This window comes from Amphiplicatus metriothermophilus, assembly GCF_900199215.1.
Lineage (GTDB): Bacteria > Pseudomonadota > Alphaproteobacteria > Caulobacterales > Parvularculaceae > Amphiplicatus > Amphiplicatus metriothermophilus.
This window is the reverse complement of sequence record NZ_FZQA01000004.1, coordinates 225,250-270,838: the sequence shown is the minus strand read 5'-3', so window position 1 is coordinate 270,838 and position 45,589 is coordinate 225,250. Positions and strand designations below refer to the sequence as shown.

At 67.5% G+C, this 45,589-nt stretch carries 39 protein-coding genes and 1 pseudogene (1 of these 40 cut by a window edge); 25 read left to right on the top strand and 15 right to left on the bottom strand.

The annotated features are described in order from the left end of the window. Positions 1-255: 255 nt before the first annotated feature. A complete protein-coding gene (locus CHB64_RS10890) occupies positions 256-558 on the top strand; it encodes a hypothetical protein (RefSeq protein ID WP_089412648.1) in 303 nt (100 codons plus the stop codon). 13 nt (positions 559-571) lie between these two features. On the opposite strand, the gene CHB64_RS10885 is transcribed toward CHB64_RS10890, so the two are convergent. From CHB64_RS10885 to CHB64_RS10870, 4 genes are read right to left on the bottom strand one after another with little or no spacing between them, the layout of a single operon-like run. Next, positions 572-1,897: a TCR/Tet family MFS transporter gene (locus CHB64_RS10885; protein ID WP_089412647.1), complete on the bottom strand. Its 1,326-nt coding sequence runs from the start codon at positions 1,895-1,897 to the stop codon at positions 572-574. Between the two features lie 3 nt (positions 1,898-1,900). Beyond that, positions 1,901-3,208, bottom strand: coding sequence for an HlyC/CorC family transporter (locus tag CHB64_RS10880; protein ID WP_089412646.1), 1,308 nt, complete (start codon positions 3,206-3,208; stop codon positions 1,901-1,903). Between the two features lie 19 nt (positions 3,209-3,227). After that, positions 3,228-4,346 (bottom strand): 3-dehydroquinate synthase, encoded by a 1,119-nt coding sequence (aroB, locus tag CHB64_RS10875; protein WP_089412645.1) that lies wholly within the window; start codon positions 4,344-4,346, stop codon positions 3,228-3,230. After that, positions 4,343-4,924, bottom strand: coding sequence for a shikimate kinase (locus CHB64_RS10870; RefSeq protein ID WP_089412644.1), 582 nt, complete (start codon positions 4,922-4,924; stop codon positions 4,343-4,345). Before CHB64_RS10870 ends, aroB begins: the two co-directional genes overlap by 4 nt. Positions 4,925-5,041: 117 nt before the next feature. On the opposite strand from CHB64_RS10870, the gene CHB64_RS15630 reads away from it, so the two are divergent. The 6 genes from CHB64_RS15630 to CHB64_RS10845 all read left to right on the top strand — a co-directional run bounded on the left by CHB64_RS15630 (position 5,042) and on the right by CHB64_RS10845 (position 11,924). After that, entirely contained in the window at positions 5,042-5,167 is a 126-nt protein-coding gene (locus tag CHB64_RS15630; RefSeq protein WP_260167666.1) for a hypothetical protein, read from the top strand. 16 nt (positions 5,168-5,183) lie between these two features. Then, positions 5,184-6,926: a hypothetical protein gene (locus CHB64_RS10865; protein ID WP_143266006.1), complete on the top strand. Its 1,743-nt coding sequence runs from the start codon at positions 5,184-5,186 to the stop codon at positions 6,924-6,926. Between the two features lie 10 nt (positions 6,927-6,936). Further along, positions 6,937-7,899, top strand: a complete 963-nt coding sequence (locus CHB64_RS10860) for a tyrosine recombinase (protein ID WP_200815329.1) — start codon at positions 6,937-6,939, stop codon at positions 7,897-7,899. A 248-nt stretch (positions 7,900-8,147) separates the two neighbouring features. Further along, entirely contained in the window at positions 8,148-9,110 is a 963-nt protein-coding gene (locus CHB64_RS10855; RefSeq protein WP_089412642.1) for an acetyl-CoA carboxylase carboxyltransferase subunit alpha, read from the top strand. 209 nt (positions 9,111-9,319) lie between these two features. Next, the gene (locus CHB64_RS10850; RefSeq protein WP_089412641.1) at positions 9,320-10,891 is read left to right on the top strand and encodes an MFS transporter; all 1,572 of its coding nucleotides are present in this window, start codon (positions 9,320-9,322) and stop codon (positions 10,889-10,891) included. A 19-nt stretch (positions 10,892-10,910) separates the two neighbouring features. Next, positions 10,911-11,924, top strand: a complete 1,014-nt coding sequence (locus CHB64_RS10845) for a LacI family DNA-binding transcriptional regulator (RefSeq protein ID WP_089412640.1) — start codon at positions 10,911-10,913, stop codon at positions 11,922-11,924. Here CHB64_RS10845 and CHB64_RS10840 read toward each other — a convergent pair. Next, complete coding sequence (locus CHB64_RS10840; protein WP_089412639.1) at positions 11,921-13,576, bottom strand: alpha-glucosidase family protein; 1,656 nt, start codon at positions 13,574-13,576, stop codon at positions 11,921-11,923. The genes CHB64_RS10845 and CHB64_RS10840 overlap by 4 nt on opposite strands. Beyond that, complete coding sequence (locus CHB64_RS10835) at positions 13,573-15,474, bottom strand: alpha-amylase family glycosyl hydrolase (RefSeq protein WP_089412638.1); 1,902 nt, start codon at positions 15,472-15,474, stop codon at positions 13,573-13,575. The genes CHB64_RS10840 and CHB64_RS10835 overlap by 4 nt, the downstream gene beginning before the upstream one ends. A gap of 419 nt (positions 15,475-15,893) precedes the next feature. On the opposite strand from CHB64_RS10835, the gene CHB64_RS10830 reads away from it, so the two are divergent. Continuing rightward, positions 15,894-18,668, top strand: coding sequence for a TonB-dependent receptor (locus tag CHB64_RS10830; protein WP_200815328.1), 2,775 nt, complete (start codon positions 15,894-15,896; stop codon positions 18,666-18,668). A gap of 144 nt (positions 18,669-18,812) precedes the next feature. Beyond that, positions 18,813-20,324 (top strand): tryptophan halogenase family protein, encoded by a 1,512-nt coding sequence (locus CHB64_RS10825; protein ID WP_089412636.1) that lies wholly within the window; start codon positions 18,813-18,815, stop codon positions 20,322-20,324. Between the two features lie 10 nt (positions 20,325-20,334). Here CHB64_RS10825 and CHB64_RS10820 read toward each other — a convergent pair whose 3' ends face one another. Together CHB64_RS10820 and CHB64_RS10815 are read right to left on the bottom strand one after the other, a co-directional pair. Beyond that, the gene (locus CHB64_RS10820) at positions 20,335-21,855 is read right to left on the bottom strand and encodes a tryptophan halogenase family protein (protein WP_089412666.1); all 1,521 of its coding nucleotides are present in this window, start codon (positions 21,853-21,855) and stop codon (positions 20,335-20,337) included. Between the two features lie 38 nt (positions 21,856-21,893). Then, complete coding sequence (locus CHB64_RS10815) at positions 21,894-23,291, bottom strand: alpha-amylase family glycosyl hydrolase (protein ID WP_200815327.1); 1,398 nt, start codon at positions 23,289-23,291, stop codon at positions 21,894-21,896. Positions 23,292-23,602: 311 nt separating this feature from the next. Between CHB64_RS10815 and CHB64_RS10810 the strand changes: the two genes are divergently transcribed. Further along, positions 23,603-25,681, top strand: coding sequence for a glycoside hydrolase family 97 protein (locus CHB64_RS10810; RefSeq protein ID WP_089412664.1), 2,079 nt, complete (start codon positions 23,603-23,605; stop codon positions 25,679-25,681). Between the two features lie 11 nt (positions 25,682-25,692). Here the strand turns inward: CHB64_RS10810 and CHB64_RS10805 are convergent, their stop codons facing one another. Further along, the gene (locus tag CHB64_RS10805) at positions 25,693-26,655 is read right to left on the bottom strand and encodes a calcium/sodium antiporter (protein WP_089412635.1); all 963 of its coding nucleotides are present in this window, start codon (positions 26,653-26,655) and stop codon (positions 25,693-25,695) included. A 169-nt stretch (positions 26,656-26,824) separates the two neighbouring features. On the opposite strand from CHB64_RS10805, the gene CHB64_RS10800 reads away from it, so the two are divergent. From CHB64_RS10800 to CHB64_RS10790, 3 genes are all read left to right on the top strand, one after another. Beyond that, the gene (locus tag CHB64_RS10800; RefSeq protein WP_143266005.1) at positions 26,825-27,349 is read left to right on the top strand and encodes a hypothetical protein; all 525 of its coding nucleotides are present in this window, start codon (positions 26,825-26,827) and stop codon (positions 27,347-27,349) included. A 205-nt stretch (positions 27,350-27,554) separates the two neighbouring features. Next, positions 27,555-27,866: a hypothetical protein gene (locus tag CHB64_RS10795; protein WP_143266004.1), complete on the top strand. Its 312-nt coding sequence runs from the start codon at positions 27,555-27,557 to the stop codon at positions 27,864-27,866. A 116-nt stretch (positions 27,867-27,982) separates the two neighbouring features. Further along, positions 27,983-28,294: a hypothetical protein gene (locus CHB64_RS10790; RefSeq protein ID WP_089412632.1), complete on the top strand. Its 312-nt coding sequence runs from the start codon at positions 27,983-27,985 to the stop codon at positions 28,292-28,294. A gap of 17 nt (positions 28,295-28,311) precedes the next feature. Here CHB64_RS10790 and CHB64_RS10785 read toward each other — a convergent pair whose 3' ends face one another. Both CHB64_RS10785 and CHB64_RS10780 read right to left on the bottom strand, forming a co-directional pair. Beyond that, positions 28,312-29,352 (bottom strand): 1,9-bis(guanidino)-5-aza-nonane synthase, encoded by a 1,041-nt coding sequence (locus tag CHB64_RS10785; protein ID WP_089412631.1) that lies wholly within the window; start codon positions 29,350-29,352, stop codon positions 28,312-28,314. A gap of 127 nt (positions 29,353-29,479) precedes the next feature. Further along, complete coding sequence (locus CHB64_RS10780) at positions 29,480-30,694, bottom strand: type III PLP-dependent enzyme (RefSeq protein ID WP_089412630.1); 1,215 nt, start codon at positions 30,692-30,694, stop codon at positions 29,480-29,482. A gap of 294 nt (positions 30,695-30,988) precedes the next feature. Here CHB64_RS10780 and CHB64_RS10775 point away from each other — a divergent pair, with 294 nt between their 5' ends. The 3 genes from CHB64_RS10775 to CHB64_RS15790 all read left to right on the top strand — a co-directional run bounded on the left by CHB64_RS10775 (position 30,989) and on the right by CHB64_RS15790 (position 34,188). Then, positions 30,989-31,258 (top strand): usg protein, encoded by a 270-nt coding sequence (locus tag CHB64_RS10775; RefSeq protein WP_089412629.1) that lies wholly within the window; start codon positions 30,989-30,991, stop codon positions 31,256-31,258. Between the two features lie 153 nt (positions 31,259-31,411). Continuing rightward, the gene (locus tag CHB64_RS10770) at positions 31,412-33,202 is read left to right on the top strand and encodes an SLC13 family permease (protein WP_200815326.1); all 1,791 of its coding nucleotides are present in this window, start codon (positions 31,412-31,414) and stop codon (positions 33,200-33,202) included. 59 nt (positions 33,203-33,261) lie between these two features. Then, a complete protein-coding gene (locus CHB64_RS15790) occupies positions 33,262-34,188 on the top strand; it encodes an FKBP-type peptidyl-prolyl cis-trans isomerase (RefSeq protein ID WP_089412628.1) in 927 nt (308 codons plus the stop codon). Between the two features lie 112 nt (positions 34,189-34,300). Here the strand turns inward: CHB64_RS15790 and CHB64_RS10760 are convergent, their stop codons facing one another. After that, complete coding sequence (locus tag CHB64_RS10760) at positions 34,301-34,927, bottom strand: FMN-dependent NADH-azoreductase (RefSeq protein WP_089412627.1); 627 nt, start codon at positions 34,925-34,927, stop codon at positions 34,301-34,303. 123 nt (positions 34,928-35,050) lie between these two features. Here CHB64_RS10760 and CHB64_RS10755 point away from each other — a divergent pair, with 123 nt between their 5' ends. The 5 genes and pseudogenes from CHB64_RS10755 to CHB64_RS10735 all read left to right on the top strand — a co-directional run bounded on the left by CHB64_RS10755 (position 35,051) and on the right by CHB64_RS10735 (position 40,268). Continuing rightward, the gene (locus tag CHB64_RS10755; protein ID WP_089412626.1) at positions 35,051-35,977 is read left to right on the top strand and encodes a LysR family transcriptional regulator; all 927 of its coding nucleotides are present in this window, start codon (positions 35,051-35,053) and stop codon (positions 35,975-35,977) included. 70 nt (positions 35,978-36,047) lie between these two features. Next, positions 36,048-37,136 (top strand): annotated as a pseudogene (locus tag CHB64_RS10750) (homocysteine S-methyltransferase family protein); the annotation flags it as partial. Between the two features lie 51 nt (positions 37,137-37,187). Further along, entirely contained in the window at positions 37,188-38,345 is a 1,158-nt protein-coding gene (gene argE / locus CHB64_RS10745) for an acetylornithine deacetylase (RefSeq protein WP_089412624.1), read from the top strand. Positions 38,346-38,413: 68 nt separating this feature from the next. After that, positions 38,414-38,893, top strand: a complete 480-nt coding sequence (locus CHB64_RS10740; protein ID WP_089412623.1) for an MAPEG family protein — start codon at positions 38,414-38,416, stop codon at positions 38,891-38,893. Positions 38,894-38,936: 43 nt separating this feature from the next. Further along, positions 38,937-40,268 carry a class I SAM-dependent methyltransferase gene (locus CHB64_RS10735; RefSeq protein ID WP_143266003.1) on the top strand — a complete coding sequence of 444 codons (1,332 nt, stop codon included), beginning with the start codon at positions 38,937-38,939 and terminating at the stop codon, positions 40,266-40,268. Here the strand turns inward: CHB64_RS10735 and CHB64_RS10730 are convergent. Next, positions 40,260-40,997, bottom strand: a complete 738-nt coding sequence (locus tag CHB64_RS10730; RefSeq protein ID WP_089412621.1) for a metallophosphoesterase family protein — start codon at positions 40,995-40,997, stop codon at positions 40,260-40,262. The two genes, CHB64_RS10735 and CHB64_RS10730, sit on opposite strands and share 9 nt — an antisense overlap. Positions 40,998-41,114: 117 nt before the next feature. Between CHB64_RS10730 and galE the strand changes: the two genes are divergently transcribed. The 3 genes from galE to kdsB are packed head-to-tail and all read left to right on the top strand — an operon-like array spanning position 41,115 to position 43,269. Then, the gene (gene galE, locus CHB64_RS10725) at positions 41,115-42,113 is read left to right on the top strand and encodes a UDP-glucose 4-epimerase GalE (protein ID WP_089412620.1); all 999 of its coding nucleotides are present in this window, start codon (positions 41,115-41,117) and stop codon (positions 42,111-42,113) included. Continuing rightward, positions 42,110-42,523 (top strand): VanZ family protein, encoded by a 414-nt coding sequence (locus tag CHB64_RS10720; RefSeq protein ID WP_089412619.1) that lies wholly within the window; start codon positions 42,110-42,112, stop codon positions 42,521-42,523. Before galE ends, CHB64_RS10720 begins: the two co-directional genes overlap by 4 nt. Next, entirely contained in the window at positions 42,520-43,269 is a 750-nt protein-coding gene (gene kdsB, locus CHB64_RS10715) for a 3-deoxy-manno-octulosonate cytidylyltransferase (protein WP_089412618.1), read from the top strand. Before CHB64_RS10720 ends, kdsB begins: the two co-directional genes overlap by 4 nt. 391 nt (positions 43,270-43,660) lie before the next feature. Here the strand turns inward: kdsB and CHB64_RS10710 are convergent, their stop codons facing one another. Further along, a complete protein-coding gene (locus CHB64_RS10710) occupies positions 43,661-44,326 on the bottom strand; it encodes a ChrR family anti-sigma-E factor (protein ID WP_089412617.1) in 666 nt (221 codons plus the stop codon). Further along, positions 44,323-44,925, bottom strand: coding sequence for a sigma-70 family RNA polymerase sigma factor (locus tag CHB64_RS10705; RefSeq protein WP_089412616.1), 603 nt, complete (start codon positions 44,923-44,925; stop codon positions 44,323-44,325). Before CHB64_RS10705 ends, CHB64_RS10710 begins: the two co-directional genes overlap by 4 nt. 229 nt (positions 44,926-45,154) lie before the next feature. Between CHB64_RS10705 and CHB64_RS10700 the strand changes: the two genes are divergently transcribed. Then, positions 45,155-45,589, top strand: partial view of an NAD(P)/FAD-dependent oxidoreductase gene (locus CHB64_RS10700; protein WP_200815325.1) — the 5' end (the start) only. 870 nt of this gene lie beyond the right edge of the window; 435 of the gene's 1,305 nt are visible here — the first part of the coding sequence; its start codon is at positions 45,155-45,157; its stop codon lies beyond the right edge, outside the window.

Sequence of the window (45,589 nt, the reverse complement as noted above, 5' to 3'; positions counted from 1 at the left end):
GGGGGGGGGGCGGTCCCGGGTCTGCATCGCACCGCTGCGCGCTGCGCCGCATCCGGGACGACGACGGAGCGGGCCGGGAGCGGTCCCGGGTCTGCGGCGCGTCATTGCATGCCGCGCCGCGCCCGGGACGACGGGACTTCGTAATCCCTAATCCCTAATCCCCGATCCCCGACTCCTCATCCCTTTTCCCGTCGTCGCTTTTGCAATCTGGCGCGGGGCTTGCTTAATCTGGCGCGCCGTCGTCGGGATGCGGAAATGACGATTTCGCCGTGGCTGCTGCTGGGCGCCTTCCTGTTCGGCCTCGCCGCGGGCTGGCTGATCTGGGGCGGGCGCGGGCTGTTTCCGGACCGCGCCGGCGCCGCGCCGCCGGGCGAGGCGGGAGGGCTCGACGCGCTTGAGGCCGAGCTCGCCGCGGCGCGCGAACTCGCCGCGGCGGACGCGGCCGAGGCCGACGAGGCCGCCGCGCGCCTCGACGCTCTCGACGCCGCGCTCAAGCGCGCCAACGGCCGGCTTAAGCTGCTCCTGCGCGCGGCGGGACGGACATCGTCCGGGAGCTGAGCAACCCTGCGGCCTACTCCCCCGCGGCGGGCGCTCTTTCGGGCGCCGCCTTCTGCGTCGCCGTCCCTGCGCGCGGACGGCGAATATTGCCGAAGGCGCCGAGGAGGGGAAGGATCGCCGCGAGCGCGAGCAGCGAGGCGAGCAGAAACGACGCGCCCGGAAGACGAACCGGCGCGCCCTGCGGCAGGATCGTGATCCCGGCGATTTCGAACGGCTCGCCCGGCTCGTTGAAGGCGGCGAAGACCTGCGTCATCAGATAAGGCCCGACGATCATCGACACGCCCATGATCGAGCCCAGCGCGCCCTGCAATTCGCCCTGTGAATCGGCCGGCAGGGTGCGCGACATGATCCCCTGCAGGGCCGGCAGGGTGAAGCCCGCGAGCGCGCCGATCGGGATGAGGACGTAGACCATCCAGCCTTCGTTCACGAGTCCGTAGGCGGCGTAGATGACGACCGCCACGGCGAGGCCGAACAGCGCCGCCGCGCGCTCGCCGATCGCCGGAATGACGAGGCGCGCAAGGCCTCCCTGCACGATCGCCGCGGCGAGTCCCACCGCCATCAGCGAAAAGCCGATGTCGCGCGGCGACCAGTCGAAGCGCGCCTCGGCGTAATAGGCCCACACGGACGGAAAGGTCCAGTGCCCGACCTGGTAAAGAAAGATCGCGCCCGCGATCGGCAGAAGCGCCGGATACTGACGGAAATGCAGAAAATTGCCGAGCGCGTTGGCGCGCCGCCATTCGAAGGCGCGCCGGTTCTCAGGCTTCAGGGATTCAGGCAGGAAAAGGAATCCGTAGACGAGATTGCAAAAGCCGAGACCCGCCACGGCGAAGAAAGGCGCGCGGGGGCCCAACGCGTCGCCGATGATGCCGCCGAGGGCCGGGCCGATGATGAAGCCGAGTCCGAAGGCCGCGCCCATCAGGCCGAAATTCGCCGCGCGCTTTTCCGGCGGCGAAATGTCGGCGATGAAGGCGTTGGCGGTCGAGAAGGTCGCGGCGAGGGCGCCGGCGAGAATCCGCGCGAGCAGGAGAAAGCCGATGGTCGGCGCGAGCGCCATCAGCAGAAAATCGACCGAATAGGCAGCGAGCGAGCCGAGAACGACCGGCCGGCGCCCGAAACGGTCCGACAGCGCCCCCATCACCGGCGACATGAAGAACTGCATCACGGCGTAGACGAGGGTGAGCCGCCCGCCCCAGCGCGCGGCGTGGCTCAGATCCTCACCGGTGACGTCCATGATGAGCTGCGGCATCACCGGCATGACGACGCCGAAGCCGATCATGTTGATCAGCACGGTGATGAAGATGAACGCCAGCGCGTTGGCGCCGGCCGGTTTCGCGGCCATGCGTCAGATGTCCTTGTAATCCGGCGCAGGCGTCGCGCCCTCGATCGGCAGGATGTTGATGGCGGTGATCTGGTTGCGCCGTTTTCTCAGAATGCGGAACCGCATGCCGTGGAAGGAGAACGTCTGCCCCACGTCGGGAATCGACTGCGCTTCGTGGATGACGAGGCCGGCCACGGTCACGGCCTCCTCGTCGGGCAAGCTCCAGTCCATGGCGCGATTGAGATCGCGGATGGTCACGTCCCCGTCCACGGTGACCGATCCGTCCGCCTGAGGGCGCACGCCTTGCACGGGGCTGTCATATTCGTCCTCGATCTCGCCGACGATCTCCTCGAGGATGTCTTCGAGCGTGACGAGGCCCATGATCGCGCCGTATTCGTCGACCACGAGGGCGAAGTGCTCGCGCTTGCGCTTGAACGCGTCGAGCTGCTCCTGAAGGGTCGTGGTCTCCGGCGCGAAATAGGGCTTGCGCGCGATCGCGGCGAGGTCGATCGCCTCGGCCTTGCCTTCCGCGTCCCACAGGGCGCGCAGAAGATCCTTGGCGTGCAGCACGCCGATGATGTTGTCGGGATCGCCGCGATAGAGCGGCAGGCGCGTGTGCCGGCTCTTGAGCGCGGCCGCGATCACTTCGTCGGCCGGCCGGGTCACGTCGAGCATCTCGATCGACTTGCGGTGGATCATGATCTCCTCGATGCGGATTTCATCGAGGTCGAGCGCGCCGCGGATGAGGTCGCGCGCCTCGCGGTCGACGCGCCCCTCGACATGGTGCAGGTCGATCGCGCCGCGCAGCTCCTCGCTCGCGGACAGCACCGCGCTGTCCTTGTCGACGTCGACGCCGACGAGGCGCAAGGCGCCGCGCACGATGAGCTGAACGACGCGGGTCACGGGCGCGAACACGAAGACGATCCAGCGCATGACCGGCGCGACGAGCATCGCGAAGCCGTCGGACCGCGCGATGGCGAGGGTCTTGGGCGCGACCTCGGCGAAGATTACGACGAGCGTCGTCATCACGATGGTCGCGATCGCGACGGCGCCTTCGCCGAGCAACCGGATGAACAGGCTCGTCGCCAGCGCCGAGGCGAGAATGTTGACGAGATTGTTGCCGAGCAGGATCGCGCCGATCAGCCGCTCGCGGTCGCGGATGAGCCGGTTGACGGCGGCCGCGGCGCGGTCGCCGTCGGTCTCCAGCTTGTGCATGCGCGCGCGCGAGGTTGCGGTCAGCGCCGTCTCCGAACCGGAGAAAAAGGCCGACATCATCAGCAGCAGAACGATTCCGCCGGCCGTAAGCCAGGCCGACGCGTCAAGGGGAGGCATGGCGGTCCTCTATGGTCGCTCAGGCGGGAATTTTTTCCTCCAGAAAGGCGAGGATGGAATCGGCGTCCGCGTTCTCTGCGATATAGGCCTTTCCGATTCCGCGCGCGAGGATGAGGGCGAGCCGGCCGGCCGCGACTTTCTTGTCCTGGCGCATGCGGGCCAGCAGCGCCTCGGCCGCGACGCCGTGCAGCGCGGGAATGTCGCAGACGCCCGCCGGCAGGCCGACGCGCTTCAAGTGCCGCTTCAGGCGCGCGGCGTCCTCGCGGGGACAGTCGCCGAGCCGGACCGAGTAATCGAAGGCGAGCCCCATGCCGGCGGCGACCGCCTCGCCATGCAGCAGCGTCTCGCCATAGCCGACGGCGGCTTCGAGCGCGTGTCCGAAGGTATGGCCGAGATTGAGAAGCGCGCGCTCGCCCGTCTCGCGCTCGTCGCGGGCGACGATGGCGGCCTTCATCGCGCAGGCGGTCTTCACCGCATGAGCCCGCGCGGCGCGGTCGCCGGCGAGCAACGCCTCGCCGTTCTCTTCGAGCCAGGCGAAGAACGCCGCGTCCCCGAGCGCGGCGTATTTGACGACCTCGGCGTAGCCTGCGCGCAGCTCGCGCGCAGGCAGCGTGTCGAGCGCGGCGAGGTCGGCGAGCACGACGACAGGCTGGTGAAACGCGCCGACGAGATTCTTCCCCTGCGGAAGATTGACTCCGGTCTTGCCGCCGACGGCGCTGTCGACCTGGGCGAGCAGGCTCGTCGGAATCTGCGCGAAACGGCAGCCCCGGCGCAGGATCGCCGCGGCGAAGCCGGCGATGTCGCCGACGACGCCGCCGCCGAAGGCGATGACAAGATCGCCGCGGTCGACCTCGAGCTCGACGAGGCGTTCGAGCAGCCATTCGAGCCGCGCCATGGACTTCGTCGCCTCGCCGGGGGGCAGCGCCACGGTCTCGGCGCTTATTCCGTAGGCGGAAAGTCCTTTCATCAGGCGCGGGCCCTGGGCGGCGAGCACGGTCTCGTCGGTGACGATCGCGGCGCGCGGGCGCTTCAGATGCGCCGTCAGATGCGCGCCGGCGCTTTCCAGAAGCGTCGCGCCGATAAGAATGTCGTAGGCGCGCGGGCCGAGACCGACGGTCAGCTTGTCCGGAGAGCTCATGAGGCGGTTCTTTCTACGCCGAGATGCTCGGCGATGGCGTCGAGAATGAGGGCGACCGTCGCGGCGTGGGGGCCGGGCTGGCTGTCCACGGCGATGTCGGCCTGCGCGTAATAGGGCGCGCGTTCGGCCAGAAGCCGCTCGATCACCGCGCGCGGGTCGCCCTCGCGCAGGAGCGGGCGGGTGTCGCGCCGAGCGGCGCGCCGCGCCAGGGTCTCGGCGTCGGCGCGGATCCAGACCGTGATCGCGCGCTCCTTGAGGAGCCGGCGCGTGCCGGGATCGACGACCGCTCCCCCGCCGGTGGCGAGCACGTGCGGGGGCCCGGCGAGCAGCCGCGCGATCACCTGCGCCTCGCCGCGGCGGAAGCTTTCCTCCCCATGCAGGGCGAAAAGGTCCGACACCGACATGCCGGCGGCCTTTTCGATCTCCGCATCGGCGTCGCAAAAGGGCAGCGCGAGCCGCGCGGCCAGCCGCCGGCCGACGGTGGTTTTCCCCGCGCCCATCATGCCGACGAGAGCCACCGTGCGGTCGACCTTGAGCGCGGGCGGGCGGGTTCGCCGGTTTTTCGCAGCCGCATTCATGGCCTTATCGTGTAGGGGAGGCGGCGCGCGAACGCCAGCGGGCGCGCGCGGTTTCGTCCGGGCGCGAGCGCGGCTACACTGGCGCGCCGATTCGAGACGGACACAGGAGCTTCCCGGATGCGATTCATGTTGATTCTGGTCGGCGTCGTCCTGGCGGCGCTCGCCGGACTCTTTATCTACGGCCAGCTTCTGGAGCCGGAAACCCGCCTGATCGAGCAGGAGGCGATTCTCTCCAATGGCTGAGATGGAGCCCGCTTCCGTGAGCCCCGGTTCTTCGGCGATCCCCCCTGAAAAAGGGAGGCGGGGGGGCGTCGCAGCGATCGTCCTCGCCCTCGCGGCCGCCTTCGGCGCAGGGCAAGCCGTTCCCGCCGTCGCCCAGGTCGCGCCGCCCGCGCCGGTGGAGGCGACGCCGCTCGCGCGCGACGCGTTCGCCACGGGCCTGCTGTCGCGCGGCGACGGGGCGCTTGCGCCCGGTCTGTGGCGCGGCGCGCGCGCCGACACGCTGGCGGCCCTGCTCGACCTCGCGCCGCGCCGGCCGGCCAGCCCGGCGATCGGCGAGGCGATGCGGCGCGTGCTGCTCAGCGCCGGCGACGCGCCGCCGGGCGCGACGTCGGCCCTCGGCGGGCGCAAGCTCCTCGCGCTCGCCCGCGCCGGCTTCGTCGAGGAGGCGCGCACGATCGCAAGCCTGTCGAGCGCGCCTCGGGGCGATCCTTATGTCGGCCAGGCGCTCGCCGTCGCCGATCTGCTCGAAGGCCGGCCCGAAGAGGCCTGCCGGCGCAATGCGGGCCTTTCCTCGGGGCGCGACGAGATCTTCTGGGTGAAGCTGCGGGTGCTCTGCTACGCGCTGGCCGGCGAGCGCGACGCGGCGGAGCTCACCTTCGACATCCTGCGCGAGCGCGGCGCGGTCGAGCCGGCCGACGAGCCGTTTTTTCTGGCGCTGACGACGGGCGCCGCGCCGAAGACGCCGCCGGCGCCGGAAAACGCGCTGCATCTGGCCGCGCTGCGCCAGCTCGCCCTGCCGCTCGCGCCGGAGCTGCTCGGGCGCGCGGACGCCGGCGTGCTGAGGGCCGTCGCGCGCGACGAGAGCGCGGACATCGCCACCCGCGCCGCCGCGGCGCGCATGGCCGCGGCGATGGGCGTGATGTCGCGCGAGGCGCTCGCCGCCGTCTACGCCGCCGCGCCGGTCGACGTCGCCGAGGTCGCGCAGGCGGCGGACCGCGCCCGCGCCCGCCCGGATGATCCGATGACGGATATTCTGCTCTATCAGTCCGTCGCGCAGATGAACGCGCCGGAGTTCCTGCGCGACAAGGCCGCGCGCATCGCGCTGGCGCTCGATGCGGCGAACACGTTCCCGCGCGCCTATGCGGCCTCCCTTCTTTATGCGGAGGACATTCGCGCGCTCGAAGGCGCGCTCGTCGCGCCGTCAGAAGCGGCCGCTTTCGCGCTGGCGCGCATGGCGGCCGGCGACGGCGAGGGCGCGGCGGGCTGGCTTTCGGCCATGCTGGGAACGGGCGGGCTCGCCGGCCTCGCCGAAGAGCAGGCGATGGCCTTCATCGACCTGGCGAGCCTGCTCGCCGCGCTCGATCCGGCTGCGGCGCGCCGGATCGCCGATCAGGCCGGCGTCGTTCTCGACGATCCGATGGCCCGCGCCCGCGCGGCCCGGGCCGGCGCGCCGGCCCATGGCGAGCCCGAGACGCTCGCGCGCGTTCTCGAAGCCGCCTTCGAAGCGGCGCGCGCGGACATTCCGGGCCAGGCGGGCCTCGCCGCGCTCGCCGCCTCGCGCGCGGCTTCGGGCGGCGATCCGCTGGCGCAGGTGATCGTCGCCCAGTCCCTGCGCGCGGCGGGCCTTGAGGATCTGCGCCGGCGGCTCGCTTTCGAGACGGCGTGGAAGGCGCGCTTCGCCGCGCCCGCGCCGGCCGGCGAGACCCGGACCGCCGCCGCCGAACAGGACGACGGCGAGGAGGGGCTCACGCCGCGTCTCAAGCCGCGCAAGCGGCCCTGAAGGCGCGCCCGTGGCCCCCTCCGCCGCACACGCGCCGCGCGGGCCGGAGGCCGGCCTCATCGCGCTCTTTCTCGAAATGATGGCCGTCGAGCGGGCGGCCGCGCCAAGCACGCTCAAGAATTACGGCCGCGACCTTCAGCGCTTCGAGGCGTTCGCCAGGGCGCGCGGCGAAACCCTGGAAACGGCGGGCGCGGACGACATCGCCGCCTTTCTCGCCGCGCTCGAAGCGGAAGGAATCGCCGCCTCCACCGCGGCGCTGAAAGTCTCGGCGCTGCGCCAGTTCTACCAGTTTCTGTATACGGAAGGTCTGCGCGGCGACAATCCGACCCGCGCGATCGACCGCCCGCGCGCGAAGCGCCCGCTGCCCAGGACCCTGACCGCCGAAGAGACGGCGCGGCTGATGGCGGCCGCGGCCGAGGGCGGGGCGGCGAAGGCGCTGCGCCTCAAGGCCATGGTCGAGACGCTCTATGGGGCGGGCCTGCGGGTCTCCGAGCTCGTCCGCCTGCCGCTCGCGGCCTTCCGGCCGGGCCAGCCCTTTCTCCTCGTCAAGGGCAAGGGCGGCAAGGAGCGGCTCGCCCCGCTCGGCGGCGCGGCGGCGGCCGCGCTCGAGGACTATCTCGCCGTGCGCGCGCGGTTCCTCGCAAAGGGCGCGCCGGCCTGCGCGCGCGGGTTTCTTTTTCCCTCGCGCGGGAAGACCGGCCATCTCACCGCGGCGCGCTTCGCCCAGATGCTCAAGGAGCTCGCCGTCAGGGCCGGGATCGAGCCGTCGCGCCTGTCGCCGCACGTCCTGCGCCACGCCTTCGCCACCCATCTTCTCGAAGGCGGGGCGGATCTCAGAAGCGTCCAGCAGATGCTCGGCCACGCCGACATCACGACTACCCAGATCTACACCCACGTCGCCCGCGACCGGCTGAGGGAGGTCGTGTTCACGTTGCATCCCTTGGCTGGGAAGGGATTAGGGACTAGGGATTAGGGACTAGGGAATGAAGAATAGGGAAGAAGAGCCTGCGTCGTCCCGGATGCTGCGCGGCATGAAATGCCGCGCTGCTGGTCCGGGACCGTTTGCGGCGGAACTCCGCGCCTGCCGCGCACGATCCCGGGTCTGCATTGCATCATCAAGGATGCTGCAATGCGCCCGGGATGACGCATGTTTCTCAATCCCATTCGCCATTCCCTAATCCCTAGTCCCTAGGCTCCAGTTCCTGATACCCGGTCCCTCCCATGCGCACCTATCTCGAATTCGAACAACCCATCGCCGAGCTGGAAGGCCGGATCGCCGACCTCAAGCAGATGGACGGCGTGAACGTCTCGGAGGAGGTCCAGAAGCTCCAGGCCAAGGCCGACCAGCTTCTCGCCGACACCTACGCCAGGCTCACCCGCTGGCAGAAGACGCAGGTCGCGCGCCACGCCGCCCGGCCGCATTTCTCCGACTACGTCAAGTATCTGGTCGAGGACTTCACCCCGCTCGCCGGCGACCGCCGCTTCGGCGAGGACGCGGCGATTCTCGGCGGGCCGGCGCGCTTCCGCGGCCGCTCCATCATGCTGATCGGCCATGAAAAGGGCTCGGACACCGCAAGCCGGGTGAAGCACAATTTCGGCATGGCCTCGCCGGAAGGCTATCGCAAGGCGATGCGGCTGATGGACATGGCCGAGCGCTTCCATCTGCCGGTGGTCGCCCTCGTGGACACGCCCGGCGCCTATCCGGGCCGCGGCGCGGAGGAACGCGGCCAGGCCGAGGCGATCGCGTCGTGCACGGAAAAATGCCTCTCGCTCGGCGCGCCGCTCGTCTCCACGATCGTCGGCGAGGGCGGCTCGGGCGGGGCGGTGGCGCTCGCCGCGGCGAACAAGGTGCTGATGCTCGAGCACGCGGTGTATTCGGTGATCTCGCCCGAGGGCTGCGCCTCGATCCTGTGGAAGGACGCCGCCGGCAAGGGCGAATCGAAAGCCCCCGAAGCGGCCGAAGCGATGAAGGTCGCGGCGCAGGATCTTCTGGAGCTCGGCGTCATCGACGCAATCGTGCCCGAGCCCCTGGGCGGCGCCCATCGCGACATTCCGCTTACGGTCGAACGGCTCGGCGACGCGGTCGAGACCGCGATCCACGAGCTCGAAGGCATGAGCCCGGACGAGCTGCGCGCCCATCGCCGGCGCAAATTCCTTGAGATCGGCCGCGCCGGGCTCGCGTGAGCCTTTGCGGCCGCGTTTTCAGCTTCTCTGCAACGATTTTCACGATCCGATCCAGGTCCTGTCGGGCTGCGGCGTTGCGCGCGCAACATACTGAAAATAAACATATAATTTTCAAAACGCCCTTGCCCTAGGCAAGGGCTGGCCAAAGCGTCCAAAAGCGCGTTTAATGCATAAATTACAAAAATTTGCAATCGAGGGAGCGAAACCCCATGCAGGAGCGGCCCGCGCTCGGCTTCTGGCGCATCTGGAACATGTGCTTCGGCTTTTTCGGCATCCAGATCGGCTTCGGCCTCCAGAACGCCAATGTCAGCCGGATCTTCCAGACTCTCGGGGCGGAGGTGGACGCGCTGCCGATCCTGTGGATCGCCGCGCCGCTCACGGGCCTTCTGGTGCAGCCGATCATCGGCCATATGAGCGACAAGACCTGGGGCCGGCTGGGGCGTCGGCGGCCCTATTTCTTCTATGGCGCGCTGGCGACGACGGCGGCCCTCGTTGTAATGCCCAATTCGCCCGCGCTGTGGGTCGCGGCCGGCATGCTGTGGATCATGGACGCCTCGATCAACGTCACGATGGAGCCGTTCCGCGCCTTCGTCGGCGACATGCTGCCGCAGCGCCAGCGCGTGACCGGCTACGCCATGCAGAGCTTTTTCATCGGCGCGGGCGCGGTGCTGGCCTCCGCTCTGCCGTGGATGCTGACCAACTGGTTTTCGGCGAGCAATGTCGCGCCGGCCGGCGAAGTCCCCGACTCGGTCCGGCTCGCCTTTTATCTGGGCGCGGCGTTTCTGTGCGGCTCGGTCATGTGGACCGTGTTCACGACGCGCGAATACTCTCCGGAGGAGATGCGCCGCTTCGAGGCGGCCGAAGCGGCGCGGGACGCGGCAGGGGCGGGGGGCGAGGCGGCCGGGCCCGCGCGCGCCGCGCCGGGCGCGGCCCGCTTCATCCGCTACGGGCTCGTCTGGCTCGCCGCGGGCGCGGGGCTCACGGGCGCGATCGTCCGCTTCGGCCTTGAGAAGGAGCTTTACGTTCTCGGCGTCGGCGCGACGGTCTTCGGACTGCTTCAGCTGCTCGCCGCGGCGCTGAAACGCGTCGGGCGCGCGGCGAACGCCTTTTCCGAGATCATGGATGATCTTTACCTGATGCCGCGGACGATGAAGCAGCTCGCCGTGGTGCAGTTCTTCTCCTGGTTCGCGCTCTTCTCGATGTGGATCTACGCGACCTCCGCCGTGACCGCCCATCACTACGGCGCGCGCGATCCGGCCTCGCTCGCCTATAATCAGGGCGCGGACTGGGTGGGCGTCCTCTTCGCCGCCTATAACGGCGTCGCCGCGCTCGCCGCCTTCGCCATTCCCGCGCTCGCCGCGCGCACGGGCCGCAAGGGCGCGCACGCCGTCTGCCTTCTGCTCGGCGGGGCGGGGCTCGGCTCGTTCCTGCTCATTCGCGACCCGTCGCTTCTGTGGATTTCGATGATCGGGGTGGGCGTCGCCTGGGCTTCCATTCTTTCCACGCCCTATGCGATTCTCTCCGGCGCCGTGCCGGGACGGAAGATGGGCGTCTATATGGGCATCTTCAATTTCTTCATCGTGCTGCCGCAGCTTGCGGCGGCGAGCATTCTGGGGCTTCTCGTGCGCGGCTTGTTCGGAGGCGAATCGATTTACGCGCTGGCGCTCGGAGGGCTCGCCATGGCGCTGGCCGCGGCGGCGACTCTTTTCGTGGACGATCCGGCGGGCGCGGCGATTCGGGCGCGCAGGCGCGCCGCGCCGGCGCTCGGCGCCGGCGGTTAGACGGGGAGCGCAAGGACCGATGAGCAAACGCGGCGTTCGTCTTGAAGATCTGGCGCGGCTGGCGGACGTCTCGGTCGCCACCGTTTCGCGCGCGCTCAACGACAGCCCCGCGGTGAACGAGGAGACGAAGCGCCGCATCTGGCGCATCGCGCGCGAGCACAATTACTCTTTCCGCCCCCACATGCCGGCGATCCTCACCGGCTCGAACGCCACCATCGCCGTCGTCATCCCGACGCCGCAGGGGCGGCGCGGCGGCTTCAACGATCCGTTCTTTCTTGAGCTGATCGGCGGCATCACCGAGGCCGCGCGCGAGACCGACTGCGACATCATCATTTCGCACATCGCGCCGCGCGGCTATGACGACCTGTCCGAGCTGATGACCTCCTCGCGCGCAGAGGGCGTGATCTTCCTGGGACAGAGCTTTCTGCACGAACGGTTCAACCGGCTCGCGGAGAGCGAAAACCGCTTCGTCGTCTGGGGCGCGGAGCTGCCCGGCCAGCGCTACTGCTCGATCGGCAGCGACAACATCCGCGGCGGCCGGCGCGCGACGGCGCATCTGGCCCGGCTCGGCCGCAAGCGCATCGCCTTTTTCGGCGACACCGAGGCGCCCGAAGCGATGCAGCGCTATTCGGGCTATCTCGAAGCGCTCGAGGCGGCGGGGCTGGAAGCGGACCCGGCGCTCGTCATGCCGGTGCATTTCGAGGTCGAGTCGGCCGAGAACGCCGTCGAGCGGCTGATCGCGCAGGGCGCAGCGTTCGACGCGATCTTCGCCGCGAGCGACCTCATCGCGCTGGGGGCGATCCGCGGGCTGAACCGGCGCGGACTCGACGTGCCGGGCGACGTGTCGGTCGTCGGCTATGACGACATCCAGCTGGCGCGCTACATCCATCCGGCGCTGACCACTGTCTCGCAGGACATGGCCAAGGCCGGCCGGCTGCTCGTCGCGCGCCTGATGAGCTCCACCGCCGGCCAGGAAATCCGGTCGGAGCGTCTGCCTACGGAGCTTATCGTGCGGGAGTCCTGCGGGGCCTAGCCGCCGCGGCCCAGCGCGATGAAGCCCGACAGCGGGGCGAGCCGCGCGGGCGGGGCGCCGGCCGCCTTCTCTAGGCCGACCGCCGCGGCGATTTCGAATCCCGCGAGGTCGGGCAGGGCCAACGTCGTCTCGGCCTCGCCGAGATTGAGCGCGCACAGCGCCGTTTCCTCTTCGCTCCGGCGCAGGAAGGCCGCGACGGTCTGCGGCGCGTCGAGAAAGACGATATCGCCGCGGCGCAGGGCCGGCGAGTCGCGCCGCAGCACGATCAGTTTACGGATGAAATGAAGGGTCGAGCTGGAATTCGCCTCCTGCCGGTCGACGGCGAGGGGGCGGTGGCGCGGGTCGACGGGCAGCCACGGCTCGTGCGCCGAGAAGCCGCAATACGGCGGGCCCGCTTCCCACGGAATCGGCGTGCGCGCTCCGTCGCGGCCGAGCGTCTGCGGCCAGTTGGCGATGGCTTCCGGGTCCTGCAGGCGCTCGAACGGCACCTCGGCCTGCGGCAGGCCGAGCTCGTCGCCCTGGTAAAGAAAGACGTTGCCGCGCAGCGCCATGAGCAGCATCGCGTAAAGCCGCGCGGCGCGCTTAAGGTCGCCGCCGCCGGCCCACCGGCTCGCTGCGCGCGGCGCGTCGTGATTGGAGAACGCCCAGGACGGCCAGCCTTCGCCCGGCGCGCCCGGCCAGGCGGCGAGCGCGCGGCGCACGAGGCCGGGCGTCAGGCGATCCGCGTAAAGAAAATCGAATCCGTAAGCCGAATTGAGCCGCCGGTCGTCGCTGGTGAAGGCTTTCATCTCCTCAAGGGGGGAAGGCCCGCCCACCTCCGCCACCGTGAAGACGCCGGGATAACGGTCCGTCAGCGCCCTGATGCGTTCGAGAAACTTCGGAATGTCAGGATGCGACTGATTGTAGACATGTTCCTGAAGATCGAAGGGGCGCGTGATTCGCCGCCCGTCGCGCGGCGCCGGCGGGTTGTCGCGCAACATCGGATCGTGCATCGCGAAGTTGATCGCGTCGAGGCGGAAACCGTCCACGCCGCGATCGAGCCAGAAGCGCGCGACCTCCAGAAGCGCGTCCTGCACGTCGGACCGATGCAGGTTGAGGTCGGGCTGGCCGGGCAGGAAATTGTGCAGGTAATACTGTCCGCGCCGGCTGTCCCAGGTCCAGGCCGGCCCGCCGAACACGGACTGCCAGTTGTTGGGGGGCGCGCCGTCCGGCTTGGGGTCCGCCCAGACATACCAGTCCGCCTTCGGATGGTCGCGCGAGGACCGGCTCTGCTCGAACCAGGGGTGCTGGTCCGAGGTGTGGGAGTAGACCTGATCGATGATCACCTTGAGGCCGAGCCCGTGCGCTTTCTCGATCAGCCGGTCGAAATCGGCGAGCGTTCCGAAAACCGGGTCGACGTCGCAATAGTCCGCGACGTCGTAGCCGAAATCGCGCATGGGCGAAGTGAAGAAGGGCGAGATCCACACCCCGTCCACGCCGAGTCGCGCGACATGGTCGAGCTTCTCAATGACGCCGGGAAGGTCGCCGACGCCGTCGCCGTTCGAATCGCAAAAGCTGCGCGGATAAATCTGATAAATGACGGCGCCGCGCCACCATTCTTCGGCCGCTCCGCGCGCGCGCGTCTGCGCCGGCGTTCGCTCGACAAGATTCATTGGGAAGAACTCCACTCGTTTGAACGGCAGATGACATAGTCGAACGCGGGAACTTCAACGCGCAGGCTCGCCGGCGCGCCTGGCTTGCGCGCGCATCGTCCGTATACGCTTTTCCATGACGTGGAGCGGGGGTCGGTTTCGATCCACGCCGTGCGCTTCTCCGAATCGGCGTTGAAGACGACGAGATACTCCCCGCCCGCGGAGTCGAGCCGCGAGACGGCGAACAGGCCGCCGTCCCTATCGGCCTTGCGCACAAGCTGCGCCCCGCGCCGCAGCGGCGCGTGCGCATGATAAAGCCGGGTCATTTCCGCGATGGCGCGGTAGAGCGGATGGCGCCGGTCGAAATTCGATTGCGCCGTGGTCGCGTCCGTCCCGACGAGATCGTTGTCGTTGTAGGAAGCGACGCGGCTTTCGAACATGTCCTCGCGCGCGGCCTGATCGCCGCCGTCGCCGACGAAGCCCTGCTCGTCGCCGTAATAGACGACGGGAACTCCGCGCAGGAAGAACATCATCGCATTGGCCAGGCGCACGCGGGCCAGAATCTCCGCGTCCGGCGCGTCGGGCCGGGCCTGCCGCGCGAACATGGCGAAGCGGCCCATGTCGTGATTGCCGACGAAGACGGGAAGCCGGCGGGCCGTCTCGCCCCCGTCTTCGTAGAGGGCGTCGAGAAAGAACAGGCGTTCGAGCCGTTCGGCGGGCTCGCCCTCGGCGACGACCTGCGTCACGGCGCGCTGAAAGGCGAAGTCGAGAACGGCGGGAAAGCCGTCGACGCGCGTAAAGCGGGCGAGCCCGCCGGCCTCCGGGTCGTAGGCTTCTCCGAAGACGTAGAAGTTCGGCAGGCCCTGCGCTTCGGCGTGCTCGATCATCGCCGATACGAAGGCGCGCCAGAACTCCGGCTCCACATGGCGCGCGGTGTCGACGCGAAAGCCGTCGATCCTGTATTTCGAAATCCACTCCTTGTAGATCTCGATCATGCCTTCGACGACGCGGGGATGCTCGGTCATGAGGTCGTCGAGGCCGGAAAAATCGCCGTAGAACGAGCTTTCCCCGACGAAACGCGAATCGCCGCGGTTGTGATAGTAAACAGGATCGTTCAGCCAAGCCGGCTTTTTGACGTTTTCCTCGCCTGCCGGTACATAAGGCGTATACGCATAATCGGGCCGATCGAGACGCGCGAAGTTCTCTTCGGTCCGGAACGGCGGCGCGTCGCCCATGAAGCCGTCATTGATCGGCGCGCCGTCCGGCCCGCCGCGCCTTGTATAGGGGTAATCCGCCTTCGCGCGATAGGGGCAGCCGTCTTCGACTCTGTCGGGCCCGTCATAATCAGGGTCGTGACATTCGCGATAGGCGATGACGTCTGCGGTGTGGTTGGCGATGATGTCGAGATAGACCTTCATCCCGCGCGCGTGAGCCGCGTCGACGAAGGCCTTGAGATCGTCCTCCGTTCCGAAATGGGGATCGACCGTCGTGAAATCGGTGATCCAGTAGCCGTGATAGCCGGCCGATTCGTCGCCGGGCGGGCCCTGGACCGGCTTGTTTTTGTAAATGGGGCCGAGCCAGATCGCCGTCGCGCCGAGATCCTGAATGTAATCGAGGCGCGCGGTCAGGCCTTTCAGGTCGCCGCCATGGAAGAAGCCTTTATGGGCCGGGTCGAATCCGTGATCGAGCCGGCCGCCGTCGATTCCGCCCGTATCGTTCGCCGGATCGCCGTTCTCGAACCGGTCGGGCAGCACGAAATAGATCACCTCGTCCTCAGGCGGACGGAGACGGTAATCGCCCGCCGCCTCGGCGGCGGCGAGCGACGACAGGCAGGCGAGCGCCGCCGCGCCTATGCGCGGCCGCCCGCGCCCGCTTGCGCGCGCCTTTTTGCGCGCTGTCGATGTCCTCCCTATCGTCATTTTTTTCTCCCTGATCGGCCCGCGCCGCGATCATGTCGTGCGGCGAAGGCGTTCGAACCGCAATCCGGCGATGCCGGGGATCATGGTTTTGCAATTTTTTACATCAGAATTGTGGCAAATATGCCATAGCTCACCGTCTCGCTTGCGATCAAAAAACTCAAAGAAAATCAGCATATTACATCTCCAATTCTGGCCGGCTCAGGCAAGCTTTCTGCGCCCTTCCGAGCGAAATTCGAGGCGAACCGATTTAGATGTTGATTGAAATTGCATTTTATTTCAATCTTGCTGCCGCCGCGCGAGACTTCGATCGGCGCCGAAGGCGTCGGTCGGGGCGGTCCGGAGGAACCGGACGGGCGGCAAGCGGGCGAGCCGCCGGGCGGGCGCGCGGCGCTCGGGAGGAAACACCAGAGGAGGGTTGCGTGAACACACGCGAGAATCGTTTAGGCCGTGAGCGCTCCGTAAAATCCCTGATGCTGGCCGGCGGGGCCGCGATCGCGATCGGAGCCGCATTCGGAACGGCCGCGCCGGCGCAGGCGCAGGACGGGGAAGAAACCGGCAAGCCGGCTGAAGAGATCGTCGTCAAAGGCTTCCGTCGAAGCATCGAAACGTCGGCCGCCGTCAAGCGTAACAACAAATCCATCGTCGAGGCGGTGACGGCCGAGGACATCGGCAAGCTGCCGGACGTGTCCATCGCCGAGTCGCTGGCGCGCCTGCCGGGCCTGGCGACCCAGCGCGTCGACGGGCGCAGCCAGGTGCTCACCATCCGCGGCCTCGGTCCGGACTTTTCGACCGCGCTCCTCAATGGACGCGAGCAGGTTTCCACCAGCGACAACCGCGCCGTGGAGTTCGATCAGTATCCCTCCGAACTGATCGAGCAGGCGGTCGTCTACAAGACTCCCTATGCGGGGCTGATCGGGCAGGGGCTCGCCGGCACGGTGGACCTGCGCACCGTTCGCCCGCTTGAGAAAGGCGAGCGCATCATCTCGGCGCAGGGGCGCGTCGAATTCAACGAGGACGGCTCGCTGAATCCGGACTCGCCCGGAACCGGCTGGCGGGGCAGTTTGACGATCATCGATCAGTTCAATGACGATCGTCTGGGCATAGCGCTCGGCCTGGCGTATCAGTCGACTCCGACCCAGAGCGAGCGCTTCAACGCCTGGGGCTATCCGACGACCGCGGACGGCGACCTTATCATAGGCGGCGCCAAGCCCTTCGTGCAGTCGAACGATCTCGACCGGATCGGCGTCGTCGGCATCATGGAGTTCGAGCCGACCGACAGCTTCCGCACCGCGATCGACATCTATTATTCCGACTTCCAGGAAGACCAGCGGCTGCGCGGCATCGAGTTTCCGCTGTTCTGGTCGGCGGCCTCGCTCGAACCCGGCTTCACGGTCGAAGACGGCTTCGTGACGCAGGGCGTTTTCTCCAATGTGACCGGCGTCATGCGCAACGATTTCAACCGGCGCGAGGCGCAGCTTTTCGCCGCCGGCTGGAACGGCCGCTTCGACAACGGCCGGTGGGGCCTCGAAATGGACGTCAGCTATTCGCAGGCTGATCGTCAGGACGAATTGATCGAATCCTATTCCGGAACCGGCTATGCGACGACAGGGCCGACGGATACGTTGGGCTTTTCGCTGAACTCCAAGGGCTTTTTCGCCTTCTCGCCGACTCTCGATTATTCCGACCGCAGCCTTTTCGTGCTGACCGACCCGCAGGGGTGGGGCGCGGGCAACAATGTCGTGCAGGCCGGCTTCATCAACGCGCCTGAAACGGATGACGAGCTGTGGCACCTGCGCGCCAGCGTCAACCGTTACATGGACGGCTTTTTCAGCAACGCGGAGGTCGGCGTCGACTACAGCATGCGCGAGAAGACGCGGAACATCGACCAGCGTTTCCTGACTCTGCCCGGCGGCGCGCAGACGGCGGTTATTCCGGACGCCGCATTGCTCGATGAGACCGCCGGCATGGCGTTTCTCGGCATCCCGGCGCAGGTCACCTACGACCCGCTTTATCTTCTGGAGAACGGCTTCTACGACTCCGTTTTCGTGTCGCTGTCGTCGTTCTCGGTGGCGCAGGACTGGACCGCCGACGAAGACGTCCTCACGGGTTATGTCCGCTTCGACATCGACAGCACGCTTGGCGGCGTCCCCGTGACCGGCAACGCCGGCGTGCAGATCGTGTACACGGATCAGACTTCGCAAGGCTTCCGCATTCCGACAAGCGGCGTGATCTCAGGCGAGATCGGCGCGCAGGCCGAGCTTGTCGAGGACGGCGACAAATACACGCACGTGCTGCCGAGCCTCAACCTGATTTTCAATCTGACGGACGACACGCTGGTTCGCTTCTCCGGCGCGCGCACCCTGGTTCGCGCCCGCATGGACCAGCTCAACGCCAGCCTGTCGCTGAACACCGACATCACGCGGCTGACGTCGACCGATCCGAACCAGTCGTTCTTCAGCGCCTCGGGCGGCAATCCGAAGCTGAAGCCGTACATCGCCAACGCCGTCGATCTTTCGCTCGAGCATTATTTCGGCGGCGCCGGCTATTTCGCGATCGCCGGGTTCTACAAGGACCTCGAAGATTTCGTGAATTCCAACGACGCCTTCATCGCGGACTTCTCGCAGTTCGTGGCGAGCGAGCTGACGCCTGACCAGCAGGCCCAGCTCGGCACGACTCTTGGCCTCGTTTCCGGTCCGACCAATAACGGCGCCGGTCATATCAAGGGCGCGGAAGCCACGTTGTCTCTGCCGCTCGAAGAGTTGAGCGGGGCGCTCGAGGGCTTCGGCTTCATCGCATCCGGCTCGTTCAACGACAGCAAGGTGATTCTGTCCACCATTCCCGACCCGATCACGGTGCCGGGCCTGTCGAAATGGATCGCCAACACGACGGTCTATTTCGAGCGCGGGGGCTTCGAAGCCCGCCTCAGCCACCGGTACCGGTCGAGCTTCCTGGCGGAGGTGCAGGGCATCAGCGCCACGCGGATTCTGCGCGAGGCGAAGGCGGAGTCGATCATCGACGCGCAGATCGGCTATCGCTTCGAAGACGGACCGCTCGCAGGACTTAACGTCTTCGTTCAGGGCAACAACCTGACCGACGAGCCCTTCATCACCTTCGACGGCGGCGACGAACGCCGCGTCATCGACTATCAAAGCTTCGGCCGCACCTATCTTGTCGGCGCGACCTACACGTTCTGACGCTCGACTCCTCCCGAGAGCGTTCGCGAACCCCGCCGCGCCTCCCGCCGGCGGGGTTCGTCATTCCGCCGCCGCGCCGGATGTTGGCGCAAGGCGGCGCGGCCTTTAAGAACGGCTGATCGAGGCCAAGAGGGCGGCGCCTGCATGAACGACGACCCGATTCGAAGCGTTCTGATCGCCGGCGGCGGAACCGCCGGATGGATGGCGGCGGCGGTGCTCGCCCGCGCCTTCGGCGCGTCCCTCTCCATAAGGCTGGTCGAATCCGAGGAGATCGGAACCGTCGGCGTCGGCGAGGCGACGATCCCCCAGATCCGCCACATCAACAATTTTCTGGGGCTCGACGAGAACGCGTTCCTGCGCGAGACGCGCGGGACCTTCAAGCTCGGCATTCAGTTCAACAATTGGGCGCGGCTGGGCGATTCCTATATCCACGCCTTCGGCGACATCGGTCTGCCGCTCGGCCTTTCGCCCTTTCACCACTACTGGCTGCGCGCGCAGGCGGAAGGAAAACGGGCGCCTTTGTGGGACTATTCGCTGAACGCGGAAGCGGCGAAGAACAACCGGTTCTCCCGGCTAGAGCGGGTCGGCGACTCGCCGCTGGCCGGGATCAAATACGCATTTCACTTCGATGCGTCGCTTTATGCGCGTTATCTGCGTCGCTACGCCGAGGCGCGCGGCGTCGAGCGGCTTGAAGGCCGGATCGCCGACGCGGCGCGGCGCGGCGAGAACGGTTTCATCGAAGCCGTGGTTCTGGAGAACGGAAAACGTCTCGAGGCGGACTTTTTCATCGACTGCACGGGCTTTCGCGGGCTCCTCATCGAAGGCGCCCTGGAAGCCGGCTATGAGGACTGGACGCGCTGGCTGCCCTGCGACCGCGCGGTCGCGGTCGCCTGCCGGCATGGCGGCGCGATGCGGCCGTACACCCAGGCGACGGCGCAGCGCGCCGGCTGGCAGTGGCGAATCCCCCTGCAACACCGCGTCGGGAACGGCCATGTTTATTGCAGCGCGCATATCGGCGACGACGAGGCGGCCGCCGTTCTTTTGTCGAATCTCGAAGGCGAGCCGCTCGACGAGCCGCGCTTTCTGCGCTTCACGACCGGGATGCGCCGGAAAATGTGGGTGAAGAACTGCGTGGCGCTCGGCCTGGCGAGCGGCTTCATGGAGCCGCTTGAGTCGACCTCGATTCATCTCATCCAGTCCGGGCTCGGCCGCCTCGTGTCGATGTTTCCCGACCGGCGCTTCAATCCGGCGCTGATCGCCGAATACAACAGACAGTCGCGTTTCGAATTCGAACGCATTCGGGACTTCCTCATCCTGCATTATCACGCCAATCAGCGCACGGATTCCGCGTTCTGGCGGGAATGCGCGGCGATGTCCGTTCCCGACGCGCTTGCCGCGAAGATCGAGCTGTTCCGGGGCGCCGGTCGCATATACCGTGAGCATGAGGAGCTTTTCACCGAAGTCGGCTGGCTGCAGGTGATGCTGGGTCAGCATGTCCGCCCGGAGCGTTATCATCCCGCGGCGGACGGGCTCGCGCCGCAAAAGCTGGACGGCTTTTTGGGCGATATCCGTATCCTGATCGAACGGGCCGTCGAGGCGATGCCGCGTCATGAGGATTTCATCGCCCGCCATTGCGCCGCGCCCGCGCCGGCCTGATCGCGCCGGACTATTGCGCCTGCGCGGGGACGAGGCGCGCGATGAACGCCTTGTGCGTCGGCATCGCTTCGGCGGCTTCGTCTATGACGCGGCGCAGGCCGGCCATGATTCCGGCCGCATCGACTTTTGCGCGCATGTCGACGAGCGGATCGTATCGCGCCGGCGTCGCTTCCTGGCCGATAAGCACGGCGAGCCAGCTCGGATTCTGAAAGAGCTCGAAACCGGGGGAGACGGGCCGGCCGTAACTGCGGAAGTGGTCGAGCTTGTATTGCAGCGTCTCCGGAATGGACATCGACGCGCAGTAACGCCAAAGCGGCGCGTCGCGCCGCGACGTCGCATGATAGTGCAGAATGAGGAAGTCCCGAATGCGTTCATATTCGAGCGCCGTGGCGCGATCGTATTCCGCCGCTGCGATGGGGTGAAACGCCCGGTCCGGGAACAGCGCGAGCAGCCGCGTGATCCCGGACTGAATGAGGTGGATCGAGGTCGACTCAAGCGGCTCCATGAAGCCCGCCGCAAGGCCGATCGCGACGCAGTTCCTGTTCCAGAATTTTTTTCGACGGCCTGTCGTGAAGCGAAGCAGTCGCGGCTCGCCGAGCGGCTCTCCTTCGAGATTCGACGACAGGACGGCGGCCGCCTCGTCGTCGCCGATATGCGCGCTGCTGTACACATAGCCGTTGCCGACGCGGTGTTGCAGGGGGATGCGCCACTGCCAGCCGGCCTCGCGCGCCGTCGCGCGCGTGTACGGATCAAGCCGATCCGGGTCCTCATGCCGGCAAGGGACCGCGACGGCGCGGTCGCAGGGCAGCCAATGCGTCCAGTCCTCGTAGCCGGTCTTCAAGGCGTCCTCGATAAGGAGCCCGCGAAAGCCCGTGCAGTCGATGAAAAGCTCGCCCTCCGCCGTGCGGCCGTCTTCGAGAATGAGGCTCTCCACGAAGCCGTCTTCGCCGCGCAGGGCGACGCGCGCGATGCGCCCTTCGAGGCGTTCGACGCCGCGCGCCTCGGCGTAGCCGCGCAGATAGCGGGCATAGAGCGCGGCGTCGAAATGATAGGCGTAGTCGAAGGTCGACTGGATGCGCCGCCGGTCCGGGATCGGCCGCTCGAAGCGCGCGCGCTTTGCCGCGGCCCAGGCCAGGGAATATTCCTGAAGCGGCGTCTCGTCGCCCTGCGCGCGCAGCTTAAGCCAGTATTGGTGCAAAGGAACGACGTCGAAATCCGCGCCGTATTGGCCGAAGGGATGAAAGTAGCGATGGCCGAGCCGCGTCCAGTTCACGAACTCGATGCCGAGCTTGAAGGAGCCGCGCGTGGCGGCGATGAAGTCTGCTTCGTCGATTTTCAGCGACTGGTTGAAAACCTTGATCGGCGGAATGGTCGCCTCGCCGACGCCGACAATGCCGATATCTTCCGATTCGACGAGCGTGATGCGGGCCGAACCCTGCAGTGCGTTGGCGAGCGCCGCGGCCGTCATCCAGCCGGCGGCGCCGCCGCCGGCGATCACGATGCGGCGAATAAGGCGGTCATCGGGCGACATGGTTCGCCCTTTCTTCCTGTCTTCCGGCGCGGGCCCGATCATCGCCGCGCCTTGACGAAAACGCGATAGCCCCAGGGCTCAAGCGTCAGCGCTGTCTTCCCGTCGAAGACGATCTCCTCGCCCGAAAAGTAATTCATATAGGCACCGTGATGCAGGCTTTCTTCAAAGCGCGCCGTCCGCGGCTCAGGCGAAAAATTGAAGACGGCGAAGACGCCGGCTGAATCCTTGAAGCGGACGAAGCTCAGCACTTTCGACGGCGCGTCGTTGACGACGGGAATCATGCGCGCCCCGGTCGCGCCGTTAGCGAGGGCCGGGACCGCGCGTTTCAGCGCGAAGAGTTTCCTGTAAAGCGCGCCGATCGGGTGCTCGCGCCAGACGATCGGGTCCTTCTCGAAGAAGGCGAGGCGCTTTTCGTTGCCCGCTTCCTGGCCGTTATAGATCATCGGCATGCCTTCGCCGACGACCGACAGGACGATCGCCGCCTCCAGCGCGTCGCCGAACCGCTCGAACTGCGTGGCCTCCCAGGCGTTCTGGTCGTGATTGCTGATATAGACCAGGCGATAGGCGTCCTGCGGCCAAGCGCTCTCGTTGTTGGAGTAATAGCCGAACAGCGCGCCGACATCGGCCTCGCCCTTGGCGACGGCGTGAACGGCGTTGTTCCAGCTCCAGGCGTAAGTCGCGTCGAATGCGCGCGCATGCGCGTCGCGCCCTTCCCATTCGGCGAGCATGAACACGGGTTTGACGGTTTCGAGTTCGCGCCGGACGACCTCCCAGAAGTCGAGCGGCACATAGCCCGCCACGTCGCAGCGAAAACCGTCTACGCCGACCTCTTCGACCCAGTATTTCATGGCTTGCGCCATATATTCGCGCAACGCCGTCTTCGAATAATCGAGGTCTATGATGTCGGACCAGTCCCACCAGGGCGTCGGCATGAAATCGCCCTTCCAGTCGCGTTCGTACCAGTCCGGATGCTCCGTCACGAGAACATTGTCCCACGCCGTATGATTAGCGACCCAATCGAGGATCACATACATGCCCAGATCATGCGCGGCGTCGATGAACGCCTTCAGATCCTCAAGCGTTCCGAACTCGGGATTGACGCCGTAATAGTCTTTCACCGCATACGGACTGCCGAGGGAGCCTTTTCGATTGACTTCGCCGATCGGGTGGACGGGCATTAGCCAGATGATGTCGACGCCGAGATCCTTGAGGCGCGGCAGCGCTTTTTGCGCGGCGGCGAAAGTTCCCTCTTCGGAGAACTGCCGCGTGTTGAGCTGATAGATGACGGCGTCGCGCGTCCATGTCGGATGGACGACCTCCACGTAAGGCTTGGGCGCGTAAGAGCGCGACTCTTCAGCGGGCGGCGCCGACTGGCAGGCGCCGACGAGCGAAAACAGCAGCGCGAGGCCTTGCGCCATGCGGCGACGCCGGATCATGACCGCTCCCTTTCCCCTCGCGCGCCCGGGTTCGGCGCGCGTTCGGGAGCATAAGCGATCTGCAGAAAATTTGCAAAATATTGCAAGCCCGTCCGGTGTCGCGATCGAGAGCTGCGAAAGGGGTCTTCTTGCTAGCTGATTTCACATAAAAACACGTAAGCGGCACCTGGCGACCATCCTGATCCCGCGGCCCGACGCGCGACGGCGGCGGCAAACTTCGCGCTCATAGTTGCAAAATATTGCAATCCCGGTAGGCTGGCGGGAACGCGGACGAAGAAGGCTGCGGCCGAATGATCGAGGGAGGATGCGCGATGCGGACAGGGCGGATTTGGGCGGCGACGGCGGCGGGGCTTGCGGCGGCGTTCGCCGGCTTCGGCGCGGCGTCGGCGGAGGAGGCCCGGCTGTCCTCCCCCGACGGCGAAATCGTGGTGACGGTGACGGACGAGGGCGGCCTCGCCCGCTACGCCGTCGAATTTCGCGGCGAGACATTGATCGCGCCGTCCCGCCTCGGCCTTTTGTTCAAGGATCAGCACGGCTTCGACGACGGCCTCGCCATCGCCTCTGTCAAGCGGGCCGCGAAGGACGAGATTTGGGAGCAGCCCTGGGGCGAGCGCCGTTTCGTCCGCGACCGGCATAACGAGCTGCTGGTGGAGTTCGTCTCGCGGGAGGGACCGGCGCGGCGGTTCTTCGCCCGCTTTCGCGCCTTCGACGATGGGATCGGCTTTCGTTACGAGGTTCCCAGGCAGAAGCGTCTCGGCAAGGTCGAGATCGTCGAGGAGCTGACCGAGTTCGCCGCGCCCGCCGGCTCGACCGCCTGGTGGATACCGGCGCGCCAGTGGAACCGCTACGAGTATCTCTACGAGACGACGCCGGTCGAGGAGGTCTACGCCGCGCACACGCCGATCACCCTGCGCGCGCCGTCGGGCGCCCATCTGAGCATCCACGAAGCCGCGCTCGTCGATTATTCGGGCATGGCGCTGAAGCAGGCCCGACCCGCGACCTTCAGGGCCGACCTCGCGCCCTGGAGCGACGGCGTGCTGGTGAAGACCGAAACGCCGTTCGCGTCGCCCTGGCGCACGATCCAGATCGCGCCGGACGCAGTCGGCCTTCTCAATTCCGATCTCATCCTTAACCTCAACGAGCCCAACAGGCTCGGCGACGTCTCCTGGGTCGAGCCCGGAAAATATGTCGGGATCTGGTGGGCGATGCATATCCGCGAGCGAACCTGGGGCCGCGACGGCGTGCACGGCGCGACGACGGAGGAAGCGAAGCGCTATATCGACTTCGCCGCGAAATACGGCTTCAAGGGCGTGCTGGTCGAAGGGTGGAACGTCGGCTGGGACGGCGACTGGTACAATAACGGCGACGTCTTCAGCTTCACCGAAGCCTATCCCGATTTCGACATCGAGGAAGTGGCGGCCTATGCGCGCGAGAAGGGCGTACGCCTCATCGGCCATCACGAGACGTCCGGGAACGTCGCGAATTACGAAAATCAGCTCGCCGACGCCTTCGATCTCTATGAGCGGCTCGGCGTGCGCCAGGTCAAGACGGGCTATGTCGCCGACGCCGGGCGCATCAAGCGCGTCGATGAAAAAGGGATCGCGCGCTACGAATATCACGACGGCCAGTTCATGGCGAACCATCATCTGCGCGTGCTCGAAGAGGCCGCTAAGCGCAAGATCAGCATCAACGCCCATGAGCCGATCAAGGATACGGGGCTGCGGCGCACCTATCCAAACTGGATCGCGCGGGAAGGGGCGCGCGGGCAGGAATTCAACGCCTGGGGCCTGCCGCCGAACCCGCCGGAGCATACGGCCATTCTTCCTTACACGCGGATGTTGTCAGGCCCCATGGACTTCACGCCGGGGATCTTCGATCTCGAGCCCAACCGGCGCCCGCCCGTGCGCGAGGACATGCCGCGCCACGATCCGGCGAGCCGGGTGCAGACGACGCTGGCCAAGCAGCTCGCGCTCTATGTCGTCCTCTATAGCCCGATCCAGATGGCCGCCGATCTGCCGGAGAATTACGAAAAGCGCCCCGACGCCTTTCAGTTCATCCTCGACGCGCCGACCGACTGGGAGGAAAGCCGCGCGCTCGCCGGCGAAGCGGGCGATTATGTCGTCTTCGCGCGCAAGGAGCGGGGCGGGGAGGACTGGTTCGTGGGCGCGCTGACGGATGAAGAGGCCCGCGACCTGACCGTTCCGCTCGACTTTCTCGACGAGGGGCGCGCCTATGTCGCGGAGATCTATCGCGACGGGCCGGACGCGCACTGGGAGACGAACCCTTACGCGTTGGTCGTCGAAGAACGCCGCGTGACGCGCGCCGACGCGCTCGCCCTGCCGCTCGCGCCCGGCGGCGGCGCGGCCGCGCGCCTGCGCCCGGCGCCTTAGGGCGAACCCGGTTACCCCGCGGCCGCGATCAGCCAGCCCACATAGGCGGCGTAGCCGGCGAGCAGCGCGCCGCCTTCCCAGCGCTCGATCCGGTTGCGGGTCAGGGTGAAGAAGATCATCGCGGCGGTCGCGGCGAGCATCACCCACATGTCGGCGCGGAGAATCTGGGCCGGAACCGCAACCGGCGCGATCAGCGCCGTGACGCCGAGAATGCCCAGAAGGTTGTAGATGTTCGAGCCGACGACATTGCCCAGCGCCAGCGCGCTGCGCCCGCGCAGGGCGGCCATGACCGATGTGGCGAGCTCGGGCAGCGAGGTGCCGATCGCGACGACGGTCAGCCCGATGATCGTATCGGACACGCCGAGCGCGGCGGCGACGGCGATGGCGCCGGAAACGAGCAGCTTCGCGCCGACCATCAGCAGGCCCAGGCCTGCGCCGGCCATGACGATGTCGAGGATGAGCGAGCGGGGGCCAGCCGGCAGCGCCGCGGCTTCTTCCTTGTGGCGCTGCGTCTCGGGCGAGTCGGGCGCGGCGCGTTCTGTGAGATAGGCGAGCGCGATATAGGCTGCGATGGCGAGAAGAAAGCCGGCGCCGGCGAGGCGCCCGTAGCTTCCCGTAAGGGCGACGAGCGCGGCGAGAACCGTCGCGAAGGCGAGCGTCGGCGCGTCGCGGCGAAACGCGCGCGCCTCGGAAGGGATCGGCGCGATCAGCGCCGACAGGGCGAGGATCAAAAGGATGTTCGCAATATTCGAGCCGACGACGTTGCCGACGGCGACGCCCGCTGAGCCGAGCAGCGAAGCCTGAACGCTCGAAACCAGCTCTGGCGTCGAAGTGCCGAAGCCGACGAGGGTGAGGCCGATCAGAAGCTCCGAAAGGCCGAACCGGCGCGCGAGCGCGGTCGCCCCGCGGATCAGAAGCTCCGCCCCCAGCGTCAGAATGACGAGCCCCGCAAGGATCGAGAACCAGTCCGCCATGGAAAACTCCCGGGATCAGCGGGCCGTCATGTCGCAAGCCCGGCGCGCCGGCGCCAGAGGCGACGGCGAATATTTTGCGTCGGCCGATTCGCCGAAAAGCGCGCCTGCGGCGTTAACCGCTTGTTCGCCTTATCGGCCGATGCTTTACGGGCGTCGCGGTGAGGGCTTCATGACCCATCCATTGGAGGACTATCTCGCCGCCGCGGGGGAGAGCCCGTCCGCCTTCGCCGCCCGCCTGGGCGTCGAGGCGGGCGCGATCGTCCGGATTCTCGGCGGCGGCGCGCCGTCTTCGCCCGTTCTCGCCCGGCGGATCGTCGAGGCCTGCGCGGGCGCGGTGACGTTCGACGATCTGTACGCGGCCGGCGCCGGGGTGAGCGACCTCGCGGCGCGCCGGCGCGACGGCGAGCCGTCTCCCGACATCGAGCTTCTTGCGGCGGTGATCGGCCTCGTTCTGCCGGAAGCGCCGATCGAGGCCGTCGAGACCGCCGCGGAAGCGGCGGCCAACGCCTATGAGGCGCTGGGCCGGCTCACGAACCGTCGGGGTCCGGATCGTCTCGTTCAAGTTCTGCGGCCAGTGCTCGAAGAAATTCCGAAAGATTTTCCGGACCATCCGATTCCGCCCGCCCGTCTGGCGGAGGCGCCGCGCCGGGCTGCGCAGCTTTACTTTCAGGCGCGCGAGCGGCGCCCGCGTTGAGCGGCGCGCCGCCTGCGGCCGCGGCGCGAAACCGACGCCGCGCCAGCCGCCACATCGTGCGGGCGACGCGCGCCGCATAAAGATCGTCTTCTCTCGTCACGCGAGGCCTTTCGTCCGACGCGTCGCGGGGGCTGACCCGCGCCTGATCACACGCTAAAGTTGTCCCTGTTGCGTAACTCAACCGTTAACCAGGGACACGATCACCATGACAGACATTCGTAAAGAACAACTGGCCTTGCTGCGGTTCGAAAAGCAGCTTCTGGCGCTCGCCGCCGTCGTCGCGACCGGCGCCGAGGCGGCGAAGGCGGCGAATGAAAAGCTCGGCTCCACGGCCGGCGCGGAGGCTTTTGCGAGTCTCCAGAACGCCGTTATGACTCTCGCGACAGCCGCCAGCCAGGCGCATGAGGCGCTCTCGGTCCGGGCGGCGGAGGCAGGCGCGCGCGTGCTGCAGGCGTCCGGCGGCGTGCCCAAGAAGGATCCGGCGCAGGCGGTCGCATCGATACTGGGGCTTGGATAACCATCGCCTTTTACGCCGCCCTGTGCGGCGCGACCCTGGCGCTCGCCGCCAGAGCGCGGTCGCGGGCGATCCTCGCGGCCGCGCACTATCTGACGGCGGGATGGCTGGCTTCGCTTGTGGTCTGGCGATGGGTCGCGCCGGACCTGCGGCCGTTCGCCTATGCGGGAATCGACGCGGCGCTGGCGGCCGGCTTTGCACGCCTGTCGCGGGGGCGCTGGTTTCCGGTTCCGCTCTTTCTGCTGCATGTCGCGTTGATCGCGTATCATCTGTATGCGGCGCTGATCGGCGCGGCGACGTTCTGGGCGAGCGCGTTTCTCAACCGCGCATTCGAGCTGGCGCTCGCCTATGTGGCGGGCTGCGCGGCCTATCGGATCGCGCATATGGCGCGCAAGGACAAGGGCGCGCCGGAAAGGGCGCGCCCTCCCTGAAACGGTCCGTAGAGGGACTATTCGAACAGCTTCGCCCAGCGGCGCGGCTCGCGGTTCCGCCACGCGCCGCGATGATAGACGTCGGAGACGATGAGCGGCGCCACGCTCGTCGCTTCGGCGAAGACCATCTGTTCGAGCGCCGTGTCCACCTTTCCCCAGGAGCAGGCCTCCTTCAGCGTAGAGGATGAACAGGCCCCGTCGCGCACGTCGGCGACGGTGATCTGCACGGCGTATTTGTGCATCTCGACGTCCTCATGGCCGAGGATCTCCGCGCACACGACGGTGTCCTGCGCGAAGTTCTTCGGCACGCCGCCGCCGATCATGAAAAGCCCCGTCGTTCCGGCCTTGATCTTGATCTCCGTCAGCTCGCGGAAATCCGCCACCGAGTCGATGGAGAGGTAAGGCTCGCCCGCCTTGATGCGCTCGGCCTGGTGCTTGACGAGGCCGAAGCCCGCCGAGGAGTCGGAGAAAGCCGGGCAGAAGATCGGCGCGCCGGCCTTCCAGGCCTCCTCGATCAGCGAGCCTTCTTTCTTCGCATTGCCGTCGGCGAGCCACTTGCCCATGGCGGCGATGAAGGCGCGCGAGGACATCGGACCGGGGGGAAGGGAATCGGCGATGTCCTTGATCGTGTGATCGCAGGCCTGAAGGTCTTCCTCGTCGATATAGGTGTCGTAGATGCGGTCGATATAAAGATCGCGCAGCGTCTTGTCATCGGGGATTTCCTTCGCCTGATAGTGCTTGAAGCCGAGGGCTTCGAAGAAGTCCATGTCGACGATCGAGGCGCCTGTCGCCACGATCGCGTCGACCATGTTGTTCCTGACCATGTCGCGCCAGACATGCATGCACCCGCCCGCCGAGGTCGATCCGGCCAGGGTGAGAATGACGGAGCAGTCCCTGTCTTCGAGCGCCGCGTTGAGAATGCGCGCCGCGCGCGCCGCGTCGCGGCTCGTGAAGCTCATCTTCTCCCAGGCGTCGATGATCGGGCGCGCGTCGAACGACGCGATGTCGATATGCTCGACGGGAGCGGAGAGCAGTTCGGCTTTGCGGTTGTCGGTCATGCGATCGGTTCCTCTCGTCAACGTTGCGGAAACCGGATCCGGGCCGCGTCGCGTCACGACGCGCGGAGGGCCGTATGGGGTTCGCCTTAAAGAAATTATCGCGGCTTCGCCAGCGGGCGGGCGCGGGTCATGCCTTCCCGCCGCTGCGTCTCGCCATGGCGACGACGTTGCCCTGCGTCTGACGGCGTCCGGAGAGTCCGTACATCGAGGTGAGCGGCGCGTCGGCGACGATCGCCTCCTCATACTCGCCGAAGCCGTTGAAGCGCGTGGCCAGCGTCGCGCCATAGGCGCCGGTCAGGCCGAACTCGATATAGTCGCCTTCATGCACGTCGGCGGGCAGGAAGAACGGCCCCGGCATGGCGTCGATGGAATCGCAGGTCGGCCCGTAGAGCCGGAACGCCTTGAGCGGCCGGCGCGGCCCGCCCTTCGCGCGCAGCAGGCGGGCGGGAAAGACGAGCCCGTCATGGGCGGCGTCGAACAGCGCGCCGTAGCCGCCGTCGTTGAGATAGAGCGCGTCGTCCTTGCGCGCCTCGACGCGCACGATATGGCTGCCGGCTTCCGCGCAGAGCGCGCGGCCGGGCTCGCACCACAGATCGGCGTTCTCGAGAACCGGCATGGTCTCGAACGCGTCGCGGATCTCGGCGATGTATTGGTCGAGGGGCGGCGGCGTGAGGCCGGGATAGGCGGCCGGAAAGCCGCCGCCCACGTCGACGATATCCACCGTGACGCCGGCGTGGCGAATAAGCTCGCCCGTCGCCTGCATGGCGACGCGCCAGGCTTCAGGCCGCATGCATTGCGAGCCGACATGGAAGCTCACGCCGAGTTCGGCGGCGTGGGCGCGCGCTTCGCGCAGAAGCGTCACGGCTTCCGCGCCGGCCGCGCCGAACTTGCCGGACAGCTTGTGCTGGGCGTAGTCGCCGGACACCGCGATCCGGATCACCAGATGCAGATCCTTCGCGCCGCCCGTCTCGGCGACGATCTTGGCGAGCTCGTCCATGCTGTCGAGGGCGAAGACGCGCACGCCGTAATCGAAATAGGCTCGCCGGATCGCCGAGCGCGCTTTCACGGGGTGCATGAAGGCGAGTCTGGCGTCGGGGAATCGTCCGGCGATCAGCGCCACTTCCGGCATGGAGGCGACGTCGAACCAGCGCACGCCGGCGGCGTGCACCGCGTCGAGAATCGCCGGGTGCGGATTCGCCTTGACCGCGTAGAGGACGTCCCCGGGAAAATGGCGCAGAAACCAGCGCGCCGCCGCTTCGGCGGCGTGGGGGCGCAAGCAATGAACGGGGAGGTCCGGACGCGACTCTAGGACCAGCGCAAGCGCGGATTTTGACCTTTCCATCTCATGGAACCTCGCAACAGCAGCTTCACCACAACGCCAATCTTGCGGCCAGGTTCCATGGGATTGGCGAACCCGCGACATAGAAATTGTCGCCGCGCTTGTAAAGGGATTTTCGCGCTTGCCCGCCCGCGCCTTCGCCGCCGCACTTGGCAGCAGCCTCGCGAGAAGGCTGCTAACTTATTGAATTTGAATGATAAAACAGCTTTCGAGACTTGCCTTCCGATTCAGCTTCGCACAATCTTTCCGCGCTAGAATCAAAAGGTGGATTGGACTGTACGAGAGGTCGTTAAGCGTATGCAGTCGGATCGCGCTTTCCGCCGCCAGCTCGAAGGCTATCGTCTGGCGACGGCCGAAATTCTCTATCACATGCCGGACCATCCGGGCCTGCTGCAGAGCTTCGTCTGGCAGGACTACGACATCGCGCCGAAATATCCGGCGCTGTCGCGGTTCCTGGCCTTCTGGATGCGCGAGCTCGAAGGGCCCATCCATTCGGTCCGGGTCGCCGGCCGCAAGGTGATCTCCGCGGCGGAGATAGAGGCGGGGACCCTGTTCAGCCTCAACTGAATTCGGCGAGGGCGTCGGGCGCCGTCTAGGGAAGGCTCCCATTCCGTAGCCGAACGATTCGCCCGGCGGGCGCGCGCCGTCGGCGCGCGCAGTTGACCGCCGGCTTTCTTTGCGTGCACTGTCCGCGGCCTTTTAGCCGTCGGAGAGCCCGCCTTGTTTTTCGGTCTGGACGCATTCGCGCCTTACGCCGCCGCGATCGTCCTTGTCCTGCTGTTCGTTTCTTTCGCGATGGAGCTGCGCGCGCCCGAAGTGAGCGCGCTCGCGGCGGCGAGCGTCATGTTGGCGCTCGGACTGATTTCGAGCGACGATCTCGTCGCGGCGCTCGCCAATCCTGCGCCGGTGACGATCGGGGCGATGTTCGTTCTGTCGGCGGCGCTGGTCAGGACCGGCGTCATCGATGTCCTGGCGCGCGCCGCGATCGACCGCGCGCAGCGGCGCCCGCGCCTCATCACGTTCGGCTTTCTTCTCGTCGTCGCCGCGCTGTCGTCGGTGATGAACAACACGCCGCTCGTGATGCTGATGATTCCCATCGCCGTCGGGCTCGCCGAACGCCTGAAGGAATCGGGCTCGCGGCTGCTGATTCCGCTTTCCTATGCGGCGATACTGGGCGGAACCTGCACGTTGATCGGCACGTCCACGAATCTTCTCGTGGACGGCGTGGCGCGCGAGCATGGTCTTGCGCCCTTTCACATCTTCGAGATCGCCCCGCTGGGGCTCGCGACGGCGGCGGTCGGCGTCGTGTTTCTCACGTTGTTCCGCAGACTTCTGCCGGAGAGGACGACGACCGCCGCCCTGCTCGGGGGCGGGGAGACGCCGCGTTTTCTGGTGGAGATCGTCGTGGAGGACGACAGTCCTTTCATCGGCATGAAGCCGCTCGAGGTGAAAGCCTTCAACGAGGCCGAGCGCCGGGTCGTCGACGTGGTGCGCGGCGATCTTTCGCTGCGCCGGGAGATGGCCGACGTCGTCCTTCAGCCCGGCGACATCGTGGTGCTGCGCTCGCCGGTCGCGGAAATCCTGACCATGAAGGAAGAAGGCGCCGTCAAGGCGCCGCAGGCGGGCGGCGTGCAGCCCATCAGCTCGCGCAAGACCATCGTCGTCGAAATTCTGCTGGCGCCGGGCGCGCGTTTCATCGGCCGCACCTTGCGGCATTTGCGCCTGCGGCGACGCTACGGCGTGTATCCCATCGCGCTGCACCGGCGCAGCGCCAATCTCGCCGAACGGTTCGAGACGACGCCGCTCGAAGTCGGCGACACGCTGCTGATCGAAGGCGCGCCGGAAGACCTCAAACGCCTCGTCGACGACAACGATCTCGTCAACGTCGTCGAGCCGGCCGAACGGGCCGTGCGTCGCCGCCACGCCCCGATCGCGATCGCCACCATGCTGGCGGTGGTCGCCGGCGCGGCGGTCGGCATCATGCCGATCGCGGGCCTCGCGGTGGTGGGCGCCGCCGTCGTGCTCGCGACGCGCTGCGTCGAGCCCGACGAGGCCTTCGCCGCTGTCGACTGGCGCATTCTGACGCTCATTCTGGCGATGCTGGCGGTGGGCGAGGGAGTCGAGAACGCCGGCCTCGTGGAGATGATCGTCGCGGCCGCCGCGCCCGCGCTTGGGGCGACCGCGCCCATCGCGGCGCTGGCGCTCGTTTATCTGCTGTCGATGGCCCTGACCGAGCTCGTGACCAACAATGCCGTGGCGGTGATCATGACGCCGATCGCCATCGGTCTGGCCGAGAGCCTCGGGGTCGATGCGCGCCCCTTCGTCGTGGCGGTGATGTTCGCCGCGAGCGCGAGCTTTCTGACGCCGGTCGGCTATCAGACCAACACGCTCGTCTATAACGTCGGCGGCTACAGGTTTCTCGACTATGTGCGGCTGGGCGGACCGTTGAGCGTCCTCACGGCGCTCATCGCGCTCGCGTTGATCCCGATAATCTGGCCGCTCCAGACCTGATCGTGACGCGCCCGGCGTTCCGGGCTAGGGTCCGCCCCCCCAAGCGACGGAGCGAGTTTATGACGGCGAGAATGATTCTGATGGCGGGCGCGGCGGCTTTCGCGCTCGCGGCCTGCGGCGGCGAGGACGAGACGCCGGCGCCCGAGGACGAATCAGGCGCGGCGGCGACGGCCGAAGACGTCGCCGCGGCCAATCTCGCCGCGTCGCAGAAGTTTCTCGAAGAGAACGCCAGGCGCGAGGGCGTGAAAACCACCGAAAGCGGCCTTCAATACGAAGTTCTCGCCGAAGGGCCGGAAGACGGCTACAGCCCGGCGGCGAGCGACATCGTGGAGGTCCATTATGTCGGCACGCTGACGGACGGGGTGGAGTTCGACTCCTCCCGCGCGCGCGGCGCGGCGGCGCGCTTTCCGCTCGATCGGGTCATTCCCGGCTGGACCGAGGGCGTGCAGCTCATGAGCGAGGGCGACCGCTATCGCTTCTACATCCCGCCGCATCTGGCCTATGGCGAAACGGGCACGCCCGGCGGGCCGATCGGCCCCAATGAAGCGCTGATCTTCGACGTGGAGCTTCTGAAGGCGACGAACCCGCAACGCAACGCCGAAGCGGCGCGGAAGTTCCTCGAGGAGAACGCCAGACGCCCCGGCGTGAAAACGACTGAGAGCGGACTGCAATATGAGGTGCTGGCGGAGGGGCCGGCAGGCGGCGCCTCGCCGACGGACGCCGACATCGTGCGCGTGCATTATGAGGGCAGGCTGATCGACGGCACGCTGTTCGACAGCTCTCACGAGCGCGGCGAGCCGGCGGAGTTCCCGCTGGCGCAGGTCATCCCCGGCTGGACCGAGGGCGTGCAGCTCATGAGCGAGGGCGACAAGTTCAAGCTCTATCTGCCGCCCGAACTCGCCTATGGCGAGACCGGCACGCCGAACGGGCCCATCGGGCCGAACGAGGCGCTCGTTTTCGAGGTGGAGCTTCTTGAGGTGAAGTAGGCGAGTCGCTTACAGGGCACGCCCATCCGTACACGGCCTAAATGGCGAAAAAACCCGGACCCGAAGGTCCGGGGCCGGTCGCCGCCATGACGGAGGGAACGCCGCGCAAGGCTCAGGCCGCTTCGGCGACGTCCGCGGCGAGGGTTTTCGCCGTGTCGGCGATCGCTTTTCGCGCGCGCGCTTCGGCGCCGGCGGCATCGGTCGCCTGGCCGGCCGCGTCGATGATCGTCACGTCCGTGATGCCGAGAAAGCCCAGGACGAATTTGAGATAGCTTGCGGCGAAATCGGCCGGCGAGCCGATCTGCGTGCCGCCCGAAGCGGCGACGAGGATCGCCCGCTTGCCCTTGAGCAGGCCCTCGGGGCCGTTCTCGGCGTAGCGGAACGTGCGCCGGGCGCGGGCGATGAGGTCGATCCAGGCCTTGAGGGCGGCGGGGATCCCGAAATTGTAGACCGGAACGCCGATGACGAGGATATCCGCCGCCTCGATCTCCTCGATCAGGCTCTCCGAAAAGGCGAGGACGGCGTTCTGGCGGGCCGAGCGCTGCTCGGGCGGCGTTCCGTTGGCCGCGGCCCATTCTGCGTCGATCAGCGGGACGCCTTCGGAAAGATCGCGCCGGTTTGCCGCTACGGCGACGCCTTCGGCTTCGACGGCGGCGAGAAGCGCGTCGGACAGGCGCCGGGTCGCGGAGCGCTCGCCCTGAATGGATGCGTGGATCTGGAGAATGTTGAGCGGCTTCATGGCTTGGGTCCTTTCGCGGCGAGGGCCTCGGGGAGGCGATGATCTCGACGGGGCGAAAGTAATTGTTGCTGTTAAGGGTATAAGTCGTTAGTTTCAGAAATTATTGTTGATAAATTAAGAACAATGAGCCGATTGGAGGAGATCGAGTCGTTCGTGCGCATCGCCGAGGCGGGCTCGATCAGCCGCGCCGCCGCCCAGCGGCGCATCGCCAAATCAGCGATGAGCCGGCGGCTCGCCGACCTCGAAGCGCGGCTCGGCGTGCAGCTTTTCGCGCGCACCACGCGCAAGCTCACGCTTACCGACGCGGGGGCGGCGTTTCTCGCGCGGGCCCGGCGCATTCTCGCCGACATCGAGGAGGCGGAGGCCGAGGCGGTCGAAGGCCATGGGGCTCTTTCAGGTAATCTGAGGATCGCCGCGCCGCTCTCCTTCGGCCTCGCGCATCTGAAGCCCCTCATCGCCGACTTCGCCCGACGCCATCCCAAAGTCACGGTCGAAGTCGATTTCTCCGACCGTTTCGTCGACATCGTCGGCGAGGGATTCGACGTCGCCGTGCGGATCGCCCAGCTCGCCGATTCGAGCCTGATCGCGCGCAAGCTCTGCCCCGTGCGCGCGGTGGTCGCAGCCGCGCCGGCGTTCTGGCGCGCGCACGGCCGGCCGCGCCATCCGCGCGACCTCGCCGGGCTTTCCTATCTCGCCTATTCGAACGTTCCCCGGCCGGGCGCGATCCGGTACTGGGGGCCGGGCGGGGACAGCGGCGTCGTCGAGCCGCGGGTCAGCGCCCTCGCCAATAACGGCGAGTTTCTCGCCGACATCGCGGCGGGCGGGTGCGGCTTCGTGTGCGATCCGACCTTCATCCTGCACCGCCATCTGCGCGCGGGCGCGCTCGAAGCCGTGCTGACGGAATATGAATGGACGAGCGCGCATGTGCACCTCGTCTATCCGCCTACGCGTCAGGTCTCGGCGCGGGTGCGCGCCTTCGCCGACGCCGTGATCGAGAAATTCGGCGGCGATCCGTACTGGGACGAAGGATTGTTTCCGGCCGAGCGCTGAAGAGGGGCCGGCGCGCCGGGCTTGCCAAACATATAAAGATTTCTTTATATCGTTGGCGAAAGGAGCCTCCATGCCCGATTCCGCCCTCGACCCCGCCAGGGACCCGTTTCCCGGCCGCCAGGCCCGCATCGCCGCCCTCAAAGCGGCGCTCGAAGAGCGCATTCTCGTGCTCGACGGCGCGGCCGGCACCTACATCCAGGGCTACGGCCTCGACGAGGCGGGCTACCGCGGCGCGCGCTTCGCCGACTGGAACTGCGACCTCAAGGGGAACAACGACGCGCTGATCCTCTCCCGGCCGGAAATCGTGCGCCAGATGCACGAGGCCTATCTCGCGGCCGGCGCCGACGTCATCGAGACCAACACCTTCTCCGCGACGACGATCGCGCAGGCCGACTATCGGATGGAAGCGCTCGCTTACGAACTCAACGTCGAGGGCGCGCGGCTGGCGCGCGCGGCGGCCGATGCGGCGTCTACGGATGATCGCCCGCGCTTCGTGGCGGGCGCCGTCGGGCCGACCAACCGCACCGCGTCGCTGTCGCCGGACGTCAACGACCCCGGCAAGCGCAATGTGGATTTTGATACGCTCGCGGCAGCTTACGGCGAGGCCGCGCGCGGGCTTCTCGAAGGCGGGGCGGACGCGCTGCTGATCGAGACGATCTTCGACACGCTGAACGCCAAGGCGGCGATCTTCGCCGTGGGCGAGGTGTTCGACGCGCTCGGCTACGAAGTTCCGCTGATGCTGTCGGTGACCATCACCGACCAGTCGGGCCGCACGCTGTCGGGCCAGACGCCGGAGGCCTTCTGGCATTCGGTCCGCCACGGCAAGCCGCTTTGCGTCGGGGTCAACTGCGCGCTCGGGCCCGATCTCATGCGGCCTTACGTGGAGGCGCTGGCGGGCGTCGCCGATTGCTACGTGTCGGCCTATCCGAACGCCGGTCTGCCCAACGCCTTCGGCGAGTACGACGAAACGCCGGAGTCGATGACGGCGCATCTGAAGGAGTGGGCCGAATCCGGCCTTCTCAACATCGTCGGCGGCTGCTGCGGCACGACGCCCGCCCATATCGCGGCTTTCGCGAAAGCGGTCGAAGGCCTGCCGCCTCGCCGCCCGCCGAGGCCCGAACGCGCCATGCGTCTGTCGGGGCTCGAGCCGTTCGTGCTCGCCGGTTGAGCCGGGCTTGCATCGCCGGAGCATCTGGGCTTTGGTCGCTTCATGACCGATCTCAAAACCCAGATCGACTGGATTTCCCGGCTCGTCGCCTATGACACGACGTCGTGGAAATCGAATCTGCCGCTTATCGACGACGTTGAGTCGCATCTGAAGCAATACGGCGCCGAGACCTTCCGCGTGCCGAACGAAGACGGGACAAAGGCCAACCTTTACGCGGTGCTCGGCCCCAAGGTCGAAGGCGGGGTGGTGCTCTCAGGGCACACGGACGTCGTGCCGGTCGAAGGGCAGCAGTGGGACACCGACCCGTTCACGGTGGTCGAGAAGGGCGGCAAGCTCTACGGGCGCGGCGTGACGGACATGAAGAGCTTTTGCGCCGTCGCGCTCTCGCTCGTTCCGGAAATGGCCGAGGCGGGCCTCAAGCGGCCGGTGATCTTCGCGCTTTCCTATGACGAAGAGATCGGCCTTCTCGGCGCGCCGCACATGATCCGCGAAATTCGCGACAGGCTGCCCGCGCCCTCGGCGGTGATCGTCGGCGAGCCGACCTGCATGAACGTGATCGACGGGCACAAGGGCATCGCCTCCTTCCGCACAAGCGTTACGGGATACACGACCCATTCGAGCCAGGCCGAGCGCGGCGTCTCGGCGGTGGAGGCGGCGGCGAAGCTCGTCAGCAAGGTCGTCGAAATGCGCGAGCGGCGCGCGCGCGAGGCCGATCCGGACTCGCCGTTCAATCCGCCGTATACGACCATGACCGTCAATGTCGTTCGCGGCGGCACGCAGCTCAACATCATGGCGGGCGAATGCGTGTTCGAATGGGACTGCCGCGCCGTTCCCGGCGATTCGGCTCGCGCGGCGCGCGAGGAGTTCGAGGATTACGCCCGCGGCGTCGAGGCGGAGATGCGCGCGCGCGCCCCCGGCTGCCGCATAGAGACGATCCAGCTCACCGACGCTCCGCCGCTTGCGCCGCAGGCGGATAATCCCGCCGCCGATCTCGCTAAGGCGTTGACAGGCCGGAACGCGACCGACGTGGTCGCCTACGCCGCCGAGGCCGGCCAGTTTCAGCAGGCGGGCTTTTCGACCGTCATCTGCGGTCCGGGGTCGATCGACCAGGCGCACCAGCCGAACGAGTTCATCGCGATCGCGCAGGTGGCCGAAGCGACGGCTTTTCTGCGCAAGCTGATCGCCCGGCTGGCGGCCTGAGCGCCGAAACGGAGACGAGCCGCGCGATGATCGAGTTTTGATCCCAGTCCGGCGCGGCGTATGCTTCGATGGGCGCGGCGACAGGGATCGGGGCGGCCGGGCTTTGGATCGGCCTCAACATTTTACTGCTGTTTTATCTCAGCCTTCGCGTCGCGCAGGCGCGCCTGCGCTTCAAAGTCGATCTGGGGAACGGGGGAAACCCTGAAATCGCGAAGGCCGTCCGTACGCATGCGAATTACACGGAGTATGCGCCGGCCGCGCTTCCCGACCTTGTCGGCCTGGCTTGGCTGGGCGCAGGCGCGGCCGTCATTCACGGCCTCGGCGCGGTCTTTTTCTTCGCGCGCGTCTCTCATCTTCGGGCTGGGCATGGGAGTTTGGAGATGTGGCCGCGTCGTCGGAGCGATCCTCGCGCTCCTCGTGCTTCTGGCGACCGGCGCGATGCTGATCTACCACGCGATCGCATAACGGGCGGAAAAGGTTCCTTAACAGCTCGTTACCGCTGCGCCGCGCCGGCGGCGAAGGCCGTCTTTACGCGGAATTTACCGTGAACTGGGACTCTCGGCCGCGGCAGTGATTGCGGACGAGGCGCGCGTGAAGAAAATCGCCGAATGTCGGGCTTGCGGATCGAAGGCGCTCACGCCGGCGCTTTCCTTCGATTCGGTCGGCGGCCGCGGCGAGGCCCGCTATGTGATCTGCGACGCCTCCAGGGAGGCGATGGCGTGCGGTCTCATCCAGTCGGCGCATATGCGGGCGCAAGAGGAGACCCGCGCGACCCCGTCGAGCCGTTACGCCGCGACGCGCGCCCATCTGCGCGCCGTGGCGACGGAGGCGCTTGAGCTCATTTCGGGGCGCGACTGCGCCGCGCTCGACATCGGCTGCAGCGACGGCGCGCTGCTTTCCTATTATCCGCGCTGGGTCGAGCGGTTCGGCGTCGATCCGTCCGAATGGGTGGAGATCATCGGCGCCTGGGCCTGGACGGCCCGCGAGCGCTTTCCCTCCGAAGCGCTCGATCGCGCCTTCGGCGAGAAGAAGTTCGACATCGTCACCGCGGTGTCCGTTCTGGAGGAGATCGAAGACCCGCGCGCGTTTTTCGCCCGCGTCAAGGGCTTGCTCGCGTCGGACGGCGTCTTCGCGCTGGAGACCCTCTATCTGCCGGCGGCGCTCACGCGCAATCGCGTCGATGCTTTCATGGCGGGCGCGAGCGGCGTCTATTCGCTTTCCGTGCTCGAACGCCTGGCGCGCGACAGCGGACTGAAGATTTTCCGCGGCGCGCTTACCGACAAGGAAGGCGGATCGATTCGCCTCTTTCTCACCCACGCCGAATGCGACGCGCACGACTTCGATCCGTGGTATGAACGTCTGGCGCGGCTTTGGGATGAGGAGAACGCGCTCGCCCTGCGCGCCATGCAGCCTTATCACGCATTCGAGCGCCGCGTCGCCGAAACCCGCGAACGGTTCGTCCGGCTGTTGAAGGACATCGCCGACAAGGGCGAGCGGGCGCATCTGCTGGGCGCGGGGCCGGTCTCGGCCGCTCTTCGCGTCTGGGCGGGCGAGGCCGCGTCAGTGATCGAGGCGGCGGTCGAGGACGGCCGGTCGGGCGAGCGGCTCGGACGCCGCGGGCCGGCGATCATCTCGGAGACCGACTGCCGGGCGGCCGAGCCCGACTGGCTGATCGCGCCGGCCTCGCTCAAGCGCGAAATGATGGAGCGCTGGCGGGAGGCGATTCTCCTCGGCGCGCGGATGATCGTGGCGACGCCGGAGCCGCATGTCATTCACGCCCGCAACTTCGCCGCCGAGTTCGGCAAGACGCTCGCCGCCGGCGACGGCGCGGGCGAAACCGAAACGCTGCGCGCGATTCTCGGCGCGGCCGGCGGGCCGCGTCTCGTCGCCGTCGCGCCGCCCGCGCAGGCCGCCTCAGGTTGACAGAAACCGCCGGCTCGTCCCCTCCAGGACGACGGCGGTCAGCATCCCCGAAAAACACGCGCCCGTGTCGACGTCGATCCGCCAGCCCGCATCGAGCGGCCGGCGCACCGGATGATGGCCGTGGACGACGACCTTGTCAGGCCGCTTGTGCGGCGGAGCGTTGTGGAAGGCGTCGCGAATCCACAGAAGGTCGCGCGCCTTCTGCTCGGCGAGGGGCAGGCCGGGACGCAGTCCGGCGTGCACGAACAGATAGTCGCCGGCGACCTCGTAAAGGGAAAGGTCCCGCAGGAAGGCGCGATGCGCGTCCGGCAGGCGCGCGCGCAGCGCGGCGGCGAGCGCGGCCGGCGCGCGGTCCCCCTCGGGCGCGACGCCGTAGCTTCGCAGCGTCGCCGCGCCGCCCCAGTCGAGCCATTCGCTCATGCCCTCGGGATCTTCGAGAAAATCGAGCAGCGCCTCCTCGTGATTGCCCTTGAGGAACACGGCGTCGGGTTCGGCCTCCTTCAGCGCGGCGAGCCGGTCGAGAACGCCGCGGCTGTCGGGGCCGCGGTCGACGTAATCGCCGAGAAAGACGAGCCGCTTGCGGGCGCCGCCGGCGTCCTCTGCGGCGATCATCTCCAGAAGACGATCGAGCAGGTCGGCGCGGCCGTGGACGTCGCCCACTGCGTAAAGGCGCGCCCCGGCGGGCGCGGCGGCCTCCTGACGTTTCACGCCGAAAAGTTTTTCGAACATCGGTTCAATAAGCGTCTGCAATCCTTCTATAGTATGGAGAAAAGCGGCGACAGGGTTAAAGGGCTCCCCCGGCGGGGGCTGCGGCCGAACAGGGAACGCCTTCGGGAAGAACGCTGCATGAGCGTCCTCGTCACCGGCGGCGCCGGCTATATCGGCGCCCATATGATGCTCGCCCTCAGGGATGCGGGCGAGCCGGCGGTCGCCCTCGACGACCTGTCGGTGGGCGCGCGCTGGCTCGCGCCCGAAGACGCGCCGCTCGTCGTGGCCGATGTCGGCGACAAGGCGGGGCTGGCCAGGGTCTTCGCCGAGCATGACGTGCGCGAGGTTATTCACTTCGCCGGCTCGACCCTGGTGCCGGAGTCGCTCGAACGCCCGCTCGCCTATTACCGGAACAACACGGCGAAGACGCTGGCGCTGATCGAGGCCTGCGCGGAGGCGCGCGTCGACCGGTTCATTTTTTCCTCGACGGCCGCCGTGTACGGAACGCCGGAAAAGACGCCGGTGGCGGAGACGGCCGCGATCCGGCCGATCTCGCCCTATGGCGCGTCCATGGCGATGAGCGAGCGGATTCTCGCGGACGCGGCGCTGGCGCACGGCCTGTCCTATGTCATTTTGCGCTATTTCAACGTCGCTGGGGCCGATCCGAAGGGCCGGGCCGGCGAGATCGGTCGGCCGAGCCACCTGCTGAAGGTCGCCGCGCAGATCGCCGTCGGCGCCCGGAGAGAAGTTCTGGAGATTTACGGCGCCGATTATCCGACGCCGGACGGTACGGCGATCCGCGATTATGTCCATGTGAGCGACATCGCCGACGCGCATCTTTCCGCTCTGAGCCGCGTACGGGCGGGCGCGGCGCGCCTGACGCTCAATGTCGGCTACGGGCGCGGCTATTCGGTGCGCGAGATGATCGAGGCGGTCGAGCGGGTGACAGGCAAGCCGTTGCCCTACGAGGCGGGGCCGCGCCGGCCAGGCGATCCGGCGCAGCTCATCGCCGACACGGCCGCGATCCGCGCCGCGCTCGACTGGCGCCCGCGCTATGACGACATCGATTTCATCGTCCGCACGGCGATCGACTGGGAGCGGCGCCTGGCGGCGTCGCGGGCAGGCGCGCGCCCATGACGATCCAGATGATCGCGCGGGCCGCGTTCGCCCTGCTTCTCGTTCTTGCGGCCTGGCTGTCCGTTTCTCCCTCGCTGGAGCCGTCGGAGGCCGGCTTCGGCGTCGCCCGCTGGCTGGCGGGTCTTTTGTTCGGCGACGAGGCCGCAGCCGACAAGATCGGCCATTTTCTTGTTTACGGCGCGCTGGGCGCGACGGCCGCGCTCGGCCGGCTCGCCCTGGCCGGACGGCTGCTTTTCACCGTGCTGGCGCTGGCGGCTTACGGGGCCTTGCTTGAAGGCGCGCAAGGCTGGCTCACGCAGACGCGCTCGCCGGAGGTTCTCGACGCGCTCGCCAATACGGCCGGCGCAGGGGCCGGCGCGATCCTCGGCGCGCTGGCGCGCATGGCGGCGTCGCGGAGAAGGACAGGGTGAAAGCGGTCATCGTCATTCCGGCGCGATACGCCTCGACGCGGCTTCCCGGCAAGCTGCTGCTGGAGGCGGGCGGAAAGCCGCTTATTCAGCATACCTATGAACGGGCCTGTCAGGTTCGCGCGGCGGACGGGGTGATCGTTGCGACGGACGACGCGCGCATTTTCGAGGCCGTGCGCGCTTTCGGCGGCGAGGCGGCGATGACCGACCCGGCCCATACTTCCGGCTCGGCGCGGGTCGCGCAGGCCGCGCGCGGCCTTGACGCCGACGTGGTGGTCAACCTTCAGGGCGACGAGCCGGAGATCGACCCGGCGCATATCGACCGGCTGATCGCGCTGCAGGCGGCGCGCGCGCCCTTCGCATCGACGCTGGTCTGCCCCTTCCCGCCGGACGCGCGCCCCGACGATCCGGCGGCCGTCAAGGCGATCCTGGGAAAACGGGCGGCGGAGGGCGCCTATGAGGCGCTTTACTTCACGCGCGCGCTCGCGCCTTTTCCGCGCGACAGGCAAGACGCGCCGAATCCGGCCGACTACCATCTGCATATCGGCGTTTACGCGTTTCGCGCCGACGCGCTGCAATGCTTCGCGGCCGCGCCGGAAGGCCGGCTCGAGCGGATAGAGAAGCTGGAGCAGCTTCGGATTCTCGAAATGGGAGAAAAAATTCTGGCGGCGGAAATTCCGGCGGCGCCGCCGGGCGTCGACACGGCGGCGGATTTCGACGCGTTCCGCAAAAGAGTGGAAAAGGCCTGAAGGGTCGGACGCGCCGATGCGGCGCCGTCGCGGCGTTATTCCGGATCAGGGCGTTCCTGAACGAAGAACGGGACCTGATCCGGAACAGGCCGGGCGGGCGCGGCGAGCGTCAGTCGGTTTGCCCCGACCATGACCGTCACGCCAGGGCGGCGACGGTGTAGGCCGCGGGGGCGAACGCCGCCGCGAGAACGGCGAAGGCGATCAGTAGGGAAACGGCTTTGCTCATCGAACTCTCTCCTCCTGCGATGACGAGGCTGAGATAGGCGCGAGTCCGCGATGAGGGAAGCGCGCCGCCGCCGGTTTCGCCGCAGCCGGGGCACGCTTCGTCGAATGCCGAAAAATCTAAAACGGTCCGTCGCAGGAAGAATGCAGACCGTCGCGCGGCGGGCGTTCAAAGGCCGATGAAGGGCTGGACGATCTTGCCGGCGAGTCCCTTGAATCTGAGCGGCGCGCTCGCGGCGATGAGGCAGACGCACGGCTCCTCGCCGATGGCGCAGGGGCTGTGGGTGTCCTCGTCGTCGAGATCGGCGAGGTCGCCGCGGCGAAATTCGCCGATCTCGTCCTCATAGGCGCCGCGCAGGATCAGCGTCAGCTCCTCGCCGCCATGAGAGTGTTTGGGCAGGCGCACGCCGGGCGCGATTTTGAGAAGCCGCAGCACGCCTTTCCGGTAGCCTTGCGCGTCGAGCACGCATTGCTCCATGCCAGGGCCGATCCGGCGCCATTGCACGGCGTCGAGCCCGCCCTTGAGATAGGCGGAAAGCGGTCTGGCCAGCCCGAGGTCGAAATCGTTCGCCGCGCGCGTCGATGCCGGCGCCCGCTCGGCGCGCGCGCCGCCCGCCCGCAGCCAGAAACGCTCGAGCGCGCCCTCCTTCATGGGGGCCGGCTCGGCGGCTTCGAGGCAGACGCCGCCCAGCGCTTCGAAATCGCGCGCCGCCGCGCGGCACGCGTCGCACAGGTCGAGGTGGGTCGCGATGACCACGGCCCGCGCCTCGTCCAGCGCGCCGGCGGCATAGGCGGCGAGCGTTTCCGTCTTGGGATGATGCTTGATGCTCGTCACGCGAGATCACCCAGTTCCTTTCTGATGCGGCCGAACGCAAGGCGCAGCCGCGACTTCACGGTGCCCAAAGGCAGGTCGAGCCGCTCGGCGATCGCGGCGTGCGGCTCGTCTTCATAAAAGTGCAGCATCACGACGGCGCGCTGATTGGGCGGCAGGGCGTCGAACGCCGCGTGGATGCGCCTGTCCCGCTGGGCCCTTTCGAGTTCGACGTCCGCGCGCGGCTCCTCCTCGGGCAGCAGCGCCGGATCCTCGTGATCGGGGAGGGGCCGGTTCAGCCGCCGCGCCGCGTCGATGCGCAGATTACGCGCGATCGTGTAGATCCAGGTCGCCGCGGAGGCTTTCGAAGGATCGAAAAGGCGGGCCTTGCGCCAGACCTTCAAAAGCGCGTCCTGGGCGAGATCCTCCGCCTGATCCGGCGACAGACCGATGCGCATGAGATAGCCTTTCACCCGCGGCGCGAAAAATGCGAACAGCCGCGAAAACGCCTCGCGGTCGCCGCTCGCCGCGACCCTGGCGAGAAGATCGTTCATTTCGCTCGCCGCGGCGGGGCGCTCGGCGCCGCCCGGCGCGCTCATGCTGCTCGTGGTCGATGCGGGCATAACGCTTCAGTTTTCCCCGAGTTTACGCCGCGCGGCCGGCTTCGGATCACAGGCCGTCCCGACCGCCGCCATCGGCTAGATGGCTTTTTCTGATCCGATCGCGCCGGACGCGCGTAAAGGCTGTGGCGCGGATGGCGATCATCCTCTTTCCAGCGAAGCATAACCGGGGCGGAGCGGACGAACCACTATGCCGTTTGACTTCGAGGCGCGCGGACGACCGCGGCCGGGCATGAGGATCGCGGTGATCGGCGCGGGCGTGTCGGGGCTTTCCGCCGCCTGGCTTTTGTCGTCAGTCCATGAGGTGATCGTCTATGAGCGTGAAAGCCGGCTCGGCGGGCACGCGAATACGGTCGAGGTTCCCTTCGGCGATGACGTCATTCCCGTGGACGCCGGCTTCATCGTCTATAACGAACCGGCCTACCCGAACCTGACGGCGCTGTTCGGACATCTGGGCGTCGCGACGGAAAAGACCTGCATGTCTTTCGCCGCCTCCGTAAACGCGGGCGCGGTCGAGTATTCGGGCCAGAGCCTTTCGGCCGTGTTCGCCGATCGGCGCAATCTCGCCTCGCCGAAATTCTGGAGCATGCTGCGCGACATCGTCCGCTTCCATCGCGATGCCCGCCGGGCGCTTGCGGAAGACTCGCTGCAGGACGAATCGCTCAGC

Excerpts from the sequence above, each read along its gene's own strand:
- CHB64_RS10890 (WP_089412648.1), top strand. The coding sequence starts at position 256 with ATGACGATTTCGCCGTGGCTGCTGCTGGGCGCCTTCCTGTTCGGCCTC.
- CHB64_RS10885 (WP_089412647.1), bottom strand. The coding sequence starts at position 1,897 with ATGGCCGCGAAACCGGCCGGCGCCAACGCGCTGGCGTTCATCTTCATC.
- CHB64_RS10880 (WP_089412646.1), bottom strand. The coding sequence starts at position 3,208 with ATGCCTCCCCTTGACGCGTCGGCCTGGCTTACGGCCGGCGGAATCGTT.
- aroB (WP_089412645.1), bottom strand. The coding sequence starts at position 4,346 with ATGAGCTCTCCGGACAAGCTGACCGTCGGTCTCGGCCCGCGCGCCTAC.
- CHB64_RS10870 (WP_089412644.1), bottom strand. The coding sequence starts at position 4,924 with ATGAATGCGGCTGCGAAAAACCGGCGAACCCGCCCGCCCGCGCTCAAG.
- CHB64_RS15630 (WP_260167666.1), top strand. The coding sequence starts at position 5,042 with ATGCGATTCATGTTGATTCTGGTCGGCGTCGTCCTGGCGGCGCTCGCC.
- CHB64_RS10855 (WP_089412642.1), top strand. The coding sequence starts at position 8,148 with ATGCGCACCTATCTCGAATTCGAACAACCCATCGCCGAGCTGGAAGGC.
- CHB64_RS10850 (WP_089412641.1), top strand. The coding sequence starts at position 9,320 with ATGCAGGAGCGGCCCGCGCTCGGCTTCTGGCGCATCTGGAACATGTGC.
- CHB64_RS10845 (WP_089412640.1), top strand. The coding sequence starts at position 10,911 with ATGAGCAAACGCGGCGTTCGTCTTGAAGATCTGGCGCGGCTGGCGGAC.
- CHB64_RS10840 (WP_089412639.1), bottom strand. The coding sequence starts at position 13,576 with ATGAATCTTGTCGAGCGAACGCCGGCGCAGACGCGCGCGCGCGGAGCG.
- CHB64_RS10835 (WP_089412638.1), bottom strand. The coding sequence starts at position 15,474 with ATGACGATAGGGAGGACATCGACAGCGCGCAAAAAGGCGCGCGCAAGC.
- CHB64_RS10825 (WP_089412636.1), top strand. The coding sequence starts at position 18,813 with ATGAACGACGACCCGATTCGAAGCGTTCTGATCGCCGGCGGCGGAACC.
- CHB64_RS10820 (WP_089412666.1), bottom strand. The coding sequence starts at position 21,855 with ATGTCGCCCGATGACCGCCTTATTCGCCGCATCGTGATCGCCGGCGGC.
- CHB64_RS10815 (WP_200815327.1), bottom strand. The coding sequence starts at position 23,291 with ATGATCCGGCGTCGCCGCATGGCGCAAGGCCTCGCGCTGCTGTTTTCG.
- CHB64_RS10810 (WP_089412664.1), top strand. The coding sequence starts at position 23,603 with ATGCGGACAGGGCGGATTTGGGCGGCGACGGCGGCGGGGCTTGCGGCG.
- CHB64_RS10805 (WP_089412635.1), bottom strand. The coding sequence starts at position 26,655 with ATGGCGGACTGGTTCTCGATCCTTGCGGGGCTCGTCATTCTGACGCTG.
- CHB64_RS10800 (WP_143266005.1), top strand. The coding sequence starts at position 26,825 with ATGACCCATCCATTGGAGGACTATCTCGCCGCCGCGGGGGAGAGCCCG.
- CHB64_RS10795 (WP_143266004.1), top strand. The coding sequence starts at position 27,555 with ATGACAGACATTCGTAAAGAACAACTGGCCTTGCTGCGGTTCGAAAAG.
- CHB64_RS10785 (WP_089412631.1), bottom strand. The coding sequence starts at position 29,352 with ATGACCGACAACCGCAAAGCCGAACTGCTCTCCGCTCCCGTCGAGCAT.
- CHB64_RS10780 (WP_089412630.1), bottom strand. The coding sequence starts at position 30,694 with ATGGAAAGGTCAAAATCCGCGCTTGCGCTGGTCCTAGAGTCGCGTCCG.
- CHB64_RS10775 (WP_089412629.1), top strand. The coding sequence starts at position 30,989 with ATGCAGTCGGATCGCGCTTTCCGCCGCCAGCTCGAAGGCTATCGTCTG.
- CHB64_RS15790 (WP_089412628.1), top strand. The coding sequence starts at position 33,262 with ATGACGGCGAGAATGATTCTGATGGCGGGCGCGGCGGCTTTCGCGCTC.
- CHB64_RS10760 (WP_089412627.1), bottom strand. The coding sequence starts at position 34,927 with ATGAAGCCGCTCAACATTCTCCAGATCCACGCATCCATTCAGGGCGAG.
- CHB64_RS10755 (WP_089412626.1), top strand. The coding sequence starts at position 35,051 with ATGAGCCGATTGGAGGAGATCGAGTCGTTCGTGCGCATCGCCGAGGCG.
- argE (WP_089412624.1), top strand. The coding sequence starts at position 37,188 with ATGACCGATCTCAAAACCCAGATCGACTGGATTTCCCGGCTCGTCGCC.
- CHB64_RS10740 (WP_089412623.1), top strand. The coding sequence starts at position 38,414 with ATGGGCGCGGCGACAGGGATCGGGGCGGCCGGGCTTTGGATCGGCCTC.
- CHB64_RS10730 (WP_089412621.1), bottom strand. The coding sequence starts at position 40,997 with ATGTTCGAAAAACTTTTCGGCGTGAAACGTCAGGAGGCCGCCGCGCCC.
- galE (WP_089412620.1), top strand. The coding sequence starts at position 41,115 with ATGAGCGTCCTCGTCACCGGCGGCGCCGGCTATATCGGCGCCCATATG.
- CHB64_RS10720 (WP_089412619.1), top strand. The coding sequence starts at position 42,110 with ATGACGATCCAGATGATCGCGCGGGCCGCGTTCGCCCTGCTTCTCGTT.
- CHB64_RS10705 (WP_089412616.1), bottom strand. The coding sequence starts at position 44,925 with ATGCCCGCATCGACCACGAGCAGCATGAGCGCGCCGGGCGGCGCCGAG.